Origin of the sequence: Pseudosulfitobacter sp. SM2401, assembly GCF_042932805.1 — a bacterium.
GTDB lineage: Bacteria > Pseudomonadota > Alphaproteobacteria > Rhodobacterales > Rhodobacteraceae > Ascidiaceihabitans.
Genome location: NZ_CP170633.1, coordinates 2,225,307 through 2,282,246 on the forward strand (window position 1 = coordinate 2,225,307; position 56,940 = coordinate 2,282,246).

A 56,940-nucleotide genomic window follows, 5' to 3' on the forward strand; every position below is an offset into this window, starting at 1 on the left:
CCAGCCTGCAATTGGTTGAACAGGTTAAGGCTTGGGATTGGCCAAAAGGGGTGGTTCAGACCTGCATTGCCGGCGAAAGCGGCGTGATCAAGGCCCTGCGCAACTACATCAGCAACGACCGGCAGGCCCCCAAAAATGACTGCTACATTTCGGGCTATTGGAAGATCGGCTTGATCGAGGACGAACATCAACAAATGAAACGGAACGAGGGATGAGCACAGCCCACAAGCGTGCGCCGGTTCATCCCTAAAACCGATCCTAATCCGGGTCTGATGCAGATTTCATCCGGTCTTTGAACCGCTCATGAAAGGCACGCTCGCCGATGATGTGCAGGTGATTGGTACCTTTCACGATCTCGGCGGCTGAGGCTTTGGCAGACCATTTGCGCCAGTCCATCAGGTTCAAACCACGGCTTAAACTGTCGCCCGCACTGAACGATGCGACAGGCACATCCAGCGGTGTCATTTTGTGACGGCGAAACACCAGCGCGTTGTCGATCAACACCCAGAACGTGTGTTCACGGCTCGAAATTTCGGGGCCATCGACGGGCAAGGGCTCTGCCTCATTGGCGATGAACCGCAAGAATTGTCCGTAACATTCGCCGTCCATCACATCGATCAACTGATCCCACTGCGCCCGCATCTGCGTGCGTGCCAACCAGGCGCGTAGATTGGCCTCTAGATCTTCACGTTCACCCGCTTCAAAGAACGGCGGCACACCGGGCATAAAGTCGGTTCCCAGATCGCAGACGTCGACCATGCCCACCATTTTCAGATCCACCACATCCCGCAATTGACGCGCGGCTTCCCACGCCAACAGACCGCCCCACGACCACCCAAGGAACGCAACAGGCGCGCCTGCACTTTGCGTGCGGATGTGATCGACGTAAGGGGCCACGACCTCTTTGACCGAAACATTCAGGTGCTTTTCTTCGTTCAGGGAATGGCACAGAAATCCTGTGACCGGCTGGTCTGGCCCCAGAAAATCGGTCAGTCGCAAGTATTCACGGGTCGACACCAATAAGCCCGGAAAACAGTACAAATGGGGCTGCGTCCCGCCGGCGCGCAGCGCAATTGCGGATCGCCCGGTTTGCCCCGCATTCTCGATGCGTTCGGCAATCGCCCTGACGGTCGGCGCGTCAAAGAAGTCGGCGATGGTCAAAGCCGTCTGCGGCCACAGCTTGCGCATCCCCGCCAGTGCCTTGAGCGCAAGCAGCGATTTACCACCCACAGCAAAAAAATCATCGGTGACGCCCAAATCGTCAAGCCCGAGCAGGTCAGTCCAGAGGGTCAGGATGTCCGTTTCAGCCTTGTTTTTCGGCGCGATCCGCGCAGTTTGGCGGCGGCGTCTCTGTGGCAAAGGCAAGGCCGCACGGTCAAGTTTGGCATTCGGATTGATCGGCATTTTATCCAGCACCACAACCGCCTCGGGCAGCATGTGCTTGGGCAATTTGGTTTCCAACGCCAGACGCAAGGCATCGCCCGCGGTTTCTGCAGGCCCCGTGACATAACCGATCAGTCGCTTGGCATCCGCGTCACCGCGCAGCAAAACCAGCGCCTCGGTCACATCGGGTTCGGCCAGTAATGCCGCCTCGATTTCGCCGGGTTCAATCCGGTGACCGTTGATCTTGATCTGCAAATCAACACGGCCGACGAATTCGATTGTGCCGTCTTCGCGCCAGCGTCCCTGATCGCCAGTTCGGTACAGGCGCGCACCGCTGGTTCCGTCCAGTTCAGGGCCAAAAGGATCAGGAATAAACCGATCCGCCGTGGTCTGTGGTTGCCCGATATAACCACGCGCAACACCGGTGCCACCAAGGTGAATTTCGCCCACAACCCCCTGAGGACATGGCATTAACCCTTCGTCCAGCACATAAGCGCGCCGGTCCCCCACAGCGCGCCCAAGCGGGGCGTATGCCCCGTCAAACTGCGTTCCAGCCGCGACCTTCCACACCATTGGCGTCATGATCGTTTCGGTTGGTCCGTAGCCGTTGATCAACGTTGCTGCATTCAATGCACGGCTGAGCAGATCGAACGTGGATTTGGCCAAACCTTCGCCGCCAAACGAATACAATCGCATGGGCGGAGCGGTGCCGGTTTCCTGCGCCCATTCCGCCAATTGCTGCAAATATGTGGTTGGAATCGACGCGTTGTTGCAGCCGTGTTCGCGCAGCGCTGTCAGCGTTTGCTCTGGCGTCCAAAGCGGCCCGTGCGGGATCACCACCGTGCCCCCTGCCATCAACGGGACCATCCAGCGTTCATGCCCGCCATCCGAGGAAAACGGCAGAAACGGTAACTCACAGCTGTCCGAACTCATCTCATAAACACGCGAGGTGGTTTGATTGTGATGCGACAAGGGGCCATGCTCGACCGCGACGCCTTTGGGTTTGCCGGTGGATCCCGAGGTGTACATTACGTACGCGAGCTGGTCGGGATGAATTGTAAGAACCGGCGCGTCTTGGCGGGGTACATCCGCGACGGTTTCCAGACACACAACTTGGGCCGTCAGCCCAACAGGCAGCCGGTCACGATAGCTGGCACGGGTCAAAATCACCACGACACCGGCGTCCGTCAGGATGTGGTGATTGCGACTGCTGGGGTGATCCGGTTCGACGGGAATGTAGGCCCCGCCGGCCTTGAGCACCGCAAGAATGCAGACAATGGCATCCACGCCGCGCTCGACCAGAACAGCCACGGGCATCTCGGCCTCTACGCCCATGCCAATCAAGCGATGCGCCAGTGCGTTGGCGCGCGCGTCAAGATCACCGTGTGTTAGGCGGTCTGGCCCACAAATCACGGCCGTTTTGTTTGGTGTCAATTGCGCATGCTCGGCGATGATCAGGTGGGTGGCGCGTGGATCAATCGCCACGTCGTCGGGATAGGGCGCGGAAAGTGCGCTCAGTTCGCCTTTGTTCACCAAAGGGATTTGGCCAACGGGCAGCTGCGGCGTGCTCATTGCGCATTGCAAAATCCGCAGCAGATGGTGCAAGAACCGGTCGATCATCGCAGGTTCGAACAGGGTGACATCCGCATCCGCGGTGATATTGATCCCTGAAGGCGATTGATCGACGATCAGAACGATTTCTTCGGCGCTGGGTGGCATCGGGCGCGCGCAACTGGTGATCCCATCGGGCAAATCACGGCTGTGGCGCACGTGCAGCGAAATCGCGCCCAGCGGGTAGGCATCTGCCCCGGCATGCGCCAGCTGGTCTTGTGTCAACGTCTCGGGCGAAACGTAACGCGCCTTGGCCATTGCGATGGTTTGGGCCGTCTGCGCTGCGTTTTGGGCAAACCGCGCCTCAAGGTCCGGCGTCAAACAGATCGGGTGCACATCATTGCTGCGCGCCTGCGTCGCTCTGTCAGGCTTGGCCAAAACGAACCGCAATTCAGGTGCATTGCCATACCGACGCAACGCGACCCCAAGTGCTGTTGCAAGGGTCGCAGACACACCTGATGACGTCACAAAATCCGTCACGTCTGCGGGGAAATCCAGGTGGCGGATCAGGCGTGTGGCAGTGCCCGAAGCGTCCTCGGGCGCGTCATTGCGATGTGGTAGACGCGCAATCGCATGGCGGCCCATTAGGTCACGCCAATTGGCACGACAAGCAACGGGATCGTTGTTTTCTATCATAAGGTTAGGCGCAGATGTTGGCTGCAAATCATCCAAATCAAGGGCTGCACATAACGCAACCTCAATCGACCCAAACGTCGTATCATCACCCAAAATCGGGTGCAGGACCAATGCCAAAATATACGTGCCCTCGCCGTCGTACCACAGGTCTGCAAAGGCAGGTTGTTTTAGCGCGTGTGGACGGTGATCTGCGGCCCCTGATTTAGCCATATCCAAACACCCAGTCCCGCGCACGATCAGTGGTGTTTCCCCGTCATAATGCCGGAAAACTTCACCTCCGGCTTGGGTTTCAAACCGCGCAATAAACGCCGGATGGGTGGTGAGCACCCGGTTTATGGCGGCGACCAACTGCGTCAATTCAAACCGGTCATCAAACGTCAGAATCAAAATTTCTGGCTGGAACGGGGCCAATTGCCCAACACGTTCATGGGCAAAAATACGACGCTCGATCAAGGTTAAAGGCGTGCCAAAAGCGTTTACGAAATCTTCGCTCATGACAGTGTCTCCTGCAGTGCCTGTGGCCTCATGTCGGTCCAGATTTTGCCAATCTGCGCCAAACAATCGGCACGTGGAGCGGGCTGCCCAACCGGGTTCCATCCTGCCGGAACCGGGTGAGATGCGCGCGCGACCGAATAACGGCCCTCGGTGTTGCGCAAAACCAACCACAGGCGCTGCCTCGCTTCGGGGTTTGTCATGTTCGTTTCCTTTCATCTGTTTCCTTGCTGACGTGCCAGCCCCTGCAAAATTCACCGTTTTCAAAATAATTTTCCTCAGAGGTGAATTTCCCGTGCCGCCCCGCGTCCTGTGATTAGGAAGCAGGAGAAACACATGGCTGACATCGAACTGTCTGATCCAAACGTGCAGCGGCTGATGTGGCGGTTGGGCTTGCCGGCGATGGCAGGTTTGTCGTTGAACGCTGCGCATCAGGCGGTGGACGCGGCGTTTGTCGGGCGTTTGGGCACCGAGCCGTTGGCGGCCTTGTTGTTGCTGTCCCCAATGGCAGGGCTGATTGCGGCCGCAGGCATCGGGCTGGGCATCGGGGCTGCCAGTTCTGTCGCCCGATCCCTTGGCGCAGGTGACGCCGACGAGGCACGCGCGGTCACTGGTTTGGCGCTGTTGGTTGCGGCCGCATTGGCAATCTGCGCCGTCGCCGGTTTGTTGCTGTTCGCGGATCCCGCGCTGCGCCTTTTGGGTGCACAGGGCGCAATGCTGGATGTCGCCCGCCCCTACCTGAGCGTACAAGCCATCACGATTGGCTGCGCTATCTTGCAGATTCAATGCGATTTTCTAGCGATTGGGCGCGGCAACGCACAGTTCAGCATGAAGACACTGGCCTTGTGTTTCGGGCTTAACATTCTGCTGGATCCGCTGTTTATCTTTGGGTTTGATCTAGGTCTGCCCGGCGCTGCGTGGGCGACGCTATGCGCGCAAATCATCACGCTGGCGGTCTGGGCTTGGCATTTTTCAAACCGTGCACGCCGCCCGAAAATCGGCACTGCCCGCCTGTTGGGCCCTGTGTTGCGCGTCGGCATGCCAGAGGCCGCATCCGTCGCAATTACCACCCTCAGCTTGATGGCGCTACTGCGCCTCGCCACCGGGTTTGACGGTGCCGGATCGGTTGCCGCCTTAGGCATCGCATTGCGGTTAATTTTTGTCGTCATGTTGCCGCTAGAAGGCTTTGCAATTGGTGTGCAGCCCATCTTGTCTCACGCCTTTGGACGATGCGATGCTGAGCGGTTTGCTATGACCTTACGTTTGATTTTATGGAAAAGCTTTGGGGTGACGACGACGCTCGCGATCCTGTTTTTCCTTTTCGCCCAGCCACTGGTCAGCGTCTTTGTCACCGATCCGGGCATTCTAGAAAACGCGACGCTTTTGCTGCGGTGTTTGGCGATTGCCCTGCCCGCCATTGCGCTGCGTTTATGCGTTCAAATCAGCCTTCAGGCGACGATCCGACCGCGTGCTGCCGCCGTGCTTGGGCTTGCCCCGATGGGGTGGTTGCTGTGGCCGTTGGTGGCGCTGCTTGTCCCCGGCTTTGACGTTTTGGGCATAGCGCTGGCGGTCATGATCGCTGCTTGGATCGCGGCAATGCTGGCCTTTATCACGTTGCGCACCACCCCGAATTCACTGCAATCCACAGGAGTTTCCGTATGACCGACACCCCGTATCGACCCGATCTTATTTCGCCATCTGCGCGCGCGCCGCATGACGCCAGTGCGACCCCCATTTTTCAAAGCAGCTCGTTTCTATTCGACAACTATGCGCAGATAGAAGACGTGTTTGCCGGGCGTTCAGACCGCTACATTTACTCGCGCGGCGACAACCCCACGGTTGGCGAACTAGAAAACCTGATCGCCCGCCTTGAGGGCGCAAAAGCCGCGCGTGGGTTTTCGTCAGGCATGGCCGCCATTTGCGGCGCGGTGCTGCCATTTGTGCAATCCGGCGATCGCATCGTCGCGGTCAAGCATCTGTATTCAGACGCTTATCGCCTGTTTGAAACCGTTTTGGCGCGCTTCGGAGTTGAGACAATTTACGTCGATGGCAGCGACACGCAAGCCATGATCGACGCCCTGTCCGGCGCGCGTCTGGTCTATCTGGAAAGCCCCACGTCCTGGACGTTTCGCCTGCAAGACCTGAGGGCCATCGCAACGCAAGCGCGTCATTTGGGCGTCACATCGGTGATCGACAACAGCTGGGCGACTCCTATCTTTCAGCAGCCCCATGACTTGGGGATTGATCTGGTCGTTCACGCGGCCTCAAAATATCTGTCGGGCCACAGCGATACCCTTGGCGGGCTGGTCACCGGCCCACGTCAGATGATCGAAAAAATTGACCACGAGGCGACCCATCTGTTTGGCGGACGCATGTCGCCGATGGATGCATTTTTGGTGCTGCGTGGCATGAAAACACTGGACATGCGGATGGCACGTCACATGGAAAATGGGCTGGCGCTGGCGCAATTTTTGGCGCGCCATCCAGCGGTCACTGCGGTGCACCACCCCGGTCTGGCTGCGACACGTCCCGAGGGGTTAACAGGGTTCAGCGGGTTGTTCGCGTTTGATCTGGCGACCAGCGTCGATGTTCAGAGGTTCTGCGATGCTTTGCGCCACATTCGGATCGGTGTCAGCTGGGGTGGTCCCGAAAGCTTGATCGTGCCCGGTCAAGCCGCCTGCGCGCTGGCAGGTTCGGCCAATTCCTTCGCGCGGTTTGGTGTCAGCGCGCGCACGATCCGTCTGGCTGCCGGTCTGGAACCCTACGACACGCTGGCCAGCGATCTAGAGGATGCGCTGCACGTCGCGCAGGCGGCAGCGGCATGACGCAAATCTTGGTGGCCGAGGGCCTGGCAGACTGCGGTGGGACCCGCTGGTTCGACCTGAAAGACCGCAAAACCGGCGCCGTCCGCCGCGTCTTTTTGTGGATCCCACCGGGCGAGGCACCCGAGGCGGGCTGGCCTGCGCTGTGGCTGCTTGACGGGAACGCCGTCATCGGCACCGCGGTTGACGCCATGCGCGCGCAAGCGTTTTGGCCAACCGGAACCAACATCGGCTGGGGGGCGTTGATTGCGATCGGATACCCCACCGACGCGCCTTACGATTCCTTTCGCCGCAGCTGGGATCTTGGGCCGCCACCGGGGCAAACCTATCCGCCGTTTCATCCTGACGGACCAGAGGTCAAGACCGGTGGCGGCGCAGAAATGGCGCGTTTTCTGTTAGAAGACGTGACCGACTTCCTCGCGGGAAAACTGTGCTTGGACACTACAAAACAGGCGCTGTTCGGGCATTCTTTTGGCGGCTTGTTTGCCCTTTGGTTGATGTTCACGCGCCCGGACGCCTTTTCAATCTGGATTGCGGCAAGCCCGGCGATCACGTGGGAAGACAGCTTTTTACTGGGCCACCTAGAACGGTTCACAGCACCTGAGAATGTGCGCCGCGTACATCTGTCAGCGGGCGAATGGGAGGGCGATCAGCTTGCCCCGTTTCAGGATTTTGGCCCCGACGCAGCGGATCGCAAGGTCAAGGCCGCACAAACCCGAACCGTGGCAGCCGCCCAAGATTTCGCGCAAATTTTGGCAGATCGCGGCATCAACGCCGGCTTTGAAATCTACCCCGACGAGACGCACATGTCCGTGTTGCCAATTGCGATAAATCGCGCAATCCGCTGGGCGTTTGCGTTGGACGAACGCGCGTTGCGGTTTTTGCCCGCAACCCCCGAAATTACCAAATGAAAGGACAGAAAAATGGCTTTTGATGACAGCGAAACACACGTTCTACAGGCCCGACGCTGCGGTGATAACGTGCTGGTCGGCGACGATATTTCACTGGCGCTGAATCTGGCGCTGAATGATGCAAAAGACGGGCGATTGAGCCTGCGGGCGCCGACAGGGCACCCACAGGACATGGCCGTATCCATTGCCTTGGCCGCTTTTGAAACCCTCAGCGCGCAGGGCGGCGAGGTCACGATTTCACTGACAGGCGACGCATGGGCCCCACTGCTGCCAAGGTTGATTGCAATGGGTGCCGCGCTGCGCATTGGCGCGCAAACCGTCGTTTTGCCAACCGCCTTTTGGCAGGTTCCTGACCGGTGGTTGATGCACGCCGCGCCGCCATTTCCGACCCTTTGGGATGCAGGCCCAAATGGCCGTCATCCGGTGCGTCCACCTAAACCCGTGGGGCTGCTGTATCGCCGCTTCATTCCGTGGCTGGGCCAACATCTGCAATTGCGCGCCGCTTCGATGGACGATCTAGCGATCTTTCACCGCTGGCAAAACGACCCGCGCATCGCCGAGTTTTTTGAAGAAAGCGGCACGCTGGAAGAACACCGTCGGTACTTGCAAACCCTGACCGCTGATCCGCATATGTTGCCCCTGATTGGCAGTCTGGATGGCCGTGACTTTGGCTATTTCGAGTTGTATTGGGCGCGTGAAAACCGGATTGGCGGGCAGTATGACGCGGATGCGTGGGACCGTGGTTGGCACGTTTTGATCGGCGATCCTGACCTGCGCGGTGCCGATTATGTCACGGCGTGGATGCCGTCGTTGATGCACTACATGTTTCTGGCCGAACCGCGCACCCAAGCCGTCGTCGGCGAACCAAAAGCAAGCCACCTCAAGCAGTTGAAAAACCTGGGGCGCGGCGGATTCGCCCATGTGCGTAATTTTGATTTCGCCCACAAACGCGCGACGCTGGTGCGCCTAGAACGCCAACATTTCTTTGAATCCCGCCTATGGGCACGACCCGACACTGGACAAGGCGACACCGATCAGGGCGCGCCACTGTCCCTGTCCCTCACCCGTTTACGTCGCACAGGAGAAGAATGATGACTGATACAAATCCCGAAATCCTCGACATGATCGGCATAGGCTTTGGACCGTCGAACCTTGCGCTGGCGATCGCACTAAAGGAACGCAATACGTCCCTGAGCACCTTGTTTTTAGACTCCAAACCAGCCTTTGCGTGGCATCCCGATATGATGATCCCGGGCGCTGACATGCAGGTGTCGTTTCTCAAGGATCTGGTGTCGTTGCGCGATCCGTGCAGTGGTTTTTCGTTTCTCAACTACTTGCAACACAAGGGGCGACTGTCGCGGTTCATCAATCGTAAAACGTTCTTTCCCAGCCGCGAAGAATTCAACGACTATCTAGCGTGGGCCGCTGCGCAGTTCACCAATTGTCGCTATGACAGTCGTGTCACCAAAGTGGTTCCGGTGATGCTTGGCCAACGCGTGACGCACCTTGCACTCGAAACCAAAGACCGCGCCGGGACCACCACGCGACACTTTGCACGCAATCTGGTTTTGGCACCCGGTGGCGCGCCCTATTGGCCGGACACATTCGACGCCGTGCACGGCAATGACCGCGTGATCCATGCCTGTGATTATCTATCGCATGTGCAGCCTTTGCTAAAACCGGACCAGCGTATTGCCGTGATTGGCGCGGGCCAAAGTGCGGCCGAGATTTTCGCCGATCTCTCTGAACGAGCAGAACAGCCACAGGTCGATATGATCCTGCGTGCGCGCGCGATACGACCCTCCGATGACACGCCGTTTGTGAACGAGGTTTTTGACCCCGATCAAACCAACCGCTTTCACGCTTTGCACGCGGATGAACGCGCCGCTGCGTTGCGCAATCTTGCGGCGACCAACTATGCGGTGACCGATGCGGATCTGATCGCGCAGATTTATGACATGTTGTACGAACAGGACGTGCGCGGCCACAACAGGCTGGCATTGCGGTCCGAAACCAAAGTGTTTGGCGCAGAGGCGCGCGGCGATCAAATCGCGTTACGCCTGTCCGGCCCAAACGGCCAGCACATCGAAACCTACGACATGGTGGTTCTCGCGACGGGGTATCGTCGGGCATTGGGCGGCTCTGTGCTGGCCAATCTTTCGCGGTGGCAGACCGCATCAACGCCGCGCCGCGATTACCGCCTGCCCATGTCCGAAGGGTTTGACCCCGCGATTTTTGTGCAAGGCTATAGTGAGCCCACGCACGGGTTAAGCGACACGTTGCTGTCCGTTTTGGCCCTGCGCTCTGACGAAATTGCGCAAAGCCTTGGTGAACTGGCCACGTCCTCTGCCATGGCGGCAGAATAAAACCAGCGGCCGTCGCCGTTTTCTGGCGGCGGCCAATTCCCGCTATGGGCGAAAAATCGCCTTCTCGGGTGACGCTTAGCGTTGCAGTTGTCCGGCGATAAATGGTAATAAGACCCCAAGTCAACTTAGCTCTCGCGCTCGGCAGACACAGACGACGTGTCCGTCCCTTGTTGCGCAGAAATATGACTAAATCACCTTCTCAACCGATCTCTGGCTGCGCTCTGACGCGCCAAAAACTGCTGCATCATCTAACGGATGAGCGCGAAATGTTACTGTGTGACGCCATGCGCATTATCGGCAGTCGCGATCGCGCCGAAGACGTGGTGCAGGACGCCGCCGTGCGCTGCCTGAACAGCACGTCGGTCAGCATGGATATCCTTAATCCGCGCGGATTTTTGCGGCGGATCGTGCGCAATCTGGCACTGGATCAGTTGCGGCGTGACAAACGCGAACAGTCAGTGCCTTTGGCCTTGGATGACGATTTGCCGTGTGACAGGCCGGGGGCCGAGCAGAAAGTATCGGACACACAGGCCTTGCAGCGCTTTGCGGAGGGGCTTGCCAAATTGCCACCACGGGATTCGCAGATTTTTCTGGCGCATCGCCTGCGGTTCGAACTGCAAAAAGACATAGCACTGCGGTTCAACCTGTCGCCAGCACGGGTCAACAGGGTCATTTCCTTGGCGCATCTCAGCCTCAAGGCCTACATGGCGACCGGTGATTAACGGGGAATGGCGCACCACGTCAGCACAAAGCCGTCATAGATTTTGCAGTGCACGTCGACGTGAAAACCCGGCCCAAGATCGGCCAACCCACGGCACACCCGCAGCGTCAAATTATCCGCGCTCAAAGGCGCAACCAGACGGACCTCGTCAAACCCAAACACCCGCCCGACCCTTGGGAAAGCCGCCTTAAAGAAACTTTCTTTGGCTGAAAAAACCAAGGTTTCGGCGACAAACCGTGGCACCGGGCTTTGGTCGATCAACTCTGCTTCGGCTGCGTCCAATGCTTCGGCGCGGATGACTGCGCCTGTGGCTTCATCAACGATGCCTTCCAGGTCGATACCAAAGTCAGCCGCGGCCCCTTTGGCGATAACGCATGCGCTCCAATCGCGCCAGTGACTGAAAGATCCGCCAAGATCACCCGACCAAACCGGTGCGCCAGCGGCGTCACGCCCGACAGTCTGCGGTTCAAGGCCTAGCAAAGTTTGCGCATGATCTGCCAATTGCAGACGCGCGTTGCTGCCCGCCCGATCGAACCGCGCGATCAGGATTTGACACTGTTCGGTGTCAGTCGCCAGCACAATACAGTCTTGAAATTGGGTGTTTTTCATTTGGCAAAAAACCGAAATTGAGACGTTCGAGTTTTTGTATCCGAAGTTGCCCCGCCGCGTCACACGTCCCGCTGCAAACAGTAAATTCTGTAAAATCAACCAGCTAGAAAGCCTAGTGGCGGAGGAACAGGGATTCGAACCCTGGGAGGACTTTCACCCTCGTCGGTTTTCAAGACCGGTGCATTCGACCACTCTGCCACTCCTCCGACAGCGATGTTCCTAATGCGGCGGAATTGATTCTGCAATTGGGTAATGCCCAACAAATTCAATGAAAACATGGGGTTTTTTGCCGACGCTCAATCAGTTGCCTTTTCAGATGCGTGCGAGCGCGCTAGAGTGCGTCCAAACCGTCCTCTTGAGGGCGCGTAAATCGTGCCAAAATTGGCGCAAAAGGTGTGCAAAACACCATATAATAATGGGCGCGAGCAGCGCCAAATGACAGGCAGGGATCAAAGGCGATGGGCAGCGCAATTTTATTTCAACACATTGGCACAAAAGCCAAATTGGGTATCACATCATTGGCAATGGCCGTCGTTTTGGCGGGCTGCGATGAAACGGGCCAATTCAATTTAGGCCAGAAATTACGGGGCGATGGCACAACTGCCGCCGCTCCGCGCAGTGGTGCAACAACCAAAACCACCGAACGCGACGTCGAAGCCCCCGAGGTGTTTTCGGCCACCGAAGCAGGCCTTTGGGATGGTCGCCCGTCGCTGGGCGGCGTTTGGGTCGCACACCCAGACGTGACGGACCCGGAGCGGGTGATCATCCGCAACTCAACCAACAACAAATTTGTCGTTGGTGCCTTGTTCCGCCGCGAACGGGATATTCCGGGTCCACGCTTGCAGATTTCATCCGATGCCGCCGAAGCGCTTGGCATGCTGGCCGGCGCACCGGCGCAATTGAATGTCACGGCACTGCGCAAAGAAGAAGTCGCCGTTGAACCCGCCGCAACCGAAATTGCGGCTGCAGGCGAGCTTAGCCAACCTGCGGACGTTCAGGAAACAGCGCTTGATCCGATTGCAGGTGCTGCGGCGGCAATCGATGCGGCGGCTCCGACAACGCCAGTGACACCAGCCCCCGCACCACGTCCGACGGGGTCAACTCTGGACAAACCGTTCATCCAGATCGGCATCTTTTCGGTCGAAGCGAACGCGACACGGACTGCCAGCCAAATGCGCACCGCGGGTTTGGTTCCAACGATCAAACGCGGCGAAAGCGGTGGCAAAGCCTTTTGGCGTGTGCTGGTCGGCCCCGCGCAAAACAGTTCAGAACGCAAAGCATTGCTGAGCAAAATCAAGGGCGAAGGGTTTTCCGACGCCTACGCCGTGACCAACTGATAGTCAAAACAGGAGCATCCAAACCGTGATCCGCCCTATCGCAGCCCTATTCGCGTTGATCGTGCTGAGCATGCCCGCGCACGCCTTTGAAACCCGTGCAACGGCGGCCTATGTCGTTGATCAAACCACCGGCACCGTGCTGCTGAACAAGAATGCAGACACGCCGCTGCCCCCTGCATCGATGTCGAAATTGATGACGCTGTTCATGGCATTCGAGGCGATCCGCGATGGCCGTTTGTCCTTGAACGAAAAGCTGCCCGTCTCACAACACTCGATGGATTACGGCGGCTCTACGATGTTTCTGAACACCCGCGATCGCGTCCGTGTCGAGGACCTTTTGCGCGGCATTATCGTGTTGTCAGGCAACGACGCCTGTTCAGTAATCGCCGAAGCGCTAAGCACCGATGGCACCGAAAGCGGCTTTGCGCGGATGATGACGCTACGGGCACAAAAACTTGGCATGACCAATTCCACATTTGCCAATTCCAACGGCTGGCCACAAGCGGGCCATCGGATGTCGATGCGTGACTTGGCGTTGCTGGCGACGCGGTTGATCGAAGATTTCCCCGAATACTACCCTCTGTTTGCTGAAACAGATTTTCAATTCGACGGGCGCGCACCGCAGAACACTCGCAACCGTAATCCGTTGTTAAAACTGGGTATTGGCGCTGACGGGCTGAAAACTGGGCACACATCTGAGGCTGGATACGGCATCGTTGGTTCTGCCAAACAAGGCCTGCGCCGGGTGATTTTTGTGATTTCAGGCCTCGATAGCTCTGCCGCTCGTGCCCAAGAATCCGAAGCAATTGTGAACTGGGCTTTTCGCCAATTCGCGCAACGTCCCTTAGCGAAACAAGGCGAACGGATCGCAACTGCGGACGTCTGGATGGGCGCCACGCCCACTGTGGGATTGGTCCCCGCCGAAGATATTTCGGTTTTGCTGCCAGTGCTTGCGGGCAACGAAGTCGCAGCCGAGGTCGTCTACACAGGCCCGATCCAAGCGCCCATCACCGCCGGTCAACAGCTTGCTGAACTGGTCCTGTCCCCCGAAGGATTGCCCGAAACGCGCATCCCCTTGGTCGCCGAATCCGATGTTGCCGACGGTGGCTTTGCTGCACGTCTCAGTACCGCCGCAATGAAACTGCTGGACCGCGTGAACCAGAATCCAAACCGGAACCCATCGTGACATCAACCGGCACTTTTATCACGTTTGAAGGCATCGACGGGTCAGGAAAATCAACGCAGGCGCGGATGCTTGCGGATCACTTGCGCGCGCTTGGGCGCGATGTTGTGCTGACCCGCGAACCCGGCGGCAGCCCAGGTGCCGAAGAAATCCGCGCGTTGGTGTTGCAAGGCGATCCTGATCGCTGGTCTGCTGAAACCGAAATCCTGCTGTTTGCCGCGGCGCGTCGTGATCATTTGGAACGGACTATCCAGCCCGCGATCGAGGCGGGTAAAATCGTGATCTGTGACCGTTTTGCCGACAGCTCTCGCATGTATCAGGGCCTGTCGCGTGGCGATCTGCGCGCAACGGTCGACCAATTGCACAAGCTGATGATCAAACGCGAACCCGATCTGACCATTCTGATCGATATGGACCCGACCACGGGCCACAGCCGCGCCAAAGCACGCCAAACAGTCGAGGAACGGTTCGAGGATTTTGGCGCCGATCTCCAAGAAAAAATGCGCGCCGGCTTTTTGTCACTGGCCGACGAATTCGCGGATCGTTTTCACGTCATTGACGGTGCGCGCCCCATTGACGTTGTCGCGCACGATGTCGCTGACGTCGTGGCCTCACATTTAGCAAAATAGCCGCGCTCAAGGTCGCAATTGTCGGGCCAAAGCCATTTCCTCGGCGCGGGTCCGGTGCTACATCATTGCTTATGGCTGACGAAACTCCTGATCCAACCCAAGTGCCCGGCGCACCGCACCCGCGTGAAACCGATCAGTTGATTGGTCAAGATGCCGCGCAATCTGCATTTTTGGACGCGTTCAATTCCGAACGCTTGCACCACGCGTGGATGCTGACTGGCCCTCGCGGCGTTGGCAAAGCGACGTTGGCATGGAAAATCGCCAAATTCTTGTTGGCGACGCCCGATCCCGGTGGCGACGATATGTTTGGTGGCCCCCCTGCCCCGACCTCGCTTGAGGTGTCGCCAGATCATGCCGTGTCCCACCGCATTGCCGCCGGTGCCGACCCCGGTCTTGTTGCCGTGAACCGCACGCCCAACGAAAAAACCGGGCGGATGCGCGATCAGATCGTTGTGGATGACATTCGAAAACTGTCGGGCTTTTTCCAGCTGTCTGCCACCGATGGCGGGCGACGGGTAGTCATCGTCGACGCCGCCGACGACATGAACACGCAGGCGGCAAACGCGCTGCTTAAGATGCTCGAAGAACCGCCCGAACGCGCCACTTTGTTGCTGATCACCCACCAGCCTTCGCGGCTATTGCCCACGATCCGGTCGCGGTGCAGAACGTTGCGCCTGAACACTCTGTCCGGCGATCAAATGCAGACCGCGATGATGAACGCGGGTGTTGATGCCGGTACAAACGGCACGGCTTTGGCTGAACTGTCAGGCGGGTCTGTTGGAGAGGCGATGCGGCTGTCTTTGCTTGGGGGCCTTGAGATTTACAGCGAAATCATTGGCTTGCTTGGCAGTCTGCCGCAGCTAGATCGTGCACGGACACTGCGTTTGGCCGAAGCGGCCGCACAGCGCGGTGCCGAAGAAAAGCTGGATCTGTTGTTCACTTTGCTGGAAATTGCGCTGGCCCGTTTGGCACGCACCGGTGCCACAGGACACCCCCCAGCAGATGAAGCCGCCCCGCACGAGGCCAAAACCCTGATGCGCCTTGCGCAAACCCCGCACCAAGGGCGCGCATGGGCTGATATCGGCCAAGAGGCTCTCGCGCGTGCCCGTCACGGGCGGGCCGTTAACCTTGACCCCGCAGCCTTGGTTCTAGATACGATGTTTAAAATTCAAGGTGCCGCAGCATGAGCATGGCGATGACACAGCCCCCCGAAATCACCGACAGCCACTGCCATCTGGATTTTCCGGATTTTGAAGGGCAATTGCCGCAGATCATTGAAAACGCGCAGGCCGCCGGCGTCACGCGCATGGTCACGATATGCACAAAACTGCGCCAAGAACCGCAGGTCCGCGCCATAGCCGAAGCCCACGCGCCAGTGTTTTATGCCGCTGGCACCCACCCGATGAGCGCGGCGTCAGAACCGCTAACATCCGTTGATGCGTTGGTCGCCATGGCGCAGCATCCGAAGTTTGTCGGGATCGGCGAAACCGGCCTCGACTACCACTACACTGCCGACAGTGCCGACATTCAAAAGCAATCGCTACGCATTCACATTGCGGCCGCGCGCGAAACCGGATTGCCGCTGATCATTCACGCACGCGCAGCTGACGATGACATGGCCCAAATCCTGGCAGAAGAGCACGCGAATGGCACCTATTCTTGCGTCATGCACTGCTTTTCATCCTCGCCCGAATTGGCCCGCGCCGCACTCGATCTAGGGTTCTATTTGTCGATGTCGGGTATTTCGGCATTCCCCAAAAGCCAACCCATTCGTGACATCTTTGGGGCGGCACCTTTGGACCGCATTCTGGTGGAAACCGATGCGCCCTATTTGGCCCCCCCGCCCCATCGTGGGAAACGGAACGAGCCGGCCTACACAGCGCACACCGCCCGCGTCGGAGCCGAAGTTTTTGGTATGGAATACCCAGACTTTGCCGCCCAAACCCAAGCAAATTTCGAAAGGCTTTTCACCAAAGCCGCGCAGTTTGCGGTGGCCGCGTGATGGCAGAGCTAAAGCTCACCATTTTGGGCTGCGGGTCTTCTGGCGGCGTGCCGCGTTTGGGCGGGCATTGGGGCGATTGCGACCCTGATAACCCGAAAAACCATCGCCGCCGCTGTTCGTTGTTGGTGGAACAGGTCACGCCCGATGGCACGACATCCGTGTTGATCGACACCTCGCCGGATTTGCGCAGCCAATTGCTGGACGCCAACGTCGGCCGGTTGGATGGCGTCATCTACACCCACAGCCACGCCGATCACGTGCACGGTATCGACGATTTGCGGATGATCGTGATCAACATGCGCGCGCGATTGCAGGTTTGGGCCGATGTGCCAACCCACGAGGCCCTGATGGATCGATTTGGGTATGTGTTTGTGCAGCCTGAATGGTCGTCGTACCCGCCGATTTTGGAATTGAACCCGATTGACGGCGACGTCATCGTTGACGGCCCGGGCGGCGCGATCACGTTCACGCCATTCTTGGTGAACCACGGCGGCATGGATGCTTTGGGTTTTCGGATCAATGATGTTGTATACCTGCCGGATGTCGCAAAAATACCTGATGACGCATGGCGCCACATGGACAATCTGGACTGCTGGATTGTCGACGCCTTGCGCCGTGATCCACACCCAACCCATTCACATTTGGCGCAAACGCTTGAGTGGATCGACAAGGTCGCGCCCAAAACTGCCGTCTTGACGAACATGCACAACGATCTGGATTACGCCACGGTGGCGGCAGAAACGCCGGACCACGTTCAACCGGCGTTTGACGGATTAACGCTAACGTTCCCAATACCTTAAATAACCTTGCCGCCCACCCGAGATACTCTCTTTTGCTCTCAATCCACTGGCCTAAGATCATGCAAATCCTTCTCGATATCATCCTGCCTGTGTTTCTCGTTATCGGGTTTGGCTACGTCGCGGTGTGGCGCGGTGTTTTTCCGCTAAGCGGCGTCGACGGGCTGATGAAATTCACCCAAGGTTTTGCAATTCCGTGCCTGCTGTTTCAGGCCATTGCCAAGATCGATATTCAAGCTTCGTTTCATCCGGGCTTGCTCTTTAGTTTTTATTCCGGTGCCGCCGCCTGTTTTGCGCTGGGTATGTTCGGGGCACGCATCCTGTTGAAACGGGATTGGGAAGACTGCGTTGCCATCGGGTTTTGCTGCTTGTTTTCAAACTCGGTCCTGTTGGGATTGCCCATAAGTGAGCGCGCCTTTGGCCCGGACGCGTTGACCGGCAACTATGCGATCATCGCGCTGCATTCGCCATTTTGTTACGGTCTGGGCATTACGGTGATGGAGGTAACGCGAAATCGTGGTGAATCCGTCGCCGTTATGGCGCGAGCCGTTGGGCGCGCTATGTTTCGCAATGCTTTGGTTTTAGCCATTTTGGCTGGGTTCGCGGTGAACCTTTTGGGCGTTAGTTTGCCCAAAGTCATGGATGACGCGCTAAGCTTGGTAGTACGCGCAGCCCTACCCGCCGCGCTGTTTTCCTTGGGCGGTGTATTGCTGCAATACAAACCGGAAGGCGACAAATTGGCGATCGCTATGGTTTGCATCATCGGATTGTGCATCCATCCGGCACTGGTCTGGGGAATGGGCAGCGCATTGTCTGTGCCGCCCGATTTCTTCCAATCCGGCGTCCTGACAGCAGCGATGGCCCCCGGTGTGAACGCGTATATTTTTGCTAATATGTACGGTCGGGCGCGACGTGTTGCCGCCTCGAGTGTCTTGATTGCAACCGGTGCCTCTGTGTTTACCGTCTGGCTGTGGCTTATGGCGCTTGGGTAGCGCGCGCTTCTAATTCGGCGTTCAATGCCCCCCCCAAAAGCACCAGCCAGGCGCTGATAAACAACCACATCAACATCGCGATGACGGCGCCGATGGACCCGTACACTTCGTTGTAAGCCCCAAAGTTTGATAGATAGACCGAAAACCCAGTGGATGCCGCGGCCCAACACAGCGTCGCGAAGACCGCGCCCGGCGTAACCAAGCGCGCAGGAGCCCCCGCACGATTGGGGCCTAGACGGTAAATAATCGAGAAACCAGCCAGCAAAACGGTTAATGCAACGGCCCAACGCGCAACATCTAACCCTGTTTCGGCCCACGGCCCCAGAGGTACAAACGCCAAAATGACCGGCACCAAAACGATGCAAGCAATCGCGGTGACAGCAACACCTATCAACGCGACAGTAAGGACCAACGCCCGCGAATAATGCGCAATGCCTTGCCGGTTTGGTATATTGTAAATAGCGTTCAATCCACGCATCAGCGCGGCAACGCCAGCCCGCGCGGACCAAAGCGCCAAGGTCAGAGATAAAATTGAAGCCCAGCCAAGTGTCAGCCCGTCAGCTTGTGACAACGCCCTGAGCTGCGCATCGATCAAAGTGAAAACATCTTGCGGCAACACCGCACGGAATTCAGACATCTGTTCCGCAACGGCCCCGGGATCCCCCACGACCCCCCAAAGGGCAATGACGGTTGCCAGTCCGGGAAAGACGGCCAAGATGCCATAAAATGCAACACCCGCAGCGATAAGGCTGAGGTTACGTTCATCCATTAGTCGAAATACGCGTTTCAAAACCCGCCAAAGCTTTAGAGCCGGCATTGTATGTTCCTCATCTTGGTCGTGATGAAGATACACCTTGATTAGACCATCATTCCAGATTGAAGTGTCGAGCGTTGCCATTTGAGCCGGTCACGTGCCAAGTCCCGCTGCTGTTTACTTGCTAAAGAAACATCACGCGCGCCCGTTGCATTAAAAGGCGACGTTTATCCAAGTATTGACGAGCGTTTTGAAGTCAGCTGACCCGAACATCTTTTGGCGCTTTCAAGGTGATTGCGTCCGTCTCTGACAAACTTGACCATAAATTCAGGCACCGTTTTTCCACGGCAGCCAATTCTACCGCCAACGGGCTATGAGGCTGATAGACCCGCGCCCTGAGCGAGCGAATATCTTGAATGATCATCGCAACTTTGGGCTGCAAAGCGCTGGAATGATGCTCTTTTACACGAGAAACAAGCAGTTCCAAACGTTCATGCAAGTCATCAGTATTTGTAGGTGAGGCTTGTGCGGCGTCGATTACAGATAGCACCAACGATCGTAGTCGGTGCGTGCTTAGCGTTCCTTTGGCGATGTAGTCTTGGCACCCACTTTTCAGAGCACGGACTGCAATCTGGGACTGATCATCGCCTGCGATCATCACCGTTGTCGCGTTGCAATTGCGCTCATGCTTTTGAATGCGTTCTAACGCTTCCAACCCGTCACCTTGAGGAAGGTTGTAATCGATCAAAACGATGTCGAAGTCCTTGTTATCCAGGTTTTGATCCAAGCCATCTAGGTTTTCCACTTCGCTTAAGTGAAATCCGAATTCCAGGCTTTCAAACATGCGTCGAATGCGCACGCGATCAAATTGGTTGTCGTCCAAAATCAGAACATTAATGTCACTTGGAGCAGCGGGCATTGTCGCCAGCATGTTTTCAAAGGCCAAAGCACTTATCATCTTATCCTCAACGTATTAGTGGCCATCATGTACCCACATTACGATTTTGCTTTGGTAAGCTTTAAGACGTCTTAATACAGCGAACTTTTTCGATCCATCTCTGGTTAAATTATTGTGAAAATCCATGCGGTTATAGGCGCATTCTTAATGTGGTAGTTCGACAACTTTGGTGTAGGTGTCGATCATATTCAATGCGCGGATAAAGCTATCGCCGAGGTCATCTTTGACGATGTAACCTGCAATGTTCGAACTATAGGCCGCCGCTACATCTTTTGGCGCATCAGAGGTCGACAAAACGAATATTACGGCGCGTTGCAACGATGGATCATTGCGCACTTCCTCAAGAAACTCAAACCCATCCATCCGTGGCATGTTCAAATCTAACGTAACCAAGTATGGCGGAAGCAACTTGTCCCCTTCGCACTCACCGCGCATCATATCCAGCGCTTCTTGGCCATCGCATGCGACCACGACAGGATTGATAATTTTCAATTTCCGTAACGCGCGCTTGATCGCCATGACCGTGACCTGGTCATCATCGACAATCAAGAATTTTATCGGATCAGTTTTTACGTCGAAAATCGACCCCATTTGATGCTCAGTCATAGTCTCGTACTCCCACTGCCTTACGCTGCTTTTTTGATTTGTTTTGTGTGCGCTACCTTGATCGGAACATCAAAAACAAATGATGTTCCACGCATAATGTCCGGATTTGATTCCACAGAAATCTTTCCACCAAGGCGCTCGAGCAACTTATGGATAATCGCAAGTCCAAGTCCGCTTGCCTCGACTTCATCCCGCGATTTCAACGTTTGAAACAGGCCAAAAATCTTACTGTGATATTTGGGGTCGATTCCGGCACCGTCATCTTGCACCCGGCAATGCAATCGATCGCCATCCACGCGGGCATCAACTGTTACTTTTCCGGCTTTCTCATCGTGATGCTTGAGCGCGTTGTTAATCAAATTCAGTAGAATTTGGCGCAACGGCGTTTCGTACGTCACAACGCTCTCACAACTGCCAACAAATCCAATCTCGAAATTGCACATCGGGTCCAGCATTTCCGCGGTTTCCTGCACAATATCCTTTATTGAGACATTAGAGAATTCCAACCCTACCGAGCCCGCACGCGAATATTCCAACAAGTCTGTCAAAAGCTGGTTCAATCGCTCGATCCGGCCAGTCATCAAGGCCATGTACTGCTTTCCCTCACCGGAAAACACATTTTCCTCATCTTCAAGCAGCCATCCTGACAAGTCTTGGATTGCACGCAAAGGAGAGCGTAAATCATGCGCGGCCACATACGCAAACTTCTCAAGTTCAGCATTTGAACGATGCAATTCTTCCGCCGTGGATTTGAATACTTGCAATGCATTCGCCATCTTACCCAACTCATCAGGGCCGCTGACGTTAACCTCATAAGAAGTTTCACCATCCGCAATGGCAAGCACCGCCTTGGTCAATCGCGCCATACGTTTGTTAATCTGTCGCTCGACAACCCAAATCAATGTCGCTGTGATGGCGAGCAACATCAACAAAAGCACAGCGACCAGAATGGTGATCACCCTCTGGGTCGCGTGTTCCAATCGTTGACGTGACGCGTCAATTTCAGCCCGCGCCGCAGCTAACATTTCGGCTGATATTCCAGAAATTCGTTCGATCGGTGCAAACTGCGCCTGCTTTGCCTTAGCCAAAGCAGCACGCAATGAATGCAATTGGCTTACTTCGCCAACAACGCCATCATCCCCGAAAAGGATTGCACGCATTTCTAAAATCACACGCGCCAGATTGGTGCGCGTCTCATTGTCCGCAAGTTGACCTGTCAGGACAGCAATATTACGCATTTTGTGGCGCAGGTTGTTGTAAGGTATTGAAAGGTCGCGTATTTCAACAAAACTCTGAAGCCCGATAACAGCATCGATAACGGCCTCAACCTCCAGCGACATCGTTGTCACGGTGTTCGCTAGGGCCAAACTTTCATTGTAATCCTGAACAAAGGCTTCGAGCTGTTTGGGCGAGTCAATATTGACGTTTGCGGTCTTGTTTTGGGCCACCAGCGCAGCAGCATACGACATTTCTTCAAAATATGTGCGCGCCTCAACTCCGGACTGTTCCAATGCGCCCGTTAGAACTGCGATATTCGCTTCATGTCCCATTATCCCCTTTTGGATTTTTAAGATGCTGCGCGTGCCAATATCAATTTCAGTCAGCGCTTTTTGCATCGCAAAGGCAGTTTCACCGGGGGTGTGTGTTTCCGCCATATTCCGGGTGCGATCCCCGAGAATGTCCAATTGCTCTTCAGCGAGTATACCCAAAGGGGCCAGGTCATCCAAAGTTTGCACCCCATCGACGCGGTGCAATAACAAAAGCAAACTTTTGAGAGTCCGTTCTGTTTCTTCCGTTGTAACGAATGTCGAAAACGACGTTTCAGTCAATTCTTCGATTGAGGCATTCAAGAAACGCATTTGACCAAATGTCACAAGCATTACGCACACCAAGGCGACCGACATTGCGAAAAACACAATGCGTAACCGCAAAACAATGCCAGGCGCAAAAGTAGGTAGCCCACGTTGTGACATAGTATTCGTTCTTTTCCCTCACCATCCTCCTCCTCTGTAACGAAAGGGCGTTAACGCGTGGTTAACGTTCTTCAACGAAGGTGCTTAGATTGGGGATTACAGGAATATATCATTAAAATGACGGATGAAGCACGCAACGCGGCAATAATCTCGCGCAGGCATCTTATGGCCGGGTTCGGGGCCTCGGCAATGCTACCGACTATGGCCACACTGGGTGCCGCAGCTTCCGCCGATGAATTGCACATTCGGGTCGCAGAACAAGCACGCGATCTCAAGAATGGGCGCGATGTCACTCTGCGGTTGCTTTTGCCCAATGGTTCAGCCGCGAACGTCACACCTGTGATCAAGGCTTTTACGCAGATGACCGGCATTCAGATCAAAGCCATCGAAACCCCCGTCGACGAGATAAATACAGAACTTTATCTGGATGGGCTGAGTAAATCCAACCAATATGACGTCGCACTGCCTGCTACCTTTGGTCTGCCCGATCTTGTTTCATCAAAGGCGATTGTGCCGCTTACTAAGTTCGCAAAACGCTACGAGCCCGATGGGTTCCGCGAAGACATTTTATACGGGATCGGCGACAGTTTTGATGGGGAAATTTACGGATTTCAAACTGACGGCGATGCCTACATGACCTTTTTTAATAAGGCTATGCAACAAGATCCGCAAAATATGGCCCGCTACAGCGAAACGTTTGGATACGAATTGGGCGTGCCGGAAACATGGGACGAACTTGACCAACAAATGGCGTTCTTTAACGACCCGGAAAACGGCAAATGGGGTGGTTTGTTGTTCCGAACCCCCAGTTATCTCGCGTGGGAATGGTGGGTGCGGTTTCACGCAAAAGGCGTTTGGCCGTTTTCACCTGATATGGATCCCCAAATCACATCACCTGAAGGGGTCGAAGCCCTCGAGGACATGATCCGAGCCACCGATTACTTGGTCCCTGAAGTCAACAAATTGGGCCTTTTCGAAAACTGGAAACGGTTCAGCCAAGGCGACATTTATTGCAACATTGGATGGGGTGGGACGCAAAAGTACCTGACCCGACCAGATTCGCCGATGCGTGGAAATTTGGTTTATGGGCAAACCCCGGGCGGGGTGTTTTCAGACACCTTGATTTCGATGCCCTATTTCAATTGGGGTTGGAATTTTGTAGTGACCAGCAATTCGGAATTCCCGGAAATCTCTTATTTATTCGCTCTGTTTGCCTCAACGCCAAGCATGTCGACACTGGCCGTCCGCCAACCTGATGGCTTCTTTGATCCGTTCCGGCCTGAACACTATGAAGATGCGCAAATCAAGGAAACCTACACCTCTGAATTTTTAGCGGTGCACCAAAGCAGCATGAAATCGGCCATCCCTGATTTGTATTTAAAAGGACAAGGTGAATATTTCAGGATCCTGGCAGACTGGCTTGCACGCGCACTGGCAAAAGAAATCCCACCAAAACAAGCACTTGAACGCGTATCACAACGATGGCGTCTGGTTACAAATGCATCTGGTTTACGGATGCAACAAAAGCGGTGGCAACGCTTGCGCTGGAAATATCCAGCAAAAGTCCGGGCTGTTCTAAAAGATTTGGACTAAGGCTGCGCACGTTTACTCTTAATCAACTGAAATCGCCTATTTCGTTGACAAACGGAGGCTTAAAAAATGAACACTCAAAGCGACTATTCAATCAGCAAACCGGTCAACCGACACCCAGTTGCCACCAAAGATTCTAAAGACTTTGAAGACTTCATTTATCTGCTAAGCCACGATGTAAGGGGGTCGATCCGCGCGCTTTTGGAAGTCCCCCAGTGGATCACCGAAGACCTGATTTCCGATGGCCATAAGATCACAGGCCACCTTGCAGATCACATTACCCTAATGAACACGCACACGCAGCGCCTCGATCGGATGCTGATCGATTTGCTGGTTTACTCACGCGTCGGGCGTTCGCAGAATACAAGCGTTGTTAGTTTGCAAGACACGTTGGATACTGTGTTTGAGCAAGTCAAATTGCCCAAAGGCTTTAACGTCGAAGTCGATTTGCAGTGCTCAACACTCATGTTCGGTGAGCGAGATATTTTAACGCTTTTGACGTCACTGATCTCAAATTCAATCAAACATCATCACTTAGATCATGGTCGAATTCAGATATCTTCTCGCAGAGAGGATGACATGTGTATCATCCTAGTAAGCGATGACGGACCAGGAATTCCTGAAAAATTCTCGCAGCGTGTCTTTGAAGCGATGACAACTCTTAGACCCCGGGACGAAGTTGAAGGCAGCGGCATGGGGCTCGCGATTGTGCGCAAAATTGTTGACCACCACGATGGGCAACTAGAGTGCATGTCTTACCAGAATGCCACGGGCACAATTATGGAAATGCGTTTTCAGCAAGAGATTCCAAAACACATTTGAGATCGACCTTGGGTGTTGTCCAAAAGCAATGACCCGAGATCTACCTATCGGTTTCAGCAGGCCCCCACAGGCTCCGTTCAAAAGTGCTTATGCACTAAGGGTTCAATTTTCCTACACGAAGCCCGCGGTTTTTGGCACAGCAAATGGCGCTCACGCCACGCCTAGTTTCCATACTCGATACACCTATCGTGCGTAGAGGGTCGGTTTAACCCTGCTTCATCAGAGCAGACATTGATGCATCGTCCGGCTATTGCCGACTCAGCATTACCTCGCCGTTGCAACAGGTGTTTTGATGCAAATCGTCCGCACAATGTTAGTGACCTCGGTGGAGATCAAATAGCCAAACCCATACTTTTCGCGTTGTGCATCCAACACCTGATCCACCAAATCCATGCCGGTTTTCGCTTGGATAAAACGATCAATCATATTGTATGAAACGGGCGGTTGGATCGCGACAAGCGAGGTGATTTTAGGATCGCTGAACAGCTCAGGTGCGTTTTGCCACGCAAGAAACGTCGCACTTGCCCCCATGCACTGGCTCAGAAATCCGATCTCATCGTCGCCAAAGGTTGGATGCGCTTTGACATAGCGCAGGGATGCCGCAACATCCTGCCATTCCGTTTCGCCCGCGCCGACTGGTGCCTCGGACCCGATCAGCGTTTTGCCTGTCCCACCGTCGCTGTCGCCTTGGCCGCGGTGGTCGTACATCACAATGTTGTATCCTGCCTCGTGCAAGTGCTTGATCATGGGAAGAAATTCAACAGCAACGCCATCTAGCCCTTCGATTGACCCATAGCGGGTTGTTGTCAGAGGGTGGTTGACGATCAGTGTTTTATCCGAAGGTTCGGCTGCAAGAATTTCCCACGCGCTCAGGCGCACATCATCCGCCGTCATGATTTCAACATCGGAATAGACCATGCCGTAATCTTGCGGCGTTTTGGGATTGGTCAAGCGCTCAGGCGCGACGCGCATTTTGACAATTTGGCTGACATAGATGCTTTCTTTCAAACCAAACAGATTGGTGAACCAAACGCCTGCCAGTGTCGCCACGACGCCGACAAGTGACAGGGCAATGGTCATGATTGCTTTCCTTATGATAAGTCCTTTTGAATGAGTGCACAAAGCCAGTGGCCCGGGAGCGGGCCATTTGGTCAGATACAGAAGATTTCGTGCTGAATATTTACGGTGTATACATTGAGTAGCCGGTTAACGAGCGCCGGTCAAGATAATATTTACACCGGAAATATTTTGCCCGATAAGGATAATATGTTGGTTGAAAAATCGTATCACCACGGCAACCTCAAGCAGGCCTTGGTCAAGGCAAGTTTGGATATTCTGCACAAATACGGCTCGACGGGGCTGTCATTGCGCAAGTGCGCGGACGCCGTGGGTGTAAGCCATACCGCCCCAAAAAACCACTTTGGGAACATGGCTGGCCTTTTGACGGCGTTGGCAAGTGCGGGATACGCAATGCTGGCAGATACCATGCGCGACGGCTGGGCTGAGGATACCCCCCGCCCCGAACGTCGCGATTTGGCGTTGCAGGGGTACGTCAGCTTTGCGGTTGATCATCCCGATTTGTTCGAACTGATGTTCGCGCGGGGGCGCACCAAAAGCGATGATCTGGAACTGATGGGGAATGTCGTGGCTTGTTTTGCCGTGCTTGCCGACATCGCCCAAGATCTGCCGCTTGGCCACGCGAGTGATGAGCTAACAGCAACGCGCGCTCAAATGTTCATTTGGAGCGCTGTGCACGGCTACGCACAACTTTGCATCGCGGGGCGTTTCAAGAAAGACGAAATGAAACGTCTTACGATCCTCGACATTTTACCACAGATGAAACCCTGAGGGCAAAATCAACCGTTCGCCACAAGTGTCGTACCTGTCACTCTGGGCTCATACTAGGTATTTGACGAAAGCAGTTGGCAAAATTTAGCGCTTTTTAATGACAGTTAGCGACATTGCAAGCACTGGATCAGTCAGGGACACTAATCTGGACAAGCCGGTGCTGGGAAACGAAGCCTGCGTTCTCCAATGCGGCCTTCGATGCAAAATTGCTTTCAGCGCATCCACAAATCGGCCTCTTGCCCTCACTTTCCAAAACGTTCGCAAGCTCGGAGACAATCAAACTGGCGAACCACTTTTTGCGCTGACTGCGTCGTGTCACCATTCCAATGTCAACAACGTCACCTGATCCATCAATCGGAATCATCACCCCGCTTCCCACCAGTTGCCCGTCATTGAATGCGATCCAAAGGCCATTGGACCGATAGATCTGCTCGACTTCATCCTTGCTGTCATAGAAATCGCGCCCAGTTATCCAGGCATCTGACAGATCGACCGCCCTCGCCCTAGCGAACTGGAAAGTATCAATTTTACTTAGAATGACCGGGGTGCGTTTGCGAAACAAGAACCCGGTTTCAACCATAGCCCACCCTAGTGTTTTGGCGGCGTCAATCAGTTCCCGATCAAATGACTTGCAAAGAACCTTCCTGAAAGGTCGCTGTTGGATAAGATTGCTCAGGAGCAGGTGCGCTTTGGCGCGGTCTTTTGCGTAGAACTCTACCAGACGGTCTGCATGAAAGATGGCATATCCCTCGCCGGGAGATTCCCAGACTTCACCTGATCTGACCAACTCCTCAAGGAACCACTCTTGCGGCTCTTGCAAGGATGCCAAGTATTGGTTCCGCAGTGAAAGGGGCAAGTCCGCAACTCGCAAAAAAGCATTCATGTGCAATCGTAGCGTTTATTCGCGGGCACCTGCAATGGGGACGAATAAGACAGGTGGCGCGCCGCTTTGGATGCCGTTTGTGCAAATTATCAAGCACTGCCAACGTTGACAGACGTCGCCCCTGAATAAGCGGCACGACAGCACAATCCAGCAAATTTACGCGACCGCCAAGGTCTGCGCTGTATTTCGCGAAAGTCGATCTACAGCATCCCGATCGGCAATGCAGAACACTTTGACCCGATCAAGGACCGGTCAATGCCGTTCGTTCACACTCACGCTGCGACCACTTAAATCGAGGAGTTGGGGAACGTTGATCGATAAACGAATATTATCGCTTAAAGTCAAAAAATGTGGTGCGGCTGAGAAGACTCGAACTTCCACGGGTGTTACCCCACAGCGACCTCAACGCTGCGCGTCTACCATTCCGCCACAGCCGCACACTATGATGGTGGCACGGCTTTAGCCCTTGATGCAAACAAAGTGAAGCCGAAAATTGATCTAAATGCGGCGACACAGAAAATAGATCGGCATCGCAGTTTCGTGTTCAAGGCTTGCAATCCCGCCTGCGAGGTCTGATTTTAGACGGTGACAGTCAAAAAGGTGAGCCTGATGGAACATTCTGAACAAACCGGTGCCATTTTAAATGAGGCGACACAGGACAATCCCGTGATCGATGTCGACATCGTGTCAGACGTCATGTGCCCGTGGTGCATCGTCGGGTATCGTCAGCTTGAACAGGCTTTGGGTCAAACCGGCATGGGCGCGCGCATCCGCTGGCATCCATTTGAACTGAACCCGACGATGCCGCCCGAAGGTCAAAACCTCAGCGAGCATATTCAGGAAAAATACGGCAGCACGCCCGAGCAATCCGCGCAAAACCGCGCGCAGATGCAATCGCTGGGCACGCAACTGGGCATCGATTTCCAGTTCAGCGCCGACAGCCGTATCGTGAACACCTTTGCCGCGCACCAATTGCTGGATTTCGCGCTGAGCGTTGGCCAGCAGCATCCGCTAAAGTTAGCGCTGTTCGAGGCGCATTTCACCCACGGGCGTGATGTGTCCAAACCGGACGTGCTGATCGAAATCGCTGCCGAAATCGGCCTGAACGCTGACGATGCGCAAAAGGTGCTGAGCGATGGTGCCTTGGCCGAAAACGTCCGCGAGAAACAGAAATTCTGGACAGAGCGCGGCATTTCCGGTGTCCCCTCGATGATCTTTGCTGGCAAATATCTGGTGACCGGGGCCCAAGGCGCTGAAAACTACGCGCAACTGTTGACGCGCACCGCGCAAGAACTGCAAGGCGAACCTGTCTAGTGGTCGAATGGATCACCACGGACGGGTTAACAGACTACCGCGCCGCCGAAACATGGATGGAAAAACGCGCCGCCGCCATTGCCGCAGGTGACGCGTCTGAATGCATTTGGCTGGTGGAACATCCACCTCTGTACACTGGCGGAACGTCGGCCAAAGCGGCGGATCTGACTGATCCCGACCGCTTTCCCGTCCACACAACAAAACGCGGCGGGCAATACACCTATCATGGCCCCGGCCAGCGCGTCGCCTACACGTTGCTCGACGTGGGCAAACGCGGCCACGATGTGCGCCTGTTCGTGCAACAACTGGAAGAATGGGTGATCAGCGCCTTAGCCGAATTCAACATCGACGGCGCCATTCGCGACGGCCGCGTTGGTGTTTGGGTAGAACGCCCCGACAAACCCAAAATGGCGGATGGTGCAGTGGCCGAAGACAAAATCGCCGCCATCGGCATCCGTTTGCGCAAATGGATCAGCTTTCACGGCATTTCGATCAACGTCGAACCGGACCTAAGCCACTTTGACGGCATCGTGCCCTGCGGCATCACCGATCACGGCGTCACGTCTTTGGTCGATTTGGGCCTGCCGGTCTGCATGGATGATGTCGACGTCGCCCTGCGCCGCAGCTTTGATCAGGTGTTCGGCCCCCTGCCCTAACGCGCGATGCGCCCGTAAAACCCCAGTTGCTCTGTGTTGGAAAATTCCACATCTGGCCGTTCAAAATAGGTTAGCACCGCAATCACGCGCGGCGTTGCCCCTTTGATCGCCGTCACACGGTGGGGCGTGTTGACTCCGCGAAACACATTCAGCGTGCCAGGAACAACCGACATCTGCTGCAAATCCGGATCTTCACCGTTCAGCAACGCCACAACGCCGTCGAAATTCGGATCATCCGCGGTTCGCAAATCGGTGCGGTATTCAAAAACGCCGCCCGCGTCGGGGGCTTGCAGCAACAATGTCACCGTGAATTCGGACCGGTCAAAGTGCCAGTTTAACGCCTGCCCTTCTTTGTAGCGCATGACGTTGTAGGCGGCCAAACGGTCCTTCATCGGGAAAAGTGCGGGTTTTTCCATCACATCTGCCAGAAACGTTCGGAACGCGGGCCAGTGGTAAATGTCGGCCACAGGGCTGCCATCCAGCTGATCTGCACAGATCGTATTGTTAGAGGTTTCAAAGGTTTGCAAGGCAGGGTGATCGTCCGCCAGCCCTTCGATCTGCGGTTTGAAATAGATGTTGTGCTGGCGCGCGTGCAAAAAGCTGTCGGTGTCGATAACCGGCGTGAGCCGCGCGACTTCGGCCTGTGCCACGTCAGGGCGCAAGAACCCATCCAGATTGAACATGCCGCCGTCCGCCAAATCCGCTTGGCACCGCGCGACCAAAGCCGCGTAGGCGTCGCTGTGGGGGGTATCCAGCGGAAATTGATCCAGATTTACGATGTCACGCATTCTACCACTGCCTCTTGTTTCAGGGGTACTGTTCACCTGCATGCAACTTTGCGCAAGGATATCGTTGTAATTAACCTGCTGTTACGATCTTGGCGTGCAAACATGCGCAAAGCGGCGACGCCCTTGGGGTATTGTGCGCATCCATTCAAGCTGCCGCGACAATTAATCCCTGTCTGCGACCATTACGGTCATTGCGCGGGGCAGTCTTGGGTATTAGAACCACACGGAATCCCCGCGTTTTCTATGATAGAGCGCGGAAATCTTTCTAACAGGAGGCACGCATGGCAGACGCAGCCATTCACGGGCACGACCATCACGACGAGCGTGGGTTCTTTACACGCTGGTTTATGTCCACGAACCACAAAGATATCGGCATCCTTTACCTGATCGTTTCAGCCCTCGTTGGCTTTGTTTCGGTCGCGTTCACGGTGTATATGCGGCTTGAGCTGATGGACCCAGGCGTCCAGTACATGTGCGGCGAAGGCGCGCGTTTGTTCGCATCAGACGAAGTTTGTACGCCAAACGGCCACCTCTGGAACGTTCTGATCACCGCGCACGGCATCCTGATGATGTTCTTCGTGGTTATTCCCGCGCTTTTCGGCGGCTTTGGTAACTACTTTATGCCACTGCAAATCGGCGCGCCTGACATGGCGTTCCCGCGGATGAACAACTTGTCCTTCTGGATGTATGTTGCTGGTACGACACTGGCGATCTGCTCTGTTCTGTCTCCGGGCGGCAACGGTCAGCTTGGCTCTGGCGTAGGTTGGGTCCTGTACCCGCCTCTGTCCGTCAAAGAAGGCGGCTTCTCGATGGACCTCGCGATCTTCGCGGTTCACGTCTCTGGGGCCTCGTCAATCTTGGGCGCGATCAACATGATCACGACATTCCTGAACATGCGTGCCCCTGGTATGACGTTGTTCAAAGTGCCGTTGTTTTCATGGTCGATCTTTGTGACCAGCTGGTTGATCTTGTTGTCTTTGCCGGTTCTGGCGGGCGCGATCACCATGTTGCTGATGGATCGTAACTTTGGCTTTGCCTTCTTTGATCCTGCAGGCGGCGGCGATCCGGTGCTGTACCAACACATCTTGTGGTTCTTTGGCCACCCAGAGGTGTACATCATCATTCTGCCGGGCTTTGGCATCATTTCTCACGTGATTTCCACATTCGCACGCAAGCCGATTTTCGGTTACCTGCCAATGGTTTGGGCGATCATCGCGATTGGTGTTCTGGGCTTTGTTGTGTGGGCGCACCACATGTACACGGTCGGGATGTCACTGAACCAACAAGCCTACTTTATGCTGGCGACAATGGTCATTGCGGTGCCCACAGGGGTCAAGGTCTTTAGCTGGATCGCGACCATGTGGGGCGGCTCGATCGAATTCAAAACGCCTATGCTTTGGGCCTTTGGGTTCCTGTTCTTGTTCACCGTTGGTGGCGTTACAGGTATCGTTCTGTCACAGGCTGCGGTGGACCGTTACTACCACGACACCTACTACGTTGTGGCGCACTTCCACTACGTAATGAGCTTGGGTGCAGTATTCGCGATCTTTGCAGGTATCTATTTCTACCTGCCCAAGATGTCGGGCCGTATGTATCCTGAATGGGCTGGCAAACTGCACTTCTGGGCGATGTTCATCGGGGCGAACCTGACGTTCTTCCCACAGCACTTCTTGGGTCGCCAAGGCATGCCACGTCGCTACATCGACTACCCTGAACAGTTCGCATACTGGAACGAATGGTCGTCTTATGGCGCGTTCCTCAGCTTTGCTTCATTCTTGTTCTTCTTTGGTATCATCGCTTACACGCTGCTGCGCGGCGCACGGGTGACCGAGAACAACCCATGGAACGAATACGCTGACACGCTGGAGTGGACACTGCCAAGCCCACCCCCAGAGCATACCTTCGAAATCCTGCCAAAGCAGGAAGACTGGGACAAACAGCCGGGACATTAACCCCACGCTGAGACAAAACAAAAGGCTCCAACGGCGGTTGGGGCCTTTTTTCGTAAATTCAAATTCAGGACGATCAACTATGCGCTTTACAATTCTGGCACTCATCACATCAGTAAGTCTCACGGCATGCATTTCCGCCTCGGAACCCGGCAGCTATGATAGCGACTTGAACCGGAAAACAGCCGGCGCATCCGTCGTGTCGGCCTTTGCAAAAATGTGTGGCGGCCAGCGGATCAACGAATACCGTGAAAGCTTCATCAAAACGATGAAAACACAACGCGCCGTATCATCAGAGGCCGAAACCAAAATTCGCGCACAATACGCACAGGCAGATGCAAGTGTCGCTGCACGCTTCGCAGATGCCAGCGCACGAAACGAACACTGCAAACAGTATCCAGTCGATCAGGCTGCGATTGATCGTGGCGTGGCTGGCGACTTCACGGGCCAAATTTGACCTATCGGAATGGCTGCCACAATGCAGCCGTTCCGCCCCTTACTTTACTCGCATAGCTGCTTGGCGAACATTGCGCCTATAAGGTGTGCACTTTGATGCACCCGCAGCCACATAACATACCGTTCGTCATAGTAGCATCATCTGCCCAAACAGATCATAAGGTGCCCATGCCCTACAAATGGACCTCCCCCAAAGGTGCCACAACTCAGACGATGCACCTCTACCCCCACCAAAGCCTGCCCGCGCGCGGCATGGCCGCCTTTGTGCTGACCACCTTCACCCTAATCCTGATCCCGACCCTGCCGCTGCTCGGCTCGCCGATCCTGTGGGGGCTGCTGCCATTCCTGCTGCTCGCCGTTTGGGGCATGTATTTCGCCCTGCAACGCAACCACAAAGCCCGCCAAATCAGCGAAGTCCTGACGCTAGACACAGACACAACGCAGCTGATCCGCACCAACCCAAATGGCGACACGCAAACATGGGATTGCAATCGGTATTGGACCCAAGTCACGAAATACGAAACCGACGGCCCCGTGCCACACTACGTGACGCTCAAAGGCATGGGGCGCGAGGTCGAAATCGGAGCCTTCCTCAGCGAAGAAGAACGCATCGCACTTTTTGAAGACTTGCAACGCGCCCTCAAACGGTAGGCACAAAAAAGGCGGGCCAAAACCCACCTATTGCGCCAGATTTGTTCTGAACAAAAATACTCCGGGGGAGCGCAATAGCGCGGGGGCAGCGCCCCTTCTCCCTCAGCTCAAGAACACAACCGGTCTTTGATCACGGGGCCAACAGCGCCAAAATCCATCTGGCCGGTGTATTTGCCTTTGAGAATCCCCATGACCTTGCCCATGTCACGAATACTGTCGGCACCGACCTCGGCGATTGCTGCATCCACAGCCGACGCAGACTCCTCAGCGCTCAGCTGACGGGGCAAAAATTCTTCGATCACAACGATCTCTTCGCGTTCCCGTTCTGCCAGATCCAACCGGCTGCCCTCTTCGTAGGCACGCGCGCTTTCCATACGTTGCTTGGACATTTTGCCAAGGATCGCAAGCACTTCGGTGTCATCGACCCCGTCGTCACTGCCTTTGGCACGCGCGTCGATGTCTTTGTCTTTGATCGCAGCATTGATCAGGCGCAGCGTTGACAGGCGGCTCGCCGCTTTGTCGCGCATCGCTTGTTTCATGGCGCTCGTAATTCGCTCGCGTAGTTCCATTGATTATGTCCCATCCCCACGGGGTTGTTTCTGAGCCTGCGAACATACTCAAACCTGTTCCGCCGTGCAACCGTGCAAAACAAAGCTAAACCCTTGAAAATAAACAACTTCGCAAATCGGCATTCCTCCTTGACCGTGGGCAAGCCGCGCATTAAGTTCCGACAAATTTGCCAGAATCCTGCACGCTTTGGCAATGAACCCAAACATATAGGCCTGCCCATGACCAAGCTCGCACATGCCCGCCCCACCGCTTGTTTAGCTCTGGCGGATGGGACTTTGTTTTACGGCTCAGGCTTTGGGGCCACGGGGCAGACCGTCGCCGAGCTGTGTTTTAACACCGCTATGACCGGCTATCAGGAAATCATGACGGATCCGTCTTATGCGGGTCAGGTCGTGACCTTCACCTTCCCGCACATCGGCAACACCGGCATCACGCCAGAAGATGACGAAACTGCCGATCCAGTCGCCGCAGGCATGGTCGTCAAATGGATGCCCACGACGCCGTCCAACTGGCGCAGCGCCGGTGAATTGGGCGATTGGTTGGCCGCACGGGGCCGCATCGCAATCGGTGGCATCGACACGCGTCGTCTGACCCGCGCAATCCGCCAAGCCGGTGCGCCGCACGTCGCCCTTGCCCACGATCCAGAGGGTAATTTCGACATCGCAGCCTTGGTTGCCGCAGCACGTGATTTCGCGGGGCTTGAGGGCATGGATCTGGCAAAAGACGTCACCTGCGCCCAATCTTATCGGTGGGACGAAATGCGGTGGGCTTGGCCCGAGGGTTACACCCGCCTGGAAGACCCGAAATTCAAAGTTGTCGCTGTGGATTACGGCGCAAAACGCAACATCCTGCGCTGCCTCGCCTCTGTTGGCTGCGACGTCACGGTGTTGCCAGCCTCGGCCACAACCGAAGATGTGTTGGCCCATAAACCAGACGGCGTTTTCCTGTCCAACGGTCCGGGCGACCCCGCAGCCACCGGCGAATATGCCGTTCCGATGATCAAAGGTGTGCTCGATCAAACCGACCTGCCCGTGTTTGGCATCTGCTTGGGTCACCAAATGCTCGCGCTCGCGCTTGGGGCGAAAACGATCAAAATGAACCACGGCCATCACGGCGCAAACCACCCCGTCAAAGACCACGAAACCGGCAAAGTCGAGATCACCTCGATGAACCACGGCTTTGCGGTCGATGCGCAATCCTTGCCCGAAGGCATCGTTGAAACGCACACCTCGCTGTTTGACGGTTCCAACTGCGGTATCCGCATGGCGGGCCGTCCGGTCTATTCTGTGCAGCACCACCCAGAGGCCAGCCCGGGCCCACAAGACAGTTTTTACCTGTTCGAACGCTTTGCCAAAGCCATGCAGGACCGCACAGCTTAAGAAACGTTACCAAAAGGTTCAAAGTTAACTGATCGTTAACCGAATTACGCCACTTAAGTATTGCTACCAAAGCGATACCGAGGACGCGTCGTGAGTGACCCTAGACTGGCTTTTGATGACCCTCAGAGTGTTGAGATGGACGCGCCACCGCGCCCATTTGGCCGTTTGCTGGTTGATGCCGGTATCATTACCCAAATCGATTTGGTTAACGCATTGGGCCTGCAGCGCCGCGTCGATGCGCAACTTGGCGATATTTTGCAATCCGAAGGGCTGGTCAGCGCCAGTGACGTACTTGACGCCTTGTCCATTCAACACAACGCCCAACGCATTGATCTGCAAGCAACGCCGCCCCGTTTAAACATGGCCGATGCCCTGCCTGCCGCGCTGTGCCTGCAACACGGGGTCGTGCCGTGGCTTTGGGTCGGGCGCACTTTGCTGGTGGCAACCAGCCAGCCCGCGCAGTTTGAACATTTGCGCGCCTGTCTAGGTCCCGCTGGTTTTGCCGTTTTGCCAGTCATCGCGGCCCAGCCACAAATCCAGATGCAACTAAACCGCCTGTACGGTCATCAACTTGCGCAAAAGGCGATCACCCGCGTGCCAAGCCGCGAAAGCTGCCGCAGTTGGGACCGCCAATTGTCAGGGCGCAGCACGCTGGCTGTCTCTGTCATCCTGTTTCTCGTGACCGTGCTGTTCCTGTTTCCCCATTGGACCATCACCATCGGGGTCATTTGGGCCGTGCTGACTTTGGCGCTGACGACCGGCCTAAAGGGGGCCGCATTCTTTGCCCAAATCCTGCATAATACGCCCGACACCGGCGCGCCGAATGACCTGACAACAGAACAATTTCGCCTGCCCCGCGTCTCTGTCATGGTGCCACTTTTGCGCGAAAAAGAGATCGCAGGCGCGCTCGTCAAACGCCTGTCGCGGCTGACCTATCCAAAATCCCTGCTGAACGTGGTTCTGGTCCTCGAGGCCAACGACACCATCACCCGCGAAACGATTGCGCGCACAGAAATGCCCGACTGGATCAGCGTGATCGAAGTGCCCGACAGTGAAGGCCCCACAACCAAACCACGCGCGTTGAACTATGCGCTCGATTTTTGTCCCGGCAAAATCATCGGGGTCTGGGACGCCGAAGATTCCCCCGCCCCCGACCAGATCGAAAAAGTGGTGATGCGGTTCCAGCAGGCACCGGAAAACGTCGCGTGCTTGCAGGGGATACTGGATTACTACAACGCCCGTGCGAACTGGTTATCTCGTTGTTTTACAATCGAATATGCAACGTGGTGGCGTCTGGTTTTACCGGGCATTGCCAAGCTGGGCTTGGTCATTCCATTGGGCGGCACGACCCTGTTTTTTAAACGTGACATTCTTGAAAAACTTGGTGGGTGGGATGCGCACAACGTGACCGAAGATGCGGATTTGGGCGTGCGGCTGGCGCGCCACGGCTACGTCACCGAATTGCTGCCGACCGTCACACACGAAGAAGCAAACTGCCGCGCGTGGCCGTGGGTGCGTCAGCGGTCGCGCTGGCTTAAGGGGTTCATGATCACGTATTTTGTGCACATGCGTGCCCCCCGCCAATTGATCAAAGATCTCGGGTTCGCGCGCTTCATGGGCCTGCAAATGATCTTTTTGGCGACGTTTTCACAGTTCGCTTTTGCCCCCTTGTTGTGGTCGTTTTGGGTGACGCTTATGGGCGGTGCACATCCCGTGGAAACAACGCTGGGCGCAGGTGTCGTTTTTGCCGTCATTTCACTGTTTGTGATCTCGGAAATCCTCAGCTTTTCCATGGGTGTGGTCGCTGTTTCAGGCAAAGAACACCGGCATCTGGTGCCGTGGGTTTTGTTGATGCCCGTCTATTTCACCATGGGTGCGCTCGCCAGTTACAAAGCCCTTTACGAGATGATCGTGACGCCATTTTACTGGGACAAAACCGAACACGGCGTCACCGAGCACACGGATTAACCTTCTTCTTGGCGCCGCGATGCGTCTTGTTTCAGGCGCGTCATAAACGCCACCGAAATGTGATCGCGCAGGGCCGCCCCCGCTGCTGCTTCGTTCTTTTCCTCGATTGCGCGCACGATCATGTCGTGTTCACCCTGTGCAATTGCACCGCGCCCAACAGCCGCCAACGATGTGGTCGCCATCAGGGCCATCGTGCGGTGCACAAGGTCCAACTGCTGCACCAAATAGCGGTTGTGCGAGGCCAGATGGATTTGCTTGTGAAACCGTCGATTGGCGCGGGCCAAGGCGGGCGGATTGTCCATCAGTTCGTTATCTTCTTCGACCATTTCACGCAGAATACGAACCTCTTCTTCGGTGGCGTGACGGGCGGCAAGGGACGCGGCCAACCCTTCGAGTTCGCGGCGCACCACATATAATTCCGCCATCTGATTGTGATCAAGCGAGGCGACAATCAGGCTGCGCCCGTCACGCGCCAAAAGCGATTGGGTTTCAAGGCGTTGCAACGCTTCGCGGATCGGGGTGCGCGACACCCCAAAGCGGTCCGCAAGCTCGCTTTCTACCAGCCGGTCACCGGGTTTGAACGTGCCCACATCTATCGCCTCAAGAAGCAAGGAATACGCGTCGGTCTGCTGCGGTTTCATCGGCTGGGGTCCATTTCGATCAAGTTTGGCACAGCTTAACGTCAAGCGGGTTTCACGCAACCCATTGCACCTTTGGTGGTGCCTGCTAAGTCATATTGCATGCCTCAAGCAGCTTTTTCACATGTGACCCATTGGGTGTTCGATCTGGACAACACCCTGTATCCGCCGTCTGCACGTCTGTTTGATCAGATCGAGGGGCGGATGCGCGCCTATTTGATGCGTGTTCTAAAGGTGAATGACACTGAGGCCGACCACCTGCGCCGCCACTATTGGGAAACCTACGGGACGACACTGGCGGGACTTATGCGCGAACATCAGGTCGATCCCGACCCGTTTCTGGACGACGTGCACGACATTTCATTTGACCAGTTACAGCCGGATCCAACCCTTGCCGGGTTAATCCGCGCACTGCCGGGCCGGCGCATCGTCTATACCAACGGCACCCGCCCTTATGCCAAACAAGTGTTGACGGCCCGTGGCTTAGACGGAATTTTTGATGCGATCTACGGGGTCGAACATGCTGAATATCTGCCCAAACCCGAACAAGGGGCGTATGATCGTGTCTTTGGCACCGACAATCTAAGCGGCGGTGTCGCGGCCATGTTCGAGGACGAAGCCCGCAATCTGGCCGTCCCGTTTTCGATGGGCATGCGCACTGTGCATGTCGCCCCGACACCCCAAGACTTGCACTACGTCGATTTTCACACCGACGATCTGAACGGCTTTCTGGGGCAAATATTGGGCCAGGTTCAGGGGTAGGACAGGATGCCGCTTGGTCAAAGCCCGTCTGCCGCCCTACATCTGTATCAAACGGAGGATCCACATGGCCGATCAAACCTGTGACATACTGATTTCTGGCGGCGGCATTGCGGGGCTTGCGGCCGCCGCAACCTTTGGAACCGCCGGTTTTGACGTGATCTGCGTTGACCCCGCCCCCCCCGTGACTGAGCGCGAGGCGGATGGCGCCGACATGCGATCCACCGCGATGTTGCAACCGGCGCGGGCTGTGCTTGAGGCCGCTGGCATCTGGGATCACCTCGCCCCGCACGCGGCACCGCTACAGATCATGCGGATCGTCGATGCAGGTGGTGCCGACCCAGAACCGCGCATCGTCAAAGATTTCGACGCCGCTGACATTTCCGATCAGCCATTTGGCTGGAATTTCCCCAACTACGTGCTGCGCCGCGAAATCCTAGCCCGCCTAGACGCCCTGCCCAACGTCGATTTTCGCGCAGGCACCGGTACGTCCAGCCTGTTCACCCGATCACTCAGCGCGCGCGTTGGCCTGTCCGATGGCAGCCGCGTAAACGCAAAACTGGTCATCGCAGCCGATGGGCGCGGATCGCCCATGCGCACGGCGGCAGGCATCGACGTGAAAACCAAACGCTACGGTCAAAAGGCGCTGGCCTTCGCGGTCACACACCCGATTCCGCACGACAATGTCTCAACCGAAGTGCACCGCACCGGCGGCCCCTTCACGCTGGTGCCATTGCCCGATTTTAACGGCATGCCGTCCTCTGCTATCGTTTGGATGGACGACGGACCACTGTCGCAAACCCGATTTGAAATGGATGTCGACGCATTTGAAGCAGAAATGTCGACGCGCAGTTGCCACCTCTTTGGCCCGCTCACGTTGGCCTCGCGCCGCACAATCTGGCCAATCATCAGCCAGACGGCAGAACGCATGACAGGGCAACGCCTCGCCCTGATTGCCGAGGCCGCGCACGTCGTCCCCCCCATCGGGGCGCAGGGTCTGAACATGAGCTTGCAAGACACAAACGTGCTGCTTGATTTGGCCCAAGCCCGCCCCGAAGGGTTAGGCGACGCCGAAATGCTAGAGATCTACAACACCGCCCGCATGCGTGACGTGAAAATACGGGTTGCCGGAATTGACCTGCTGAACCGCGCGAGCCAAGCCACGCATCCGACCCTGCGCGATGCCCGCGCGATCGGGCTGAACGCGCTGTACAGCATGGGGCCTGTGCGTAAGACCTTGATGCAAATGGGTTTAGGCGTGAAATCGTAAGGTGCGGGTGTCCCGCACCCCGCCTCACAAAACTTTGTCGATCACACGTTCTAGACGCGCAACCGTGCCCGCCACATCAAACAGCTTGTCCAAGCCGAACAGCCCGATCCGGAACGTCCGAAAATCCGCAGGCTCGTCACATTGCAGCGGCACTCCGGCAGCAATCTGCATGCCTTGGGCGGCAAAAACCTTGCCCGTTTGCACGTCCGGATCGGCCGTATAGCTGACCACAACCCCCGGCGCGCCAAAACCATCCGCCGCCACAGACACCACGCCTTTGTCCGCCAACAACCCGCGCACAGCATTGCCCAACGCCCACTGCGCGTCCTTCAGCTTGTCAAAACCGTACTCGCGGGTTTCCAGCATCGTGTCGCGGAAATCGCGCAACGCGTCCGTCGGCATCGTGGCGTGATAGGCGTGACCGCCGTTTTCGTAGGCCTGCATGATGCTATGCCACTTGCCCAAATCGATTGAAAAACTGTCGGATTGCGTTTCGCTCATCCGTGTCACAGCGCGGTCCGACAACATCACCAAGCCCGCACAAGGCGACGCGCTCCACCCCTTTTGCGGGGCCGAGATCAGCACATCGACGCCCGTCGCTTTCATGTCGACCCACGCGCAGCCCGACGCGATGCAGTCCAAAACCATCAACGCGCCGACATCGTGCGCCGCCGCGGCCATTGCCGTCACGTAGTCATCGGGCAAAATCACCCCCGCCGAGGTTTCCACATGCGGCGCAAACACCACGTCAGGCTTTTGGGTTCTGATCGCCTCGACAACTTCCGCGATTGGCGCGGGCTCAAAGGGCGACGTGCTGGCGTTGCCGCTTTGGCGGGCTTTCAAAACTGTGGCCGAGGCGGTCAAATCACCGGTTTCGATGATCTGGCTCCAGCGGTAACTGAACCAGCCGTTGCGCACGACCAACACGTTGGTCCCTTTGGCAAATTGGCGCGCGACGGCCTCCATCGCGTAGGTGCCGCCGCCGGGGATCACGACAACCGCCTGCGCGTTGTAGACGTCCTTTAGTATGCCCGAAATGTCGTTCATCACGCCTTGAAACACAGCGCTCATGTGGTTCAACGAACGGTCTGTGAAAACGACCGAGAATTCTTCCAACCCTTGCGGGTCAACGGTGTCGAGCAATGCGGCCATGGTACAATTCCTTTGTTGGTTTGCACTAATTTAGGGGCGCGCACCGCACATGGCAAAGTCTACTTGAGTATACATTTCGCAACAGCCGCCACCAATTGGCGTGCATCGGAAACGCGCGTGGCGCATGTTACTCGGGTGGCCCCCCCAAGGGCCCGGGCCTGCGTTCTTCGCTCAGCAACACATTCGCCTCAACATCACCCGCGCCGGGCAACGTCATGATGCGCCGCCGTAGCACACGTTCGAAATCTGACAGATCTCGCGCAACCACACGCAACCGATAATCATACAGCCCCAAGACGTGCTCGACGGTCTGCACCTCCGGAATCGCACTGACGGCACGTTCAAAATCTTCAAGGCTGACACGGCCCTTGGTCGCCAGTTTGACGCCGAGAAAAACCGTCACCGCAAACCCCAATGCCTCTGCATCTAACCGAAGTCGGCGGCCAGTGATCACACCCGTCTCTTGCAACCGTTTGATCCGCCGCCATGTTGCAGGCTGCGACAGCCCGACTTGACGGCCTAACGCGCCCGCACTTTGGTTGGCGTCGCGCTGAAGCGCGCGCAGCAACGCGTGATCAATGGCGTCAACTTCGATCATAAGGGCAAGCTTTCGTTGGATTTTATCCGTGCAACTTGCATCAAAGCCTCGATGTCGGCGATGTTCGGCAAGGTCAATATCTTGTTGCGGTAGATGTGTTGGTAATGGGCCATGTCGCGCGCAATTACGGACAGGCGCACATCTACACGGCCCAAAAACGTTTGAATTTCAATGACCTCAGGTACGTCGCGCGCCGCCTCAAAAAAATTCTCATGCGCTCGCCCAACTGTCTTGTCCAAAGTCACACGTAACGACACCTCGACCGCATAACCCAAAACTGCCCAATCAATGGACGCCTGCACACCTTTGACGATGCCATCATCTTGCAAACGGGCCTGCCGGCGGGCAAGCTTGGCCACAGTGACCCCGCACCGGTCAGCCAGATCAGCAGGGCTTAGCCAAGGGTCTGCTTGCCATTGCCGCAGAATACGCCGATCCACATCATCAAGCATGATTTTTCCACAATCTTATGAATTCACGAATACTTACGGCTTGTTTTGATCATAAATACTCAAAATGCAACGCTGAAATCCTCATAAACTCTGATTATAACCGTTATCAGAAATCAAACTCCCGGGAGAGAAAACCATGCGTGTATATTATGATCGCGATTGCGATGTTAACTTGATCAAAGAAATGAATGTTGCGATTTTGGGCTACGGCTCCCAAGGGCACGCACATGCGTTGAACCTGCGCGACAGTGGCGCGAAAAACGTTGTGGTTGCGCTGCGTGAAGGATCTGCATCCATCGCCAAAGCTGAAGGCGAAGGCCTGAAAACAATGGGCATCGCAGAAGCCGCGGCTTGGGCCGACCTGATCATGTTCACAATGCCCGACGAACTGCAGGCCGACACCTACAAAAAATACGTCCACGACAACATTCGCCCAGGTGCCGCGATTGCATTCGCCCACGGCCTGAACGTGCACTTTGGTCTGATCGAACCAAAAGCTGGCATCGACGTCATCATGATGGCACCAAAAGGCCCGGGCCACACTGTACGCGGCGAATACACCAAAGGCGGCGGCGTGCCTTGCTTGGTTGCTGTAGACAAAGACGCATCCGGCAAAGCGCTTGAAATCGGTCTGTCCTACTGCTCTGCCATCGGTGGCGGCCGCTCTGGCATCATCGAAACCGACTTCCGCGAAGAATGCGAAACCGACCTGTTCGGCGAACAAGCGGTTCTGTGTGGCGGCATCGTTGAATTGATCCGCATGGGTTTCGAAACTCTGGTCGAAGCTGGCTACGAACCTGAAATGGCATACTTCGAATGCCTGCACGAAACCAAATTGATCGTTGATTTGATCTACGAAGGCGGCATCGCCAACATGGACTACTCGATCTCGAACACCGCAGAATATGGCCAGTACGTTTCCGGCCCGCGCATCCTGCCATACGACGAAACAAAAGCCCGCATGAAAGCTGTCCTCAGCGACATCCAGTCCGGCAAATTCGTGCGTGACTTTATGCTCGAAAACGCAGTTGGCCAACCAACGATCAAAGCGTCCCGTCGCTCCAACGACGAGCACCAGATCGAAGTTGTCGGCGGCAAATTGCGTGACATGATGCCTTGGATTTCCGCAGGCAAAATGGTCGACAAATCCAAAAACTAAATTAGGGTCATCCTAGCCCAAGAGGGCCCGGTCGACATCGGCCGGGCCCTTTTTTATTGAACCAGCCAACCGCCAATTTGTTTCGCACGCGAAACATTTTCATTTATTAACAACAGGTTAATGACACATGTCAGACACAAGCAAAATCACCTGGCATTCGTGGGCGATGGTTGCGATCCTCGGTCTGACGTGGGGCGGAACGTTCCTTGTGACCGAAATCGCGCTGGAAGGCATCACGCCGTTCTGGCTCGCTGCCGGGCGCATCAGCTTTGCGGCCTTGTTGATGACCGCGATCTGGCTGCCACGTGGTGCCAAATTGTTTGCCGCACCACCCAATCGCGAGGCCAAGACGTTGCTGTTGATCAGCGGCGCGCTCAGCTCGGCGATCCCGTTCATGTTGCTGGCTTGGGGGCAGCAATTCGTCACCGGCGGTTTTGCGGGCGTGTCCATGGCCGCCGTCGCGTTGATGGTTTTGCCGATGGCCCATTTTCTGGTTCCAAACGAACAAATGACATGGCGAAAATCCGCAGGATTCCTGATCGGCTTTATCGGTGTGGTGGTTCTGATTGGCGCACAAGCCTTTGAAAGTTCGGGATCAAACATGGAAACATGGGGGCGGTTTGCCTGCCTTGCTGCGGCCATGTGTTACGGCGTAAATTCGATCCTGATGCGGCGATTGCCTGACGTGGACACGATCGGTTTGTCGACCGTGATGATCCTGATGGCCATGCTGATCACCGTACCAGCGGCCCTGTTGATCGAAGGGTTGCCCCCCGTGCCCGAGACAAAAACCCTAGTGGTCATCGCGTTTCTGGGCCTGATCCCGACGGCTGCTGCAAACTTTTTGCGCACCTACGTGATCCGCACCGCAGGGCCAGTGTTCATGTCGATCACCAATTACCAAGTGCCGATTTGGTCCGTGGTTTTGGGCGCGTTGCTGTTGGGCGAACCCCTGCCAGCCTCACTGTTGTGGGCGATGGTTTTGATTTTGGCAGGCGTCGGCCTTAGCCAATACGGAGCCTTGCGGCGGTTGTTTCGCAGATAGGTTTTAGTACCGGCCCAAGTCCATTTTTGCTTTTGCCAAAACCTTGCCTGCGGCACTCACCGCCTTGACGTCGGCCTGATATTTGTTGCCGCGCCCGCCCGAACATGGTGGTAAATAACCCGCCGATGCATAGTCGCCTGTGCTGCGCGCTTTTTTGATCACGCGCACGCCACCGGGAAGGTTCGCGGACAAGCCAGGGACTGCGGGGAACGTCCCGCTGGTGCCTTTGACCGGGTAACCGATCGTGCCGTGCCCACCTTTTGAGGATAGTTTGGAAAAGCTCTTGTCGTTGTATTCCACGACCAACATGACCGTGCCTACGGGGATGCCGGTGACCTGAAATGGCGGCGTTTTGCCTTTGCCGCCGTGCAACGTGCATTGCTGGCCAGCAGGCACCTTTTTGCCATCCCAAGGGGCGCTAACGCGGGCGTTCATATCTGCCAAAGTGGGTGTTGCAACCGCAATCAACAACGCAAAAACAGGGCTAAACAGCTTCATATCGGGACACCTAAACAACTACAATCAGCACGAGTTTGCCGCATGTTCCGCTCAGGATCAAGTCGCCACAGCTTCTTGAACCGCTTGCACGATGCTGTCGACCGACGCGTTCAGGATGCCTTCATCTTCGCTTTCGGCCATGACGCGCACCAAAGGTTCGGTGCCCGATTTGCGAATCAACAGGCGTCCGTTGCCGACCAAATCGGCTTCGGCTTGCGCGATTGCGGCCTTGACGCTGGCATCATCCAACGGCGTTTGACCTGCGGAAAAGCGTACGTTTTTCAACAGCTGCGGGACCGGTTCAAAGGAGCTTAGCAGCGCGCTGGCCGGTTTTTCCGAGCGGATCATTTCGGCTAGAAATTGCAGGCCTGCCATCAGCCCGTCGCCGGTTGTGGAATAATCGGTCATCACGATGTGCCCCGATTGCTCACCGCCCAAATTGTACCCGCCTTTGCGCATCCGTTCGACCACGTAACGGTCGCCAACGGACGTACGTTCAAGGCGCAAACCTTTGTTTTCGAGGAACCTTTCAAGACCGAGGTTGGACATGACCGTCGCCACCAAGGCATTGCCGTTTAGCCGGTCTTCGGCCCCCCAGCGCGCGGCCATCAGCGCCATAAATTGATCGCCGTCGCCGACTTTTCCGTTTTCGTCCAGCAAGATCACGCGGTCTGCATCGCCGTCCAAACAGATGCCAACATCAGCCCCGTGTGCGACCACCGTTTCGGCCGCTGATTGCGGGTGGGTCGAGCCGCAATCCTCGTTGATGTTGTGCCCGTTTGGCGCGGTTCCGACGGGAATGACGGTGGCGCCAAGTTCCCACAACGCTTCGGGCGCGACTTTGTACGCGGCCCCGTTTGCGCAATCGACAACGACCTTGAGACCGTCAAGGCGCATGCTGCGCGGAAAGCTGGATTTGACCCGTTCGACATAGCGAAAACGCCCGTCATCGATGCGTTTTGCACGTCCGATTTGCGAGGATTCGATGGGGTCGACACCCGAGGCGACCAGCGCTTCGATTTCGGCCTCGACTGCGTCGGACAGTTTGAATCCGTCGGGGCCAAAAAACTTGATTCCGTTGTCGATCGCAGGGTTGTGGCTGGCGGAAATCATCACGCCAAGGTCGGCGCGCATGGACCGCGTGAGCAACCCAACGGCAGGCGTCGGCACCGGCCCAAGCAGCAGCACGTTCATGCCCGTACTCGTCAGCCCCGCCGTCAGCGCATTTTCGAACATATAGCCCGAAAGCCGCGTGTCCTTGCCGATCACAACACGGCGCACGCCGCCGGAATCCCGTTTAAAATACCGCCCGACAGCGGCCCCGATACGCAGGGCCATTTCGGCGGTCATGGGATGCATATTGGCAGTGCCACGCACGCCGTCGGTACCAAAAAGCTTAGTCATATCCGCCTTGTGCCATGCCAGCCCGCCACAGCGCAATGGCTTGTGCGTGTTCCGCTACATCATGGGCGCGGATGATTTGGATGCCTTGGCTGATTGCGCCGATCGCGACACCAACAGAACCGGGACCGCGCGCGTTCGCTTGGGTGACGTTACCGATGGTGCCGATGAATTTTTTGCGCGATGCCCCCAGCAGGATTGGCACGCCGAGGCTGTGAAACAGGCTGATCCGGTGCAAGAGTTTCAGGTTGTGGGGTAGTTTTTTGCCAAAACCGATGCCCGGATCTGCGATGATCTGGTCGCGTGGAATGCCAAGGGATGTGAGGTATTCGATCCGCTGTAAAAGGTAGTCGTACACGTCCAACACTACGTCACCGTATTGTGGATCGTCTTGCATTGTTGCCGGATCGCCTTGGGCGTGCATGACGCAAACAGGGGTTTTTCGGGCAGCGCAAAGCGGGGCGAGGTCTGGGTCAAACCCAAAGCCAGACACGTCATTCACGATATTTGCACCTGCATCGAGGGCAGCATTGGCAACCGTGGATTTGCGTGTGTCGATTGAAATTGGAGTGGTCAGGTTTGCCGCGCGTAGGGCTGCGATGACAGGGGCTGTGCGTTCGATTTCTTCGGATTCGGGGACGAATGCAGCACCGGGGCGGGTGGATTCCCCCCCAATATCAATAAGATGTGCGCCTTGCTCTGCCATTTTGGTAGCCGCATGTGTGGCCGCCGACAGGTCATCATGGCGCCCGCCGTCGGAAAAGCTGTCAGGCGTGACGTTCAAGATGCCCATCAAAACCGGAGCGGAAAAATCAAGACCCGCGACAGGCGTGCGGGGCTTCGTCAAATTCTGACGTTCTTGGTCAGTCAGCTGATCGGCAAGCACCACTTCATCGGCACCTTCACGGCGCAAAACTTCGACATGCGTGAACCAACCAGAACCACCCGCGAGCGACACCGCCCCAGTTGGCCGCGCCGGTCCCATTTGCACAAGCGGGCGGACGTAGCGTTGCATCACAGGGTCGCTTGGGTCGCGGGCACAGCGCGCAGGGGAACTGGCCCGCCTATCGGCAAATCGGCACCAATCACGATCATCTCTTGGGCGTCAAATGTCGCGGCGAACCATGCGGCCAAGGCCACGGCATCACTGGGTTGCGCGGAGGGACCATCCACCGCATCGAGCATGATTTTCGACGGTGCCCAGACGCAAATCTGGCCGTTGCGCATGCCCCAATCCAGCTCGGTTCGGGTTTCAACCACGACGCAGCGGTCGTCTTTTGAGGCTAAAACCCACGCGTTTTGTTCAATCGCCAACAAATCCACGCGCCGTTGGGTCATTTTGTGACCGGTTTGCGGCGCGGCGATATCCCCTGCCCCGACGCATAAAACCAGCGGGCGGTCATTGGCTTGCACCTGGTCGATCCAGCCGCCCAAATGCGGTGATGCGATGGCGGCGTTGGACAGGAAAACCAGTTCAGGGTGCAATGCCTCTTCGGCCTCGACTTCTACTGCGTCGCCGCCACGTGCGCGCACGATTTCGACGCCCAAAGCGCCCGGGCCCCGGTCCAGTTTTTCGATCCGCACAAAGGTGCGCATGGCTTGGGGTTCCAGCAAAATGCGATCCGCGACCCGTTCGGCCAAAGTTTCGAGCAGGTTCAGACGCTCGTCTGCCAGCTCGAATGTGATGGCCTCGGTGACTTTGTCGTAACTCAGGATGCGGTCCACATCATCGTCGATGGGGCCGGTCAGCGGCACAACTTCGACGACGATGTTGAAACAGATGCGTTGGGTGACGCCGCGTTCGGCCTGAAAGGCACCGATTTCCACATCGACGGCGTAATCACGCACGGAAATGCGGTCCAACGGGCCGTCTATGGCCGTGGCCTCGGACCGTTCGGATGGGTGTGCAAAGGCAAGACGGACTTCGGAGCTCATGGGTCAACCCTCGGGCAGCAGTGACAGTTGGGCACGGTGTACCTGCCCTGCGCGTCTATACCTGCGCGTTAACCGTCAAGCCAGACCTCAAATGCGGCGTTAGTTCGAGGCAGAGCGGTATGTGTGGCGGTAAAAAATATGCACACCGATGCGCGCGGTCTTGGTGTAAACCTTGGCCCAACGCGGGTTCACGGCGGTGGTGTGGTAGTGCGTCGCGCCATTTGTCAGCGCCGGCGATTTGCCGTCAATGATGGCGCGCGCCACTTTGGACACCCGCGCATAGGCTGTTGGTTCACCGATTTTTTCGGCATGACCGTCGCAGGTGTAGGTGAACTGGCACTGGTATTTTTTGCCGGTACCTTGGTTAATCACACCACACAAAGACGTCGGAAAACGCGTGCTTTTGACCCGGTTCATGATCACTTCGGCCACGGCGAACTGGCCTTTGACCGTCTCGCCGCGCGCCTCGAAATACAGCGCCTCGGACAGACATTTCCACTGCGCGTCACCCTTGGCTTTGGGTTGGGCATCAAGCCAAGCGCGCGAAAACTGCACGCCAGAGCCTGAGACAACCGGCGTCACAATCATATTTTGCAGGTGATCTTTCGGAACAGAAGACAAGCCTTTGGTTTCGGTGCGCAACAAGGCGCGGGCCTGATCTTCGTTTGCGAAGGCTGCAAAGGGCAGCAGAAAAACAGATATGATAATCGTTACAAACAGACGATGCATGTGGTGTTCCGGAGCAATTTCGTTCTGCGCCACTTAGACACTTTCAGGGTTAACGTCTAGTTTGCCGGGTTCAAATGCCGCAGGTCGCACGGATCGCACGTGATCCGCGGGCGGCACATTTATGCGCATCACCGCTTGATCTGGGCCTTTAACGGGCCTGTGCTACCCGGTTTTGTGTTTGATCGCCAATTGGGCTGCGGCAAGACGCGCCACCGGAACACGGAAGGGTGAACACGAAACATAGTCAAAACCGGCGTCCCGACAGAACGCAATCGAATCAGGGTTACCGCCGTGTTCACCACAAATCGACAGGGTCAGGCCAGGCTGCGATTCGCGCGCACGGGCGGCCCCGAGCTGCAGCAATTCGCCGACGCCATCCACATCAAGCACGTGAAACGGGTCTTCGTCGTAGACCTGTTGGTGGACGTAGTCGGACATAAAACGCCCGGCGTCATCGCGGCTAAGCCCGTAGGTCATTTGCGTCAGATCATTGGTGCCAAAGCTAAGGAAGGCGCAATGCGGGGCGATGTCGCCGGCGCGCAAAGCGGCGCGCGGGGTTTCGACCATGACGCCGAGGCGATAGTCAAAGTCGGCCTCCATTTGGGTGCGCACGGTGGCGGCCATCGCGTCAACGCGGGCTTTGACCAGCTCGACCTCGCGTTTGGCGCTGACCAGCGGGATCATGATTTCAGGAATGACCGGCGTGCCATCGCGGCCCGCATCACGTGAGACTTCGACCGTCGCTTCGAAAATCGCGCGGGCCTGCATTTCGTAGATTTCAGGCACGGTGATGCCCAGCCGCACGCCGCGCAGCCCCAGCATCGGGTTGTATTCCATCATCGATTCAATGCGCCGCGTCACGTCCGACAGCGGCAGATCCAACGCATCGGCAAGTTCGCTTTGCCCATTGCGATCCGCTGGCAGAAATTCGTGCAAGGGCGGATCAAGCAGGCGGATGCAAACCGGTCGTCCGTCCATAATGCGGAACAGTTGGGTGAAATCATCGCGCTGCATGGGCAGCAGACGTTCGAGGGCGGCCCAGCGGTCTTGGGGCCCTTCGGCAAAGATCATTTCGCGCATGACAGTCAGGCGCCCTGCCTCGAAAAACATGTGTTCGGTGCGGCACAGCCCGATGCCTTGGGCGTTGAAATTGCGGGCAGTTTGGGCGTCCGCGGGGGTGTCGGCATTGGCGCGAATTCCGATGTCGCGTTCATCGTCGGCCCATTCCATCAGCGTTTGGAACGCATCGTCAAGGGCGGCTTCTTGCATTGCGACTTCGCCCAGTAAAACTTGGCCGCTGGTGCCATCGACAGTGATGATATCGCCTGCTTTGATCACGCGCCCATCGCGCAAAATCAGCTGTTGTTTTGCGGTTTGGAAACGGATGTCAGAGACGCCAACGACGCAGGGCAGACCCATGCCGCGCCCGATAACTGCGGCGTGGCTGGTGATGCCGCCGCGTTCGGTTAAGACGGCGCGGGCTGCGTGCATGCCACGAATGTCTTCGGGTGAAGTTTCGCGGCGCACCAAAATGCAGTCTTCGCCGCGTGAATCCGCGGCCTGTGCATCCGCCGCTGTGAACACGACTTTGCCGGTTGCCGCACCGGGGCTGGCCGCAATGCCGTGCCCGATCACGTCGCGCTTTGCCGCGCTATCAACCTGACGGTGCAGCAATTCGTTTAGCGTACGCGGTTCGACCCGCATCAACGCCTCTTGGCGCGGGATCACGTTGTCATTCGCCAAAGCGACGGCAATCCGCACGGCGGCGCGGGAGGAGCGCGCAACCCGCACGCCGTCCAGAATATGCAGCACGCCGTTGTCGATGGTGAATTCGATCTGCATCTCTTCGCGCAGGCGCACCCGCATCAGGGCGGCGTGGGTTTTGAGGGTTTCGAACAGTTCGGGTTGCAGCTCCTCTAGCGAGGGGCCACGCGGATCACGCGTAAGGTAGATCGATTTCGCCTCGGCTGACAGGGCATCGCGCCCTTGGCTTTGGTGCAGATAGCGGCCCGTAATTTGCGGCTGGCCGGTGGTTTGATCCACCAGTTGCAAAACGCCGGCACCTGAGTGTCCTTGGCCCAAACCAAACGCCATTTGCTGAACGACAAGACCCAAGCCAGCCTCGGCGGGGGCACCTTTGGCCTGACGCAACAGGCGGGCGGATGTGCCATCCCACGCGCGCGCCATTGATTTTAGAACTGCGGCCAGTTGGACCGACCGCTCGGCAGGGAATTCTTCTTCGGTTTCAGTCTGATAGGCGTGCAAAGACTGTTCCAGCGCATCACGACCAACACCGACAACGTCGTCAAACATGTCAGGGTCCAAGCGCGCGACATGGACCGAATAGGACTGCACAAAACGGGTATAAAGCTGGGTTGCGGCCTGTTCACCAAGGCGTTCGTGTAGCTGTTCGAACCGGGTTTGGTTCATGCCGATATTCAGCACCGCGCCGGGCCCACCCCAATCGGGGTCTTCTGAACTGGGGCGCACGCACAGCAACGCGTCCTCGGGAAATTGGCGCAAAACCGCGTCAATGTCGGGCAGCTCGCCTTGGGCGATTTTCTTGACAGCAGTAAAGCTGAGCGCAACCGTTGTGGGCACCGGCAATTCCAGACGCACCAAGCGTTGCAAGCATTTTGCCCGCCCGCCATGGGTGTTGGCCGCCAGATTGGCGGTTTGCGTTACAAGCGTCGTATGTGGATTATTCTGCACTGCAGCACCTTTTTGGTTAGGTGCAGCATAGGGGGTCAAAGGTTTGTGACAAGGGGTTTTAGAACCACCCTAAACCCCGGCAATTTTTGCCGAGGTGTTCTTGAGTATTTTTAATCAAGACAGATGCAGATCACCCTTCGATCTTTGTCAGATCGGCCACGGACGAACATAGCGTGCGGATGCGGCTGAGCAGGTTCAGGCGGTTGCGTCTGACCGTGTCGTTTTCGGCGTTGATTTGCGTGGCCTCAAAGAATGCATCGATGGGGGAGCGCAAGCTGGCCATTGCGGACATGGCGGTGGTGAAGTCTTGGGTTGCCATCGCGGTTTTGATCGTTGGTTCGCTCATGTCGAGTGCTGCAAACAATGCGCGTTCTTCGCCCGTTTCGGCAAATTTCACGTCGGCGCCGTAAGAGTATTCGACGCCGTCTGCGGTTTCCGCCTGAGACAGGATGTTGTTGGCGCGCTTAAACCCTTGGATGAGGTTTTTGCCGTCATCGGTTTGTAATGCATCGTTTAGTGCTGTTGCCCGTTTAACGAGGAGATTGATGTCGTCGTTGCCGTCCATCGCAATGCAGGCGTCGATAATGTCGTGACGGATGCCCTGATCTTTGAGGTAGACCTTGAGGCGGTCGTGGATGAAGGAGAGGAGGTCTAGACCTCTAGTCATCGCAAGAGTTGCTAAATCACCAGCTAAATCTTGAACATTCAAAGCATCCTGGTCGCCAACTAAAGCCACATTAATGGAAGCCCCTATCCCATCTTTATCCAAAGATTTCGACAGCAACTGAACTTTTTCGACCAATTCGTTAACTTGCCGATCATAGGATTGCATATGAGGGTCTAGCGCACTTGTAACTGTCTTGACTGGAACGATGTCTAGCAACGACAATTGAATATTGTTTATCACCAATAATCTTATTACGCCCAAAGCCGCACGGCGCAGCGCAAACGGATCTTTCGACCCAGTCGGTTTTTCATCAATTGCCCAGAACCCGCACAGCTTATCGATCTTCTCGGCCAGCGACACCGCGACAGACACCGGCGCTGTCGGTACGTCATCTGATGGGCCAAGTGGGGCGTAGTGTTCTTCGGCGGCGGCGGCGATTGCCGCGTTTTCACCTGAGGCCTCAACGTAATAGCGGCCCATAAGCCCTTGAAGTTCAGGAAATTCATAGACCATTTCGGAAGCGAGATCAGCCTTGGCCAGACGGGCCGCGCGTTCGGCCATGTCGGGGTCGGCACCAACTGCGGGCGCAAGTTCGCGTGCCAGCGCTGCCATGCGGTTCACCAGCTCGGCTTGGGTGCCCAGTTTATTGTGGAACGTCACGTTTTCAAGGGATTGCAGCCAGACGTTCATATCTGACTTTGCCACGCGCAAATCGTTTTCCCAGAAGAACTTGGCGTCGGCCAAACGGGCGCTGAGCACCTTTTGGTTGCCCGCCAGAATGGTCGCGCCATTGTCCGCAGTTTCGCGGTTGGCGACGGTGATAAAGCGTTCAATTCTTTGGGTTTTCGGGTTGCGCACGGAAAAGAATTTCTGGTGTTCGCGCATCGAGGTTTGCAGCACTTCGGGTGGCAGGCCGAGGAAATCCTCGTCGATCTGCCCCATCAGCACGACGGGCCATTCAACCAATCCGGCAACTTCAGCCAGCAAGCCATTGTCTTCGACGACTTCTAGGCCCAGCGCGAAGGCTTGGTTCGTCGCATCGTGCCAGATCGCATCGCGGCGTTCGGTGGCGTCCAGCACGACGTGGGCGCGTTTGAGTTTCGTGGAATAGTCGTCAAATGACGTGACCGAAAAACGGCCCGGTGCCATGAAACGGTGGCCTTCGGTGGTGTCGGATGACGTGATGCCATCGACGTCCATCGGCACAACTGTCGCGCCGTCTTCGGCCGCAAGAATGGCGAGGATCGAGTGCAGCGGGCGCACCCATTTCAGCGATCCCGTGCCCCAGCGCATGGATTTTGGCCACGGGAAATTGCGGATCGCGTTTTCCAGCACCTCGGCCACGATGTCCGCTGCGGGGCGTCCCGGTTTGGTGATTTTGGCGAACAGGATGGTGCCCTTGGGCGTTTCGCGTTCTTCTAGATCGCCGCGGGTCAGACCGGCACCGCGCAAGAAGCCTTCGATCGCTTTTTCCGGTGCGTCGGCCTTGGGCCCTTTGCGTTCTTCGACCGTGGTCGGCGAGGCATCAAGCGTGCCGTCAATCGTCAGGGTCAGGCGGCGCGGCGTCGAAAACGCGGCGGCAGAGGCGTAGGTCAGCCCCGCCTCGACCATGCCATCGGTGACCAGTTTTTTCAGGTCATTGGCGGCGCGGGTTTGCATGCGCGCCGGAATTTCTTCGGAGAACAGTTCGATTAAAAGATCAGGCATCAGTTCAGCTCTCTTTTGGGGCATTCTTCGCCGACAATCGTGCCGTCGTAGGCTTTGTCCCCGCATTCATTCAATTCGTGCCAGACGTAGCCGCGCCCGTCTTCGGTGATTGCGACGATCCGGTCGACGCCGAATTCGACGTTCTTTTGGCTGAGGAACGGCAGCGCTGTGCCTGCCTCGAGTTCCGCGCCCAGTGCTGCCGCATCAAAGCAATCAAACCAGTCCGGGGCGTTGCGCGGCACTGCATTTTCGAGACCAACGTAAGTTTCAGTCAGCAACGAAAGGCTGAGTTCAGTGGTAAAACAGGCGCGGTAGCGGATGGGCGAGCTGGTCGCGTCGATGCCCTCAAAGTTGTCGTACACGATGACTTCGGGTTCGTCCGAGACGACCGAAACAAGGCGCACTTCGCCGTCTGTGATTTCCTCGTAGAACCCGTAGACTTGCAGGTAATACATTGAAAAACCTGCGATAACGGCGCTTGAGACAAGTAACACTGCGAGAAATTTCCCCATTATTCGGCGGCCTCTATGTACCCACCAGCGCGGGTTTGCACGAAGGCATCAGCGCATTGTTTGGACAGTGCGCGCACCCGGCCAATGTAGGCTTGGCGCTCGGTCACGGAAATCACGCCGCGCGCATCCAGCAGGTTAAAGATGTGGCTGGCTTTGATGCACTGGTCGTAGGCTGGATGCGCCATGATGATGCGTTTTCCGGTTTTCGGATCATCAAAGGCTTGGCTCAGGATGGCCTCGCATTCGGCCTCGGCTTCTTCGAAATGGCGCAGCAAAACGTCGGTGTTGGCGATGTCAAAGTTCCAGCGGGCGTATTCTTCTTCGGTTTGTTTGAAGATGTCGCCGTATTTTAGCGGGATCGGCGCGTCAGGATCGTTAAACGGCATGTCCATCACGTGATCACATTCCAGAATGTACATCGCGAGGCGTTCCAACCCGTAGGTCAATTCGCCCGAGACCGGCGTGCAATCGTGGCCGCCAACCTGTTGGAAATAGGTGAACTGCGACACTTCCATGCCGTCGCACCAGACCTCCCAGCCTAATCCCCACGCGCCCAAAGTCGGGCTTTCCCAGTCGTCCTCGACAAAGCGGATGTCGTGCAGATCCATGTCTACACCGATGGCCTGCAACGATCCGAGGTACAATTCCTGCAAATCGGGCGGGCTGGGTTTGATCAGAACCTGGTACTGGTAATAATGCTGCAAACGGTTGGGGTTTTCACCATAGCGACCATCGGTCGGGCGGCGCGATGGCTGCACGTAGGCCGCAGCCCACGGGTTCGATCCAAGCGAGCGCAAGGTGGTCGCAGGGTGGAACGTCCCTGCCCCGACTTCCATGTCGTAGGGTTGCAGAATGGCGCAGCCTTTTGAGGCCCAGTAGGCCTGCAGGCGCAGGATGATTTCCTGAAACGAACGGGGGGTCGATGTGCTCATGTCTGTACCTTACGTTATCGTGCAAAAACGTAGCGCGATTTGTGCTCTTTCCTATGCGGGGGGCGCGCGGGGGTCAACATAAGCTAGGCTTGTCGCGACAATGTCGATCACTTTCTTTTTCTCAGCCCGAAATGGGGGTTTTCCCCCATGGTGTTCACGGCTGTTTCCTGCTTATTTGACCGAAATGTTAGATTAAGGGTGTGAGAGCGCAATGATGCACAGGTTTGTGGCGGCCGTTTTGGTCTTGTTTGTTTGGATGAACGCGGCTTTGGCGCAGACGGCAGACGACGTTGTGTGGATCCAGATCGAGGCACAGCCGAATTTGCGCGCCGCAACCACAAGCGCGCAAAACTACGCAGCACAACTCGAGGATGTGAACGGGTTTTCGCTGGGTGGTGGCTGGTACGGCATTGCGCTGGGTCCCTATCGGCGCAATGATGCGGAAGCGGTTTTGAACGCCTATCGCCGTGATCGCCTGATCCCGCGCGATGCCTACATCGCTTTTTCCACCAGCTTTCGCCAACAATTCTACCCCGTCGGGGCCAATCTGTTGTCACGCGGTGTGATCGACGCACCCGAGGTGACGGCGGATGTTGCCGTTGAACCGGTTGCAGAACCCACAACCGAGCCAGCGGTCGAACCTGTCATTGCTGAGATCACAACCGAGCCAGCAGACGAGACACCGGCGCAGGCACAGCGCAGCGAACGCGCCCTGGACCGCGATCAGAAAAAAGAACTGCAACGCATGCTGAAATGGGCGGGTTTTTATGACGCCGCCATTGACGGATCCTATGGCCGTGGCACCCGCAATTCGATGGCCGCGTGGCAGCAGGCGAACAATTTCGAAACCACCGGCATCATGACAACGCTGCAACGCGCGACATTGTTACAGCAATACAACGCCGTGCTTGCCGATCTGGGCCTTGAGGTTGTGCGCGACGAGGCCGCAGGCATCGAGATGCAAATGCCCATGGCTGTGGTCAAATTCGAAAAATACGAAAGCCCGTTTGCGCAATATTCCAGCACGGGCGACATTGACGCCAAGGTTTTGCTGATCAGCCAAGCGGGCGATCAGGGCACGTTGTTTGGCCTCTATGACATCATGCAGACCCTTGAAA

At 56.4% G+C, this 56,940-nt stretch carries 53 protein-coding genes and 2 tRNA genes (2 of these 55 running past the window's edge); 29 read left to right on the forward strand and 26 right to left on the reverse strand.

What is annotated here, in order from left to right:
• A protein-coding gene (locus ACFIO0_RS11020) for an SIP domain-containing protein (RefSeq protein WP_390910450.1) crosses the window boundary here: on the forward strand, window positions 1-215 show its end. It extends 565 nt beyond the left edge of the window; the window shows 215 of its 780 coding nt (coding positions 566-780); its start codon lies off the left edge, out of view; it ends in the stop codon at window positions 213-215.
• 43 nt (window positions 216-258) lie between these two features.
• Here the strand turns inward: ACFIO0_RS11020 and ACFIO0_RS11025 are convergent, their stop codons facing one another.
• Both ACFIO0_RS11025 and ACFIO0_RS11030 read right to left on the reverse strand, forming a co-directional pair.
• Window positions 259-4,125, reverse strand: a complete 3,867-nt coding sequence (locus ACFIO0_RS11025; RefSeq protein WP_390910451.1) for an amino acid adenylation domain-containing protein — start codon at window positions 4,123-4,125, stop codon at window positions 259-261.
• Window positions 4,122-4,325, reverse strand: coding sequence for an MbtH family NRPS accessory protein (locus ACFIO0_RS11030; protein ID WP_390910452.1), 204 nt, complete (start codon window positions 4,323-4,325; stop codon window positions 4,122-4,124). The genes ACFIO0_RS11025 and ACFIO0_RS11030 overlap by 4 nt, the downstream gene beginning before the upstream one ends.
• A gap of 133 nt (window positions 4,326-4,458) precedes the next feature.
• Between ACFIO0_RS11030 and ACFIO0_RS11035 the strand changes: the two genes are divergently transcribed.
• The 6 genes from ACFIO0_RS11035 to ACFIO0_RS11060 all read left to right on the forward strand — a co-directional run bounded on the left by ACFIO0_RS11035 (window position 4,459) and on the right by ACFIO0_RS11060 (window position 10,943).
• On the forward strand, window positions 4,459-5,784 hold the full coding sequence (locus ACFIO0_RS11035) for an MATE family efflux transporter (RefSeq protein ID WP_390910453.1): 1,326 nt from the start codon (window positions 4,459-4,461) through the stop codon (window positions 5,782-5,784).
• Window positions 5,781-6,947 carry a PLP-dependent transferase gene (locus tag ACFIO0_RS11040; protein WP_390910454.1) on the forward strand — a complete coding sequence of 389 codons (1,167 nt, stop codon included), beginning with the start codon at window positions 5,781-5,783 and terminating at the stop codon, window positions 6,945-6,947. The genes ACFIO0_RS11035 and ACFIO0_RS11040 overlap by 4 nt, the downstream gene beginning before the upstream one ends.
• Window positions 6,944-7,855, forward strand: coding sequence for an alpha/beta hydrolase-fold protein (locus tag ACFIO0_RS11045; RefSeq protein WP_390910455.1), 912 nt, complete (start codon window positions 6,944-6,946; stop codon window positions 7,853-7,855). The genes ACFIO0_RS11040 and ACFIO0_RS11045 overlap by 4 nt, the downstream gene beginning before the upstream one ends.
• Before the next feature lie 12 nt (window positions 7,856-7,867).
• On the forward strand, window positions 7,868-8,947 hold the full coding sequence (locus ACFIO0_RS11050) for a GNAT family N-acetyltransferase (RefSeq protein WP_390910456.1): 1,080 nt from the start codon (window positions 7,868-7,870) through the stop codon (window positions 8,945-8,947).
• A complete protein-coding gene (locus ACFIO0_RS11055; RefSeq protein ID WP_390910457.1) occupies window positions 8,947-10,221 on the forward strand; it encodes a SidA/IucD/PvdA family monooxygenase in 1,275 nt (424 codons plus the stop codon). Before ACFIO0_RS11050 ends, ACFIO0_RS11055 begins: the two co-directional genes overlap by 1 nt.
• Window positions 10,222-10,403: 182 nt before the next feature.
• A complete protein-coding gene (locus tag ACFIO0_RS11060) occupies window positions 10,404-10,943 on the forward strand; it encodes a sigma-70 family RNA polymerase sigma factor (protein WP_390910458.1) in 540 nt (179 codons plus the stop codon).
• On the opposite strand, the gene ACFIO0_RS11065 is transcribed toward ACFIO0_RS11060, so the two are convergent.
• Together ACFIO0_RS11065 and ACFIO0_RS11070 are read right to left on the reverse strand one after the other, a co-directional pair.
• Window positions 10,940-11,551 carry a 4'-phosphopantetheinyl transferase superfamily protein gene (locus tag ACFIO0_RS11065; protein WP_390910459.1) on the reverse strand — a complete coding sequence of 204 codons (612 nt, stop codon included), beginning with the start codon at window positions 11,549-11,551 and terminating at the stop codon, window positions 10,940-10,942. The genes ACFIO0_RS11060 and ACFIO0_RS11065 overlap by 4 nt on opposite strands.
• 116 nt (window positions 11,552-11,667) lie before the next feature.
• Window positions 11,668-11,757: transfer RNA gene (locus ACFIO0_RS11070), tRNA-Ser, on the reverse strand.
• 318 nt (window positions 11,758-12,075) lie between these two features.
• Between ACFIO0_RS11070 and ACFIO0_RS11075 the strand changes: the two genes are divergently transcribed.
• From ACFIO0_RS11075 to ACFIO0_RS11105, 7 genes are all read left to right on the forward strand, one after another.
• Complete coding sequence (locus ACFIO0_RS11075; RefSeq protein WP_390915321.1) at window positions 12,076-12,888, forward strand: SPOR domain-containing protein; 813 nt, start codon at window positions 12,076-12,078, stop codon at window positions 12,886-12,888.
• A gap of 25 nt (window positions 12,889-12,913) precedes the next feature.
• Window positions 12,914-14,074: a serine hydrolase gene (locus ACFIO0_RS11080; RefSeq protein ID WP_390910460.1), complete on the forward strand. Its 1,161-nt coding sequence runs from the start codon at window positions 12,914-12,916 to the stop codon at window positions 14,072-14,074.
• Window positions 14,071-14,700, forward strand: coding sequence for a dTMP kinase (gene tmk, locus ACFIO0_RS11085; protein ID WP_390910461.1), 630 nt, complete (start codon window positions 14,071-14,073; stop codon window positions 14,698-14,700). Before ACFIO0_RS11080 ends, tmk begins: the two co-directional genes overlap by 4 nt.
• A gap of 71 nt (window positions 14,701-14,771) precedes the next feature.
• Complete coding sequence (locus ACFIO0_RS11090; RefSeq protein WP_390910462.1) at window positions 14,772-15,887, forward strand: DNA polymerase III subunit delta'; 1,116 nt, start codon at window positions 14,772-14,774, stop codon at window positions 15,885-15,887.
• Window positions 15,888-15,895: 8 nt separating this feature from the next.
• Window positions 15,896-16,702 carry a TatD family hydrolase gene (locus ACFIO0_RS11095; RefSeq protein ID WP_390915322.1) on the forward strand — a complete coding sequence of 269 codons (807 nt, stop codon included), beginning with the start codon at window positions 15,896-15,898 and terminating at the stop codon, window positions 16,700-16,702.
• Window positions 16,702-17,502, forward strand: coding sequence for an MBL fold metallo-hydrolase (locus ACFIO0_RS11100; protein ID WP_390910463.1), 801 nt, complete (start codon window positions 16,702-16,704; stop codon window positions 17,500-17,502). Before ACFIO0_RS11095 ends, ACFIO0_RS11100 begins: the two co-directional genes overlap by 1 nt.
• A 59-nt stretch (window positions 17,503-17,561) precedes the next feature.
• Complete coding sequence (locus tag ACFIO0_RS11105; RefSeq protein ID WP_390910464.1) at window positions 17,562-18,491, forward strand: AEC family transporter; 930 nt, start codon at window positions 17,562-17,564, stop codon at window positions 18,489-18,491.
• Here the strand turns inward: ACFIO0_RS11105 and ACFIO0_RS11110 are convergent.
• The 4 genes from ACFIO0_RS11110 to ACFIO0_RS11125 form a co-directional block, all read right to left on the reverse strand.
• Window positions 18,475-19,308 carry a YhjD/YihY/BrkB family envelope integrity protein gene (locus ACFIO0_RS11110; RefSeq protein WP_390910465.1) on the reverse strand — a complete coding sequence of 278 codons (834 nt, stop codon included), beginning with the start codon at window positions 19,306-19,308 and terminating at the stop codon, window positions 18,475-18,477. The two genes, ACFIO0_RS11105 and ACFIO0_RS11110, sit on opposite strands and share 17 nt — an antisense overlap.
• A gap of 193 nt (window positions 19,309-19,501) precedes the next feature.
• On the reverse strand, window positions 19,502-20,176 hold the full coding sequence (locus tag ACFIO0_RS11115) for a response regulator (RefSeq protein WP_390910466.1): 675 nt from the start codon (window positions 20,174-20,176) through the stop codon (window positions 19,502-19,504).
• A gap of 171 nt (window positions 20,177-20,347) precedes the next feature.
• Window positions 20,348-20,809, reverse strand: a complete 462-nt coding sequence (locus ACFIO0_RS11120; protein WP_390910467.1) for a response regulator — start codon at window positions 20,807-20,809, stop codon at window positions 20,348-20,350.
• Window positions 20,810-20,829: 20 nt separating this feature from the next.
• Entirely contained in the window at window positions 20,830-22,782 is a 1,953-nt protein-coding gene (locus ACFIO0_RS11125; protein WP_390910468.1) for an ATP-binding protein, read from the reverse strand.
• Between the two features lie 117 nt (window positions 22,783-22,899).
• Between ACFIO0_RS11125 and ACFIO0_RS11130 the strand changes: the two genes are divergently transcribed.
• Together ACFIO0_RS11130 and ACFIO0_RS11135 are read left to right on the forward strand one after the other, a co-directional pair.
• Window positions 22,900-24,375 (forward strand): extracellular solute-binding protein, encoded by a 1,476-nt coding sequence (locus ACFIO0_RS11130; RefSeq protein WP_390910469.1) that lies wholly within the window; start codon window positions 22,900-22,902, stop codon window positions 24,373-24,375.
• 66 nt (window positions 24,376-24,441) lie between these two features.
• Window positions 24,442-25,194, forward strand: a complete 753-nt coding sequence (locus ACFIO0_RS11135) for an ATP-binding protein (protein ID WP_390910470.1) — start codon at window positions 24,442-24,444, stop codon at window positions 25,192-25,194.
• A 264-nt stretch (window positions 25,195-25,458) separates the two neighbouring features.
• Here ACFIO0_RS11135 and ACFIO0_RS11140 read toward each other — a convergent pair whose 3' ends face one another.
• Complete coding sequence (locus ACFIO0_RS11140) at window positions 25,459-26,274, reverse strand: alpha/beta fold hydrolase (protein WP_390910471.1); 816 nt, start codon at window positions 26,272-26,274, stop codon at window positions 25,459-25,461.
• A 186-nt stretch (window positions 26,275-26,460) separates the two neighbouring features.
• On the opposite strand from ACFIO0_RS11140, the gene ACFIO0_RS11145 reads away from it, so the two are divergent.
• A complete protein-coding gene (locus ACFIO0_RS11145; RefSeq protein WP_390910472.1) occupies window positions 26,461-27,042 on the forward strand; it encodes a WHG domain-containing protein in 582 nt (193 codons plus the stop codon).
• Between the two features lie 127 nt (window positions 27,043-27,169).
• Here ACFIO0_RS11145 and ACFIO0_RS11150 read toward each other — a convergent pair whose 3' ends face one another.
• Both ACFIO0_RS11150 and ACFIO0_RS11155 read right to left on the reverse strand, forming a co-directional pair.
• Window positions 27,170-27,925, reverse strand: a complete 756-nt coding sequence (locus tag ACFIO0_RS11150; protein WP_390910473.1) for a GNAT family N-acetyltransferase — start codon at window positions 27,923-27,925, stop codon at window positions 27,170-27,172.
• A gap of 351 nt (window positions 27,926-28,276) precedes the next feature.
• Window positions 28,277-28,362: transfer RNA gene (locus ACFIO0_RS11155), tRNA-Leu, on the reverse strand.
• A gap of 172 nt (window positions 28,363-28,534) precedes the next feature.
• On the opposite strand from ACFIO0_RS11155, the gene ACFIO0_RS11160 reads away from it, so the two are divergent.
• Window positions 28,535-29,239 carry a DsbA family protein gene (locus ACFIO0_RS11160; protein ID WP_390910474.1) on the forward strand — a complete coding sequence of 235 codons (705 nt, stop codon included), beginning with the start codon at window positions 28,535-28,537 and terminating at the stop codon, window positions 29,237-29,239.
• On the forward strand, window positions 29,239-29,895 hold the full coding sequence (gene lipB / locus ACFIO0_RS11165; RefSeq protein ID WP_390910475.1) for a lipoyl(octanoyl) transferase LipB: 657 nt from the start codon (window positions 29,239-29,241) through the stop codon (window positions 29,893-29,895). Before ACFIO0_RS11160 ends, lipB begins: the two co-directional genes overlap by 1 nt.
• Here the strand turns inward: lipB and ACFIO0_RS11170 are convergent.
• Window positions 29,892-30,683, reverse strand: a complete 792-nt coding sequence (locus ACFIO0_RS11170) for a 2OG-Fe(II) oxygenase (protein ID WP_390910476.1) — start codon at window positions 30,681-30,683, stop codon at window positions 29,892-29,894. The two genes, lipB and ACFIO0_RS11170, sit on opposite strands and share 4 nt — an antisense overlap.
• 281 nt (window positions 30,684-30,964) lie before the next feature.
• On the opposite strand from ACFIO0_RS11170, the gene ctaD reads away from it, so the two are divergent.
• The 3 genes from ctaD (at window position 30,965) to ACFIO0_RS11185 (ending at window position 33,739) form a co-directional block, all read left to right on the forward strand.
• Window positions 30,965-32,635: a cytochrome c oxidase subunit I gene (gene ctaD, locus ACFIO0_RS11175; protein WP_390910477.1), complete on the forward strand. Its 1,671-nt coding sequence runs from the start codon at window positions 30,965-30,967 to the stop codon at window positions 32,633-32,635.
• A 79-nt stretch (window positions 32,636-32,714) separates the two neighbouring features.
• Complete coding sequence (locus ACFIO0_RS11180; RefSeq protein ID WP_390910478.1) at window positions 32,715-33,089, forward strand: hypothetical protein; 375 nt, start codon at window positions 32,715-32,717, stop codon at window positions 33,087-33,089.
• Window positions 33,090-33,256: 167 nt separating this feature from the next.
• Window positions 33,257-33,739: a DUF2244 domain-containing protein gene (locus ACFIO0_RS11185; protein ID WP_390910479.1), complete on the forward strand. Its 483-nt coding sequence runs from the start codon at window positions 33,257-33,259 to the stop codon at window positions 33,737-33,739.
• A gap of 107 nt (window positions 33,740-33,846) precedes the next feature.
• Here the strand turns inward: ACFIO0_RS11185 and ACFIO0_RS11190 are convergent, their stop codons facing one another.
• Window positions 33,847-34,308, reverse strand: a complete 462-nt coding sequence (locus ACFIO0_RS11190; protein ID WP_390910480.1) for a GatB/YqeY domain-containing protein — start codon at window positions 34,306-34,308, stop codon at window positions 33,847-33,849.
• A gap of 219 nt (window positions 34,309-34,527) precedes the next feature.
• On the opposite strand from ACFIO0_RS11190, the gene carA reads away from it, so the two are divergent.
• Window positions 34,528-35,688: a glutamine-hydrolyzing carbamoyl-phosphate synthase small subunit gene (gene carA / locus ACFIO0_RS11195; RefSeq protein WP_390910481.1), complete on the forward strand. Its 1,161-nt coding sequence runs from the start codon at window positions 34,528-34,530 to the stop codon at window positions 35,686-35,688.
• A gap of 90 nt (window positions 35,689-35,778) precedes the next feature.
• On the forward strand, window positions 35,779-37,656 hold the full coding sequence (locus tag ACFIO0_RS11200) for a glycosyltransferase family 2 protein (protein ID WP_390910482.1): 1,878 nt from the start codon (window positions 35,779-35,781) through the stop codon (window positions 37,654-37,656).
• Here the strand turns inward: ACFIO0_RS11200 and ACFIO0_RS11205 are convergent.
• On the reverse strand, window positions 37,653-38,297 hold the full coding sequence (locus tag ACFIO0_RS11205) for an FCD domain-containing protein (protein WP_390910483.1): 645 nt from the start codon (window positions 38,295-38,297) through the stop codon (window positions 37,653-37,655). The two genes, ACFIO0_RS11200 and ACFIO0_RS11205, sit on opposite strands and share 4 nt — an antisense overlap.
• A gap of 99 nt (window positions 38,298-38,396) precedes the next feature.
• On the opposite strand from ACFIO0_RS11205, the gene ACFIO0_RS11210 reads away from it, so the two are divergent.
• Window positions 38,397-39,056 (forward strand): pyrimidine 5'-nucleotidase, encoded by a 660-nt coding sequence (locus ACFIO0_RS11210; protein WP_390910484.1) that lies wholly within the window; start codon window positions 38,397-38,399, stop codon window positions 39,054-39,056.
• 64 nt (window positions 39,057-39,120) lie between these two features.
• Window positions 39,121-40,323 (forward strand): UbiH/UbiF family hydroxylase, encoded by a 1,203-nt coding sequence (locus ACFIO0_RS11215; protein ID WP_390910485.1) that lies wholly within the window; start codon window positions 39,121-39,123, stop codon window positions 40,321-40,323.
• A 24-nt stretch (window positions 40,324-40,347) separates the two neighbouring features.
• On the opposite strand, the gene ACFIO0_RS11220 is transcribed toward ACFIO0_RS11215, so the two are convergent.
• The 3 genes from ACFIO0_RS11220 to ACFIO0_RS11230 form a co-directional block, all read right to left on the reverse strand.
• The gene (locus ACFIO0_RS11220) at window positions 40,348-41,475 is read right to left on the reverse strand and encodes an aminotransferase class V-fold PLP-dependent enzyme (protein WP_390910486.1); all 1,128 of its coding nucleotides are present in this window, start codon (window positions 41,473-41,475) and stop codon (window positions 40,348-40,350) included.
• A gap of 127 nt (window positions 41,476-41,602) precedes the next feature.
• The gene (locus ACFIO0_RS11225) at window positions 41,603-42,073 is read right to left on the reverse strand and encodes an Lrp/AsnC ligand binding domain-containing protein (protein WP_390910487.1); all 471 of its coding nucleotides are present in this window, start codon (window positions 42,071-42,073) and stop codon (window positions 41,603-41,605) included.
• Window positions 42,070-42,525 carry an Lrp/AsnC ligand binding domain-containing protein gene (locus tag ACFIO0_RS11230; protein ID WP_390910488.1) on the reverse strand — a complete coding sequence of 152 codons (456 nt, stop codon included), beginning with the start codon at window positions 42,523-42,525 and terminating at the stop codon, window positions 42,070-42,072. Before ACFIO0_RS11230 ends, ACFIO0_RS11225 begins: the two co-directional genes overlap by 4 nt.
• A 136-nt stretch (window positions 42,526-42,661) precedes the next feature.
• On the opposite strand from ACFIO0_RS11230, the gene ilvC reads away from it, so the two are divergent.
• Window positions 42,662-43,684: a ketol-acid reductoisomerase gene (ilvC, locus tag ACFIO0_RS11235; protein ID WP_390910489.1), complete on the forward strand. Its 1,023-nt coding sequence runs from the start codon at window positions 42,662-42,664 to the stop codon at window positions 43,682-43,684.
• A gap of 127 nt (window positions 43,685-43,811) precedes the next feature.
• A complete protein-coding gene (locus ACFIO0_RS11240) occupies window positions 43,812-44,729 on the forward strand; it encodes an EamA family transporter (RefSeq protein WP_390910490.1) in 918 nt (305 codons plus the stop codon).
• A 3-nt stretch (window positions 44,730-44,732) separates the two neighbouring features.
• On the opposite strand, the gene ACFIO0_RS11245 is transcribed toward ACFIO0_RS11240, so the two are convergent.
• From ACFIO0_RS11245 to ACFIO0_RS11285, 9 genes are all read right to left on the reverse strand, one after another.
• Window positions 44,733-45,227, reverse strand: coding sequence for a hypothetical protein (locus tag ACFIO0_RS11245; RefSeq protein WP_390910491.1), 495 nt, complete (start codon window positions 45,225-45,227; stop codon window positions 44,733-44,735).
• Between the two features lie 57 nt (window positions 45,228-45,284).
• A complete protein-coding gene (gene glmM, locus ACFIO0_RS11250; protein ID WP_390910492.1) occupies window positions 45,285-46,631 on the reverse strand; it encodes a phosphoglucosamine mutase in 1,347 nt (448 codons plus the stop codon).
• Complete coding sequence (gene folP, locus ACFIO0_RS11255) at window positions 46,624-47,643, reverse strand: dihydropteroate synthase (RefSeq protein WP_390910493.1); 1,020 nt, start codon at window positions 47,641-47,643, stop codon at window positions 46,624-46,626. The genes glmM and folP overlap by 8 nt, the downstream gene beginning before the upstream one ends.
• Window positions 47,643-48,563, reverse strand: coding sequence for a dihydroneopterin aldolase (locus ACFIO0_RS11260; protein WP_390910494.1), 921 nt, complete (start codon window positions 48,561-48,563; stop codon window positions 47,643-47,645). The genes folP and ACFIO0_RS11260 overlap by 1 nt, the downstream gene beginning before the upstream one ends.
• A gap of 99 nt (window positions 48,564-48,662) precedes the next feature.
• Window positions 48,663-49,292 carry a cell wall hydrolase gene (locus ACFIO0_RS11265; RefSeq protein ID WP_390915323.1) on the reverse strand — a complete coding sequence of 210 codons (630 nt, stop codon included), beginning with the start codon at window positions 49,290-49,292 and terminating at the stop codon, window positions 48,663-48,665.
• Window positions 49,293-49,454: 162 nt separating this feature from the next.
• Window positions 49,455-52,004, reverse strand: a complete 2,550-nt coding sequence (locus ACFIO0_RS11270) for a putative PEP-binding protein (RefSeq protein WP_390910495.1) — start codon at window positions 52,002-52,004, stop codon at window positions 49,455-49,457.
• 130 nt (window positions 52,005-52,134) lie between these two features.
• A complete protein-coding gene (glyS, locus tag ACFIO0_RS11275) occupies window positions 52,135-54,378 on the reverse strand; it encodes a glycine--tRNA ligase subunit beta (protein ID WP_390910496.1) in 2,244 nt (747 codons plus the stop codon).
• Window positions 54,378-54,893, reverse strand: coding sequence for a DUF6446 family protein (locus ACFIO0_RS11280; protein ID WP_390915324.1), 516 nt, complete (start codon window positions 54,891-54,893; stop codon window positions 54,378-54,380). Before ACFIO0_RS11280 ends, glyS begins: the two co-directional genes overlap by 1 nt.
• Window positions 54,890-55,822, reverse strand: coding sequence for a glycine--tRNA ligase subunit alpha (locus ACFIO0_RS11285; protein ID WP_390910497.1), 933 nt, complete (start codon window positions 55,820-55,822; stop codon window positions 54,890-54,892). The genes ACFIO0_RS11280 and ACFIO0_RS11285 overlap by 4 nt, the downstream gene beginning before the upstream one ends.
• Window positions 55,823-56,033: 211 nt before the next feature.
• Between ACFIO0_RS11285 and ACFIO0_RS11290 the strand changes: the two genes are divergently transcribed.
• Window positions 56,034-56,940: the 5' portion of a trypsin-like peptidase domain-containing protein gene (locus ACFIO0_RS11290; RefSeq protein WP_390910498.1), read on the forward strand. 875 nt of this gene lie beyond the right edge of the window; the window shows 907 of its 1,782 coding nt (coding positions 1-907); it begins with the start codon at window positions 56,034-56,036; its stop codon lies beyond the right edge, outside the window.

Excerpts from the sequence above, each read along its gene's own strand:
- ACFIO0_RS11170 (WP_390910476.1), bottom strand. The coding sequence starts at position 30,683 with ATGCGTGACATCGTAAATCTGGATCAATTTCCGCTGGATACCCCCCAC.
- ACFIO0_RS11210 (WP_390910484.1), top strand. The coding sequence starts at position 38,397 with ATGCCTCAAGCAGCTTTTTCACATGTGACCCATTGGGTGTTCGATCTG.
- ACFIO0_RS11230 (WP_390910488.1), bottom strand. The coding sequence starts at position 42,525 with ATGCTTGATGATGTGGATCGGCGTATTCTGCGGCAATGGCAAGCAGAC.
- ACFIO0_RS11125 (WP_390910468.1), bottom strand. The coding sequence starts at position 22,782 with ATGTCACAACGTGGGCTACCTACTTTTGCGCCTGGCATTGTTTTGCGG.
- carA (WP_390910481.1), top strand. The coding sequence starts at position 34,528 with ATGACCAAGCTCGCACATGCCCGCCCCACCGCTTGTTTAGCTCTGGCG.
- ACFIO0_RS11185 (WP_390910479.1), top strand. The coding sequence starts at position 33,257 with ATGCCCTACAAATGGACCTCCCCCAAAGGTGCCACAACTCAGACGATG.
- ACFIO0_RS11040 (WP_390910454.1), top strand. The coding sequence starts at position 5,781 with ATGACCGACACCCCGTATCGACCCGATCTTATTTCGCCATCTGCGCGC.
- ACFIO0_RS11220 (WP_390910486.1), bottom strand. The coding sequence starts at position 41,475 with ATGGCCGCATTGCTCGACACCGTTGACCCGCAAGGGTTGGAAGAATTC.
- ACFIO0_RS11105 (WP_390910464.1), top strand. The coding sequence starts at position 17,562 with ATGCAAATCCTTCTCGATATCATCCTGCCTGTGTTTCTCGTTATCGGG.
- ACFIO0_RS11225 (WP_390910487.1), bottom strand. The coding sequence starts at position 42,073 with ATGATCGAAGTTGACGCCATTGATCACGCGTTGCTGCGCGCGCTTCAG.
- ACFIO0_RS11025 (WP_390910451.1), bottom strand. The coding sequence starts at position 4,125 with ATGAGCGAAGATTTCGTAAACGCTTTTGGCACGCCTTTAACCTTGATC.
- glyS (WP_390910496.1), bottom strand. The coding sequence starts at position 54,378 with ATGCCTGATCTTTTAATCGAACTGTTCTCCGAAGAAATTCCGGCGCGC.
- ACFIO0_RS11150 (WP_390910473.1), bottom strand. The coding sequence starts at position 27,925 with ATGAATGCTTTTTTGCGAGTTGCGGACTTGCCCCTTTCACTGCGGAAC.
- ACFIO0_RS11215 (WP_390910485.1), top strand. The coding sequence starts at position 39,121 with ATGGCCGATCAAACCTGTGACATACTGATTTCTGGCGGCGGCATTGCG.
- ACFIO0_RS11265 (WP_390915323.1), bottom strand. The coding sequence starts at position 49,292 with ATGCATCGTCTGTTTGTAACGATTATCATATCTGTTTTTCTGCTGCCC.
- folP (WP_390910493.1), bottom strand. The coding sequence starts at position 47,643 with ATGCAACGCTACGTCCGCCCGCTTGTGCAAATGGGACCGGCGCGGCCA.
- ACFIO0_RS11120 (WP_390910467.1), bottom strand. The coding sequence starts at position 20,809 with ATGACTGAGCATCAAATGGGGTCGATTTTCGACGTAAAAACTGATCCG.
- ACFIO0_RS11065 (WP_390910459.1), bottom strand. The coding sequence starts at position 11,551 with ATGAAAAACACCCAATTTCAAGACTGTATTGTGCTGGCGACTGACACC.
- ACFIO0_RS11135 (WP_390910470.1), top strand. The coding sequence starts at position 24,442 with ATGAACACTCAAAGCGACTATTCAATCAGCAAACCGGTCAACCGACAC.
- ACFIO0_RS11110 (WP_390910465.1), bottom strand. The coding sequence starts at position 19,308 with ATGCCGGCTCTAAAGCTTTGGCGGGTTTTGAAACGCGTATTTCGACTA.
- ACFIO0_RS11090 (WP_390910462.1), top strand. The coding sequence starts at position 14,772 with ATGGCTGACGAAACTCCTGATCCAACCCAAGTGCCCGGCGCACCGCAC.
- ACFIO0_RS11060 (WP_390910458.1), top strand. The coding sequence starts at position 10,404 with ATGACTAAATCACCTTCTCAACCGATCTCTGGCTGCGCTCTGACGCGC.
- ACFIO0_RS11180 (WP_390910478.1), top strand. The coding sequence starts at position 32,715 with ATGCGCTTTACAATTCTGGCACTCATCACATCAGTAAGTCTCACGGCA.
- ACFIO0_RS11285 (WP_390910497.1), bottom strand. The coding sequence starts at position 55,822 with ATGAGCACATCGACCCCCCGTTCGTTTCAGGAAATCATCCTGCGCCTG.
- ACFIO0_RS11050 (WP_390910456.1), top strand. The coding sequence starts at position 7,868 with ATGGCTTTTGATGACAGCGAAACACACGTTCTACAGGCCCGACGCTGC.
- ACFIO0_RS11100 (WP_390910463.1), top strand. The coding sequence starts at position 16,702 with ATGGCAGAGCTAAAGCTCACCATTTTGGGCTGCGGGTCTTCTGGCGGC.
- ACFIO0_RS11145 (WP_390910472.1), top strand. The coding sequence starts at position 26,461 with ATGTTGGTTGAAAAATCGTATCACCACGGCAACCTCAAGCAGGCCTTG.
- ACFIO0_RS11205 (WP_390910483.1), bottom strand. The coding sequence starts at position 38,297 with ATGAAACCGCAGCAGACCGACGCGTATTCCTTGCTTCTTGAGGCGATA.
- ACFIO0_RS11055 (WP_390910457.1), top strand. The coding sequence starts at position 8,947 with ATGACTGATACAAATCCCGAAATCCTCGACATGATCGGCATAGGCTTT.
- ACFIO0_RS11045 (WP_390910455.1), top strand. The coding sequence starts at position 6,944 with ATGACGCAAATCTTGGTGGCCGAGGGCCTGGCAGACTGCGGTGGGACC.
- ilvC (WP_390910489.1), top strand. The coding sequence starts at position 42,662 with ATGCGTGTATATTATGATCGCGATTGCGATGTTAACTTGATCAAAGAA.
- ACFIO0_RS11130 (WP_390910469.1), top strand. The coding sequence starts at position 22,900 with ATGACGGATGAAGCACGCAACGCGGCAATAATCTCGCGCAGGCATCTT.
- ACFIO0_RS11115 (WP_390910466.1), bottom strand. The coding sequence starts at position 20,176 with ATGCTGGCGACAATGCCCGCTGCTCCAAGTGACATTAATGTTCTGATT.
- ACFIO0_RS11030 (WP_390910452.1), bottom strand. The coding sequence starts at position 4,325 with ATGACAAACCCCGAAGCGAGGCAGCGCCTGTGGTTGGTTTTGCGCAAC.
- glmM (WP_390910492.1), bottom strand. The coding sequence starts at position 46,631 with ATGACTAAGCTTTTTGGTACCGACGGCGTGCGTGGCACTGCCAATATG.
- ACFIO0_RS11160 (WP_390910474.1), top strand. The coding sequence starts at position 28,535 with ATGGAACATTCTGAACAAACCGGTGCCATTTTAAATGAGGCGACACAG.
- ACFIO0_RS11075 (WP_390915321.1), top strand. The coding sequence starts at position 12,076 with ATGGCCGTCGTTTTGGCGGGCTGCGATGAAACGGGCCAATTCAATTTA.
- ACFIO0_RS11260 (WP_390910494.1), bottom strand. The coding sequence starts at position 48,563 with ATGAGCTCCGAAGTCCGTCTTGCCTTTGCACACCCATCCGAACGGTCC.
- ACFIO0_RS11095 (WP_390915322.1), top strand. The coding sequence starts at position 15,896 with ATGACACAGCCCCCCGAAATCACCGACAGCCACTGCCATCTGGATTTT.
- ACFIO0_RS11245 (WP_390910491.1), bottom strand. The coding sequence starts at position 45,227 with ATGAAGCTGTTTAGCCCTGTTTTTGCGTTGTTGATTGCGGTTGCAACA.
- ACFIO0_RS11240 (WP_390910490.1), top strand. The coding sequence starts at position 43,812 with ATGTCAGACACAAGCAAAATCACCTGGCATTCGTGGGCGATGGTTGCG.
- ctaD (WP_390910477.1), top strand. The coding sequence starts at position 30,965 with ATGGCAGACGCAGCCATTCACGGGCACGACCATCACGACGAGCGTGGG.
- ACFIO0_RS11190 (WP_390910480.1), bottom strand. The coding sequence starts at position 34,308 with ATGGAACTACGCGAGCGAATTACGAGCGCCATGAAACAAGCGATGCGC.
- ACFIO0_RS11140 (WP_390910471.1), bottom strand. The coding sequence starts at position 26,274 with ATGACCATTGCCCTGTCACTTGTCGGCGTCGTGGCGACACTGGCAGGC.
- ACFIO0_RS11035 (WP_390910453.1), top strand. The coding sequence starts at position 4,459 with ATGGCTGACATCGAACTGTCTGATCCAAACGTGCAGCGGCTGATGTGG.